At 65.7% G+C, this 57,671-nt stretch carries 47 protein-coding genes, 2 tRNA genes and 2 pseudogenes (2 of these 51 cut by a window edge); 15 read left to right on the top strand and 36 right to left on the bottom strand.

Annotation, left to right across the window (positions count from 1 at the left end):
* The 3 genes from CVN68_RS00495 to CVN68_RS00485 form a co-directional block, all read left to right on the top strand.
* Nucleotides 1-1,137, top strand: the 3' portion of a protein-coding gene (locus CVN68_RS00495; protein ID WP_100280471.1) for an MFS transporter. 48 nt of this gene lie to the left of the window's left edge; only the last 1,137 of its 1,185 coding nucleotides appear in the window; the start codon falls outside the window, past its left edge; its stop codon occupies nt 1,135-1,137.
* Between the two features lie 122 nt (nt 1,138-1,259).
* Nucleotides 1,260-3,485 carry a TonB-dependent receptor gene (locus CVN68_RS00490; RefSeq protein WP_100284125.1) on the top strand — a complete coding sequence of 742 codons (2,226 nt, stop codon included), beginning with the start codon at nt 1,260-1,262 and terminating at the stop codon, nt 3,483-3,485.
* 41 nt (nt 3,486-3,526) lie between these two features.
* Nucleotides 3,527-5,146, top strand: a complete 1,620-nt coding sequence (locus CVN68_RS00485) for an AMP-binding protein (protein WP_324870802.1) — start codon at nt 3,527-3,529, stop codon at nt 5,144-5,146.
* A gap of 7 nt (nt 5,147-5,153) precedes the next feature.
* On the opposite strand, the gene CVN68_RS00480 is transcribed toward CVN68_RS00485, so the two are convergent.
* Both CVN68_RS00480 and CVN68_RS00475 read right to left on the bottom strand, forming a co-directional pair.
* A complete protein-coding gene (locus tag CVN68_RS00480; RefSeq protein WP_100280470.1) occupies nt 5,154-6,794 on the bottom strand; it encodes a carboxylesterase/lipase family protein in 1,641 nt (546 codons plus the stop codon).
* Entirely contained in the window at nt 6,791-8,074 is a 1,284-nt protein-coding gene (locus CVN68_RS00475; protein ID WP_100280469.1) for a spinster family MFS transporter, read from the bottom strand. The genes CVN68_RS00480 and CVN68_RS00475 overlap by 4 nt, the downstream gene beginning before the upstream one ends.
* 141 nt (nt 8,075-8,215) lie before the next feature.
* Between CVN68_RS00475 and CVN68_RS00470 the strand changes: the two genes are divergently transcribed.
* The 3 genes from CVN68_RS00470 to CVN68_RS00460 all read left to right on the top strand — a co-directional run bounded on the left by CVN68_RS00470 (nt 8,216) and on the right by CVN68_RS00460 (nt 10,029).
* Nucleotides 8,216-8,887 carry a TetR/AcrR family transcriptional regulator gene (locus CVN68_RS00470; RefSeq protein ID WP_233503496.1) on the top strand — a complete coding sequence of 224 codons (672 nt, stop codon included), beginning with the start codon at nt 8,216-8,218 and terminating at the stop codon, nt 8,885-8,887.
* Nucleotides 8,888-8,990: 103 nt separating this feature from the next.
* Nucleotides 8,991-9,884: an SDR family NAD(P)-dependent oxidoreductase gene (locus CVN68_RS00465; protein WP_100280468.1), complete on the top strand. Its 894-nt coding sequence runs from the start codon at nt 8,991-8,993 to the stop codon at nt 9,882-9,884.
* A 69-nt stretch (nt 9,885-9,953) separates the two neighbouring features.
* Nucleotides 9,954-10,029: transfer RNA gene (locus CVN68_RS00460), tRNA-Thr, on the top strand.
* Nucleotides 10,030-10,036: 7 nt separating this feature from the next.
* Here CVN68_RS00460 and CVN68_RS00455 read toward each other — a convergent pair.
* The 11 genes and pseudogenes from CVN68_RS00455 to CVN68_RS00405 all read right to left on the bottom strand — a co-directional run bounded on the left by CVN68_RS00455 (nt 10,037) and on the right by CVN68_RS00405 (nt 22,224).
* Nucleotides 10,037-10,993: an alpha/beta hydrolase gene (locus CVN68_RS00455; protein ID WP_100280467.1), complete on the bottom strand. Its 957-nt coding sequence runs from the start codon at nt 10,991-10,993 to the stop codon at nt 10,037-10,039.
* A 7-nt stretch (nt 10,994-11,000) separates the two neighbouring features.
* On the bottom strand, nt 11,001-12,332 hold the full coding sequence (locus tag CVN68_RS00450; protein WP_100280466.1) for a methyl-accepting chemotaxis protein: 1,332 nt from the start codon (nt 12,330-12,332) through the stop codon (nt 11,001-11,003).
* Between the two features lie 36 nt (nt 12,333-12,368).
* Nucleotides 12,369-13,376: a sugar kinase gene (locus CVN68_RS00445; protein ID WP_100280465.1), complete on the bottom strand. Its 1,008-nt coding sequence runs from the start codon at nt 13,374-13,376 to the stop codon at nt 12,369-12,371.
* Between the two features lie 37 nt (nt 13,377-13,413).
* Nucleotides 13,414-14,169 carry a 2-dehydro-3-deoxy-D-gluconate 5-dehydrogenase KduD gene (kduD, locus tag CVN68_RS00440; protein WP_100280464.1) on the bottom strand — a complete coding sequence of 252 codons (756 nt, stop codon included), beginning with the start codon at nt 14,167-14,169 and terminating at the stop codon, nt 13,414-13,416.
* A gap of 142 nt (nt 14,170-14,311) precedes the next feature.
* The gene (gene kduI, locus CVN68_RS00435; RefSeq protein WP_100280463.1) at nt 14,312-15,151 is read right to left on the bottom strand and encodes a 5-dehydro-4-deoxy-D-glucuronate isomerase; all 840 of its coding nucleotides are present in this window, start codon (nt 15,149-15,151) and stop codon (nt 14,312-14,314) included.
* A gap of 21 nt (nt 15,152-15,172) precedes the next feature.
* On the bottom strand, nt 15,173-16,621 hold the full coding sequence (uxaC, locus tag CVN68_RS00430) for a glucuronate isomerase (RefSeq protein ID WP_100280462.1): 1,449 nt from the start codon (nt 16,619-16,621) through the stop codon (nt 15,173-15,175).
* Between the two features lie 249 nt (nt 16,622-16,870).
* Nucleotides 16,871-18,184, bottom strand: a pseudogene (locus CVN68_RS00425) (MFS transporter); the annotation flags it as partial.
* 108 nt (nt 18,185-18,292) lie between these two features.
* Nucleotides 18,293-19,570 carry a DUF885 family protein gene (locus CVN68_RS00420; protein WP_100280460.1) on the bottom strand — a complete coding sequence of 426 codons (1,278 nt, stop codon included), beginning with the start codon at nt 19,568-19,570 and terminating at the stop codon, nt 18,293-18,295.
* Nucleotides 19,570-19,830, bottom strand: a complete 261-nt coding sequence (locus CVN68_RS00415) for a hypothetical protein (protein WP_100280459.1) — start codon at nt 19,828-19,830, stop codon at nt 19,570-19,572. The genes CVN68_RS00420 and CVN68_RS00415 overlap by 1 nt, the downstream gene beginning before the upstream one ends.
* Nucleotides 19,831-19,856: 26 nt before the next feature.
* Nucleotides 19,857-20,648, bottom strand: coding sequence for a 2-keto-4-pentenoate hydratase (locus CVN68_RS00410; RefSeq protein ID WP_100280458.1), 792 nt, complete (start codon nt 20,646-20,648; stop codon nt 19,857-19,859).
* A gap of 94 nt (nt 20,649-20,742) precedes the next feature.
* The gene (locus tag CVN68_RS00405; protein WP_100280457.1) at nt 20,743-22,224 is read right to left on the bottom strand and encodes a UxaA family hydrolase; all 1,482 of its coding nucleotides are present in this window, start codon (nt 22,222-22,224) and stop codon (nt 20,743-20,745) included.
* A gap of 155 nt (nt 22,225-22,379) precedes the next feature.
* On the opposite strand from CVN68_RS00405, the gene kduI (CVN68_RS00400) reads away from it, so the two are divergent.
* From kduI (CVN68_RS00400) to CVN68_RS00390, 3 genes are read left to right on the top strand one after another with little or no spacing between them, the layout of a single operon-like run.
* Complete coding sequence (gene kduI / locus CVN68_RS00400; RefSeq protein WP_100280456.1) at nt 22,380-23,219, top strand: 5-dehydro-4-deoxy-D-glucuronate isomerase; 840 nt, start codon at nt 22,380-22,382, stop codon at nt 23,217-23,219.
* Nucleotides 23,220-23,267: 48 nt separating this feature from the next.
* Nucleotides 23,268-24,842, top strand: coding sequence for a carboxylesterase/lipase family protein (locus CVN68_RS00395; RefSeq protein WP_100280455.1), 1,575 nt, complete (start codon nt 23,268-23,270; stop codon nt 24,840-24,842).
* 25 nt (nt 24,843-24,867) lie between these two features.
* Nucleotides 24,868-25,857 (top strand): alpha/beta hydrolase, encoded by a 990-nt coding sequence (locus tag CVN68_RS00390; RefSeq protein ID WP_100280454.1) that lies wholly within the window; start codon nt 24,868-24,870, stop codon nt 25,855-25,857.
* A gap of 88 nt (nt 25,858-25,945) precedes the next feature.
* Here the strand turns inward: CVN68_RS00390 and CVN68_RS00385 are convergent, their stop codons facing one another.
* The 3 genes from CVN68_RS00385 to CVN68_RS00375 form a co-directional block, all read right to left on the bottom strand.
* Nucleotides 25,946-28,804 carry a TonB-dependent receptor gene (locus CVN68_RS00385; protein ID WP_100280453.1) on the bottom strand — a complete coding sequence of 953 codons (2,859 nt, stop codon included), beginning with the start codon at nt 28,802-28,804 and terminating at the stop codon, nt 25,946-25,948.
* A 316-nt stretch (nt 28,805-29,120) separates the two neighbouring features.
* Nucleotides 29,121-30,440, bottom strand: coding sequence for a pectate lyase family protein (locus tag CVN68_RS00380; protein WP_100284122.1), 1,320 nt, complete (start codon nt 30,438-30,440; stop codon nt 29,121-29,123).
* A gap of 7 nt (nt 30,441-30,447) precedes the next feature.
* Nucleotides 30,448-31,884: a glycoside hydrolase family 28 protein gene (locus tag CVN68_RS00375; protein WP_100280452.1), complete on the bottom strand. Its 1,437-nt coding sequence runs from the start codon at nt 31,882-31,884 to the stop codon at nt 30,448-30,450.
* A 133-nt stretch (nt 31,885-32,017) separates the two neighbouring features.
* On the opposite strand from CVN68_RS00375, the gene CVN68_RS00370 reads away from it, so the two are divergent.
* From CVN68_RS00370 to CVN68_RS00355, 4 genes are all read left to right on the top strand, one after another.
* Nucleotides 32,018-33,046 carry a LacI family DNA-binding transcriptional regulator gene (locus tag CVN68_RS00370; protein ID WP_100280451.1) on the top strand — a complete coding sequence of 343 codons (1,029 nt, stop codon included), beginning with the start codon at nt 32,018-32,020 and terminating at the stop codon, nt 33,044-33,046.
* Between the two features lie 505 nt (nt 33,047-33,551).
* Nucleotides 33,552-34,445 carry a UTP--glucose-1-phosphate uridylyltransferase GalU gene (gene galU, locus CVN68_RS00365; protein ID WP_100284121.1) on the top strand — a complete coding sequence of 298 codons (894 nt, stop codon included), beginning with the start codon at nt 33,552-33,554 and terminating at the stop codon, nt 34,443-34,445.
* Nucleotides 34,446-34,470: 25 nt separating this feature from the next.
* Nucleotides 34,471-35,814 (top strand): UDP-glucose dehydrogenase family protein, encoded by a 1,344-nt coding sequence (locus CVN68_RS00360; RefSeq protein WP_100280450.1) that lies wholly within the window; start codon nt 34,471-34,473, stop codon nt 35,812-35,814.
* A gap of 267 nt (nt 35,815-36,081) precedes the next feature.
* A complete protein-coding gene (locus tag CVN68_RS00355) occupies nt 36,082-37,311 on the top strand; it encodes a glycoside hydrolase family 16 protein (RefSeq protein WP_199560167.1) in 1,230 nt (409 codons plus the stop codon).
* On the opposite strand, the gene CVN68_RS00350 is transcribed toward CVN68_RS00355, so the two are convergent.
* The 20 genes and pseudogenes from CVN68_RS00350 to CVN68_RS00260 all read right to left on the bottom strand — a co-directional run.
* Nucleotides 37,283-38,224, bottom strand: coding sequence for a glycosyltransferase family 2 protein (locus tag CVN68_RS00350; protein ID WP_100280449.1), 942 nt, complete (start codon nt 38,222-38,224; stop codon nt 37,283-37,285). The genes CVN68_RS00355 and CVN68_RS00350 overlap by 29 nt on opposite strands.
* 2 nt (nt 38,225-38,226) lie before the next feature.
* Nucleotides 38,227-39,315, bottom strand: coding sequence for an acyltransferase family protein (locus CVN68_RS00345; protein ID WP_100284119.1), 1,089 nt, complete (start codon nt 39,313-39,315; stop codon nt 38,227-38,229).
* Nucleotides 39,312-40,472 carry an endo-1,4-beta-xylanase gene (locus CVN68_RS00340; RefSeq protein ID WP_100280448.1) on the bottom strand — a complete coding sequence of 387 codons (1,161 nt, stop codon included), beginning with the start codon at nt 40,470-40,472 and terminating at the stop codon, nt 39,312-39,314. Before CVN68_RS00340 ends, CVN68_RS00345 begins: the two co-directional genes overlap by 4 nt.
* Nucleotides 40,469-41,425: a glycosyltransferase family 2 protein gene (locus CVN68_RS00335; protein ID WP_100280447.1), complete on the bottom strand. Its 957-nt coding sequence runs from the start codon at nt 41,423-41,425 to the stop codon at nt 40,469-40,471. The genes CVN68_RS00340 and CVN68_RS00335 overlap by 4 nt, the downstream gene beginning before the upstream one ends.
* Nucleotides 41,426-42,373 carry a glycosyltransferase family 2 protein gene (locus CVN68_RS00330; protein WP_100280446.1) on the bottom strand — a complete coding sequence of 316 codons (948 nt, stop codon included), beginning with the start codon at nt 42,371-42,373 and terminating at the stop codon, nt 41,426-41,428.
* Nucleotides 42,370-43,296, bottom strand: coding sequence for a glycosyltransferase family 2 protein (locus CVN68_RS00325; RefSeq protein WP_100280445.1), 927 nt, complete (start codon nt 43,294-43,296; stop codon nt 42,370-42,372). Before CVN68_RS00325 ends, CVN68_RS00330 begins: the two co-directional genes overlap by 4 nt.
* Nucleotides 43,293-44,684, bottom strand: a complete 1,392-nt coding sequence (locus tag CVN68_RS00320) for an O-antigen ligase family protein (RefSeq protein ID WP_100280444.1) — start codon at nt 44,682-44,684, stop codon at nt 43,293-43,295. The genes CVN68_RS00325 and CVN68_RS00320 overlap by 4 nt, the downstream gene beginning before the upstream one ends.
* On the bottom strand, nt 44,681-45,934 hold the full coding sequence (locus CVN68_RS00315) for a polysaccharide biosynthesis protein (RefSeq protein ID WP_233503495.1): 1,254 nt from the start codon (nt 45,932-45,934) through the stop codon (nt 44,681-44,683). The genes CVN68_RS00320 and CVN68_RS00315 overlap by 4 nt, the downstream gene beginning before the upstream one ends.
* Nucleotides 45,935-45,944: 10 nt before the next feature.
* The gene (locus CVN68_RS00310) at nt 45,945-46,739 is read right to left on the bottom strand and encodes a WecB/TagA/CpsF family glycosyltransferase (RefSeq protein ID WP_100280442.1); all 795 of its coding nucleotides are present in this window, start codon (nt 46,737-46,739) and stop codon (nt 45,945-45,947) included.
* An 11-nt stretch (nt 46,740-46,750) separates the two neighbouring features.
* On the bottom strand, nt 46,751-47,497 hold the full coding sequence (locus tag CVN68_RS00305) for a P-loop NTPase family protein (protein ID WP_100280441.1): 747 nt from the start codon (nt 47,495-47,497) through the stop codon (nt 46,751-46,753).
* Nucleotides 47,494-48,855, bottom strand: a complete 1,362-nt coding sequence (locus tag CVN68_RS00300) for a GNVR domain-containing protein (RefSeq protein WP_100280440.1) — start codon at nt 48,853-48,855, stop codon at nt 47,494-47,496. The genes CVN68_RS00305 and CVN68_RS00300 overlap by 4 nt, the downstream gene beginning before the upstream one ends.
* Nucleotides 48,852-50,192: an ATP-binding protein gene (locus CVN68_RS00295; protein ID WP_100280439.1), complete on the bottom strand. Its 1,341-nt coding sequence runs from the start codon at nt 50,190-50,192 to the stop codon at nt 48,852-48,854. The genes CVN68_RS00300 and CVN68_RS00295 overlap by 4 nt, the downstream gene beginning before the upstream one ends.
* Before the next feature lie 26 nt (nt 50,193-50,218).
* Nucleotides 50,219-51,022: a polysaccharide biosynthesis/export family protein gene (locus CVN68_RS00290; RefSeq protein ID WP_100280438.1), complete on the bottom strand. Its 804-nt coding sequence runs from the start codon at nt 51,020-51,022 to the stop codon at nt 50,219-50,221.
* A 3-nt stretch (nt 51,023-51,025) separates the two neighbouring features.
* Nucleotides 51,026-52,222 carry a porin family protein gene (locus CVN68_RS00285; protein ID WP_100280437.1) on the bottom strand — a complete coding sequence of 399 codons (1,197 nt, stop codon included), beginning with the start codon at nt 52,220-52,222 and terminating at the stop codon, nt 51,026-51,028.
* 223 nt (nt 52,223-52,445) lie between these two features.
* Complete coding sequence (locus tag CVN68_RS00280) at nt 52,446-52,628, bottom strand: hypothetical protein (protein WP_158298635.1); 183 nt, start codon at nt 52,626-52,628, stop codon at nt 52,446-52,448.
* Nucleotides 52,629-52,736: 108 nt separating this feature from the next.
* Nucleotides 52,737-54,128 (bottom strand): exopolysaccharide biosynthesis polyprenyl glycosylphosphotransferase, encoded by a 1,392-nt coding sequence (locus CVN68_RS00275; RefSeq protein ID WP_100280435.1) that lies wholly within the window; start codon nt 54,126-54,128, stop codon nt 52,737-52,739.
* A gap of 264 nt (nt 54,129-54,392) precedes the next feature.
* Entirely contained in the window at nt 54,393-54,584 is a 192-nt protein-coding gene (locus tag CVN68_RS22900; RefSeq protein WP_158298634.1) for a hypothetical protein, read from the bottom strand.
* 219 nt (nt 54,585-54,803) lie between these two features.
* Nucleotides 54,804-54,890, bottom strand: a tRNA-Leu gene (locus CVN68_RS00270).
* A 90-nt stretch (nt 54,891-54,980) separates the two neighbouring features.
* Nucleotides 54,981-55,985, bottom strand: coding sequence for a glycoside hydrolase family 43 protein (locus CVN68_RS00265; RefSeq protein WP_100280434.1), 1,005 nt, complete (start codon nt 55,983-55,985; stop codon nt 54,981-54,983).
* Nucleotides 55,986-56,327, bottom strand: a pseudogene (locus CVN68_RS00260) (magnesium chelatase subunit ChlI family protein); the annotation flags it as partial.
* Between the two features lie 316 nt (nt 56,328-56,643).
* On the opposite strand from CVN68_RS00260, the gene CVN68_RS00255 reads away from it, so the two are divergent.
* Together CVN68_RS00255 and CVN68_RS00250 are read left to right on the top strand one after the other, a co-directional pair.
* Nucleotides 56,644-57,219: a TnsA endonuclease N-terminal domain-containing protein gene (locus CVN68_RS00255; protein WP_233503494.1), complete on the top strand. Its 576-nt coding sequence runs from the start codon at nt 56,644-56,646 to the stop codon at nt 57,217-57,219.
* A 49-nt stretch (nt 57,220-57,268) separates the two neighbouring features.
* Nucleotides 57,269-57,671, top strand: the 5' end (the start) of a protein-coding gene (locus tag CVN68_RS00250) for a Mu transposase C-terminal domain-containing protein (protein WP_100280431.1). It continues 1,508 nt past the right edge of the window; 403 of the gene's 1,911 nt are visible here — the first part of the coding sequence; it begins with the start codon at nt 57,269-57,271; the stop codon falls past the right edge of the window.

Here is a 57,671-nt window from a genome sequence, read left to right as displayed (position 1 = left end):
ATCGGCGTGACCGAATTCGCGCCGATGGGACTGCTCCCAGTGATCGCCAACGACCTTGGCGTCTCGATTCCGGCCGCAGGATTGCTGATCAGTGCCTATGCTTTGGGCGTGCTCATCGGCGCGCCTTTGGTGACGCTCACCACCGGGCAGGTGCCGCGTCGGACCTTGCTGATCGGCCTTGCCGGTATCTTCACCGCAGGCAATTTGCTGGCAGCGATTTCCGATAGCTACGGCATGTTGCTGGCCGCCCGGATCCTCACTTCGTTCAACCATGGCGCCTTTTTCGGCGTCGGCTCGATCGTGGCCGCGGGCCTCGTGCCGCCGGAGCGCCGGGCCGGCGCGGTCGCCGCCATGTTCATGGGGCTGACAATCGCCAATGTCGTCGGCGTGCCGCTGGCGACCTGGGCGGGAGAGCATCTCGGCTGGCGCGCTTCCTTTTGGGGAATTGCCGCGCTGGGCGTGGCGACCATGGCGTCGTTGCGCCTGACGCTGCCCGCGCTGCCCGCGCCGGCAGGCGGCAACGCCTTGGCGGAACTGCGGGTGCTGACTCGTGGCAAGGTGCTCGGCGCGCTCGCGCTGACCGTGGCTGGATCGAGCGCGATGTTCACGGTCTTCACCTATATCGCGCCGATCCTGCGCGAGGCGACGCATGCCTCGCTCGGCTTCGTCACGGCGATGCTGGTCACCTATGGCGCGGGACTCACCGTCGGCAATTGGCTGGGCGGAAGGTTCGCCGATCGCTCGGTCGATCGCACGCTGATCGTGACTTTGGCTTCTCTCTCCGTGATCCTCGCCGCCTTCGCTTTGCTCATGCCCTATGCCGGGCCGACCGCGGTGTTGATCTTCCTGTGGGGTGTGGCGAGCTTCGCATTGGTCCCGCCACTGCAGGTCCGTGTGATGACAGCCGCTGCCGACGCGCCCAACCTTGCCTCGTCGGTCAATATCGGCGCCTTCAACCTCGGCAACGCCATCGGCGCGGCAATGGGCGGCGGCGTGATCGCCGCGGGCTTCGGCTATCCCACGGTGGCACTGGCGGGGGCTGCGGCGTCGTTCGTCGGGCTCGTCGCGATCCTCGCCGCCAGCCGTCAAAGGCCAACTGTCGAAGCATCGCGGTTTTGCCCCGCGCGAGGCGCCTGATCCGGGCAATCAATAACATTCACTCATAAGAGAATTAGTGTTGCGAGCCTCCCCGCTTTGCGGCATCATCTCCACATCGCGCCGAAGAGCGCGTGATGGAGAGCGAGCCTGGGGAGGGCAGCATGAACAATCGTGCGTTATGGCTGAGCGCATCGGCGCTGACATTGGCATGGTGCGGCCCGGCCGCCGCGCAGGCCACGGCACCGCAGGATGCGTCGAGCGAAACGGCAACCACGCAGACCGAAGACGAGATCGTCGTGACGGCGCAGCGGCGGGCCGAGAATTTGATGACGACGGCGATCTCGGCATCGGTACTTTCCGGCACCCAGCTGGAGAACAAGGGCGTCGCCAATGTTGACGCATTGCAGTTCGCGATGCCGAGCATTGTCGTCAACAATTTCGGACAAGGTAATGACTTCAACGTCCGCGGCATCGGCAAGGCCGAGCATAACACCCAGACGACAACGGGCGTAATCACCTATCGCGACGGCGTCCCGACCTTTCCGGGATATGTCCAGGGCGAGCCCTATTACGACGTCGCCAACATCCAGGTGCTGCGCGGCCCGCAGGGCACGATCGTCGGGCAGAATGCCACCGGCGGTGCGGTATTCGTCAACACCAATGATCCGATCATCGGCGGCGGCTTCCACGGCTATGTCAACGCGAATTACGGCAATTACAACGATGCGGGCATCCAGGGCGCGGTCAACCTGCCGCTGGGCGACACCTTCGCCGCGCGCATCGCGCTCTACAGCCAGCGCCGCGACAGCTTCTACAACATTACTGGTCCCGGTGGGGCGCCCTATCGCTTCGAGAAGGGCAAGGTCGGGGTCATGGCCGGTCGGATCAGCTTCCTGTGGAAGCCGACCGACCGGCTTTCGATCCTGTGGAAGACCGATCTCGGCCATATCGACATGGGCGCCTATCCGGCGACGCCCTTTTCACAATATTTCGAGACGCTGCCGGGCACGAGTACGCCCAATCCCAACCATCGCGACTTGTTCGACATCACCGCCAACGCTCCGATGGCGGCACGAGACGAATTCGTCCGCTCGATCCTCAAGGCCGAGTATGAGTTCGGCGGCGGAGTGAAACTCCGCACCGTATCGAGCTATCAATGGGCCAACACGATGTACCGCGCCGACCTCGACGGCACCGCTACCGGCATCAGCACCTTCTACGACACCGTCGACGAGCAGCAGATCACGCAGGAAGTGAATCTGATCTCGCCCGACAACCAGCGCTTCACGTGGCTGCTCGGCGCCTTCGGGCTGTGGAACGACTATTATTTCCGCAAGCCGTACCAGTTCATCATCGACCTGGCCTATCCGTTCAATCTGCCGGCGGCGCAGTATAAATTGCAGGGGACCAACCCGACCCGTTCGCTCGCGGCGTTCGGCCAGATCGGCTTCAATCTCACGCCGAACCTCAAGATCGAGGCAGGCGGGCGCTACACCGCGAGCCGCTCGACCAACCATGTCGATGTGCTTCAGTACGGCACTTATATCCGCACCGACCAGACGACGAAGTCGGACAATTTCTCCTACAAGGTGTCGCTCGGCTGGAAGGCGAGCGAAGACCAGTATCTCTACGCCTTCGTGGCGACGGGCTTCCGTCCGGGCGGGCTCAACGTGCCGGTGGGCCTTGGGGCTCCCGCGCCGTTCGAACCCGAGGAGGTGACCTCGTACGAAGCGGGGTGGAAGGCCAATTGGGCGGACGGCAAGATCCGCACGACGATCACCGGCTTTTACAACGACTATAAGAACTTCCAGGTCATCATCGGCTATCCGACCTTCCCGACCTTCGGGATCGAGCTCAACGTGCCCGACAGCACGAAGATTTACGGCGGGGAAGCCGAAGTCGAATTCCGCTTCGGCGGGCTCACGCTCGATGCCGGCGTCAACGTGCTGCACAGCGAGCTCGGCACCTTCTTCGCCACCGATCCGCGGGCGGCAAGCGTGCTGCCGTGCAATCCGCGGACCGGGCCGGCGAGCGTATCGTGCCTCAATCTCGCGGAGCGGCGGCAGACCTATGCGCCGAACCTCACCTTCAACATCGGCGGGCAATATGAGCACGAGCTCGGCAATGGCGACAAGATCACGCCGCGCGCCAATTTCGGCCATGTCGGCGATCAATGGGCGACTTTGTTCCAGAACCCGGCGCGCGGTGACCGGATCGAGGCGCGCAACATCCTCAACGCGCAGCTCGCCTGGCAGCACAAGACGTGGACGGTGACCGCCTATGGCACCAACCTCACCGACCAGCATTACCCGGCGGCGCTCAACAGCGGCCTCTACTTTGCGGGCCCGCCGCGTCAATATGGCGTCAAGCTGCTCAAGATCTTCTGAGTCTCCCTCTGGCCGTCGGGCGTTCTCGCCCGGCGGCCAATTTGTCCCTCGAATTCGATGGTTTCATGCAGCCCTACGGCCTGACTATAGACAAATTCCTCGATCATGCCGCCAAGTGGTTCGGGGACCGCGAAATCGTCGAGGCCGACGCGGGGCGCGTGGTGGAACGCTTCACTTATGCGGAGTTGCGTGCGCGCGGCAATCGCCTGTCGGGCGCGCTGCTTGCGCTGGGGCTGGAGTGCGGCGACCGGGTGGGCACGCTCGCGTGGAACACCCGGCATCATCTCGAAACCTATTATGCCGCGATGGGCGCGGGGCTGGTCTGCCACACGCTCAATCCGCGGCTGACCCCAGCGCATCTCGCCGCAATGATCAACGAGGCCGGGAACCGCGTGCTCGCCGTCGCGGCGGACCTGCTGCCGCTGCTGCGCGAGATCGCGCCGCATTGCCCGACGATCGAACATGTCGTCGTGCTGGATGCCCTGCCTCCGGATACGCAGCCCCTCGGGTCGCACCCTGCGCGTATCTGGGCCTATGAGGCGCTGCTCGCAGAGAAAGGCGCGCTTTGTGTATGGGGGGTGTTCGACGAGAATGCGCCGGCAGGGCTCTGCTATACGTCGGGCACAACGGGCAGCCCGAAGGGCGTGATCTACACCCACCGCTCCAACTATCTCCACACTTTGCGCGCGCTCCAGGCCGATGCGATGGCGATCACCAGCCGCGACGTGGTGCTGATCGCCGTGCCGATGTTCCACGCGAACGGCTGGGGCCTGCCCTTCGCCGGGCCGGCGGCGGGGGCGAAGCTGGTGCTGCCGGGGCGGACGCTCGACGGTGCAAGCCTCGCGGCGCTGATCCGCGACGAGGGCGTAACTTTGGCGGTGGGGGTGCAGACCATATGGCTCGGCCTTGCCGATCATCTTGATCTGGCAGGGGGCACGCTGCCGTCGCTCGAGCGCGTGCTGATCGGCGGATCGAGCTGCCCCGAAGCCTTGCTCCGCCGGCTCGAGGAGCGGCTAGCCTGCAAGGTACAGACGAGCTGGGGAATGACCGAGCTCTCGCCCACCGGGACGGTAGCGCCGCTGCACGCGCTTGGCGACAGCCGCGCCTCGGGCCGTCCGCCGATCGGCCTCGACCTCAAGCTTACCGACGCGGAGGGCAACACGCTCGATCCCCAACGCGGCATCCTCGGCCATCTCAAGGTCAAGGGCCAGAGCGTGATCGACCGCTATCATCTGGCTGACGATGATGCGCTGGATGCCGAGGGCTATTTCGACACCGGCGACCTCGCGATGCTCGACGCCGAGGGCAACCTCACCATCTGCGGGCGCGCCAAGGACCTGATCAAATCGGGCGGCGAATGGATCAACCCCACCGAGATCGAGACGATCGTCGGCGCGCATCCCGCGGTTCGCCACGTCGCGGTGATCGCGCGCGCGGACGCGAAATGGGGCGAGCGTCCGGTGCTGATCGTCGAGACCGACAAGGCGCAGGATCCGGGTACGCTGCTAGGCCTGTTGCGCGGCAAGGTGGCGGACTTCTGGATCCCCGGCGAAGTTGCTGAAATCGCCGCGATGCCGCTCGCCGCTTCGGGCAAGATCGACAAGCGACGCTTGCGCGCGGACTATGCCGAAGGGCGGATTGCGGCGAACAAGGTCGCCTGAATATACGTCATCCCGGCGCCGGGATGGCGGCATCTGCCTGATCACACCCCGCCGCCTTCGGCGGCAGCGGCGGCGAAGCCAACCCGACGTTCCAGTTCCAGGCCACACCCGCCGCCCGACGCCGGCACACCACCGCTTCATATTGCTCGTACATCCCCGGCATCAGCCCGGCCTTCGCCTGCGGCGTGTCGGCGAAGTGCATGTAGTTGCGCGCGTCGCCATAAGCAGGCCAGCCTTGGTCAGTCTTGCCGCTCTTCGCGAAGCTTGCCCAATAATCGATCATCGCATCCGACAACGGCCGATCGCTCTCGGGCACCTTGGGCCAGCGCGGCGGAGTGCCGTCGAAGGTGCCGAACACATAAGGCAGTTCGCTCGCGTGAAAGGCGTGAAGACCGCCCGCAGCCGTCGCCGGAGTGCCATGGTCGAACAGATAGAGATAGGCCGGCTGCCCGAGCGCCGTCTGCTTGCGCACCAGCCGTTCGGCGGTCCAGCCATAGAGCGCGTCGCGCGTCGTCGCGAGGATGCTCTCCTTGTAATCGGCGGCCGGATAGAGGCGCAGGAACGCGTCGGCGAAGGCGCCATAGCGCTCGCGGATCGCCTTCTCATAGTCGGCGGCGCTGCCGGGTGCCTTGGGCGCGAGCATCATCAGCGAGCGGATCTCGCCCTGGTTGAATCCGGCGAGGATCGGCACCGGCGCCTGCCTGCCCTTGTCGAACGTCGCGACCATCTGCTCGGGCAGGACGAGCCCGTCGACTACCCCGAACGGGAAGAAGCCGAGCTTCGCCGCGCCATCGGTGAGCGTCTGTCCGTCCATCCCGCGTAGCGCCACGACATCGGGCGCCTGCACGCCGGCGGCGAGCATCTGCCCCACTGCTTCTGCAGACGGCGCGCCATAAGCGCTCTTCTTCAGTTCGGGCATCGAAACCATGTATGCGCTCTGCGCGACCGCCTTGGCAAAGGTCCCGCGCGCGAGCGGCGATTGCATCAGGAACAGCACGCTGAGCCCGCCCGCGGACTCGCCGGCGATCGTCACATTCGCGGGGTCGCCGCCGAACGCCGCGATATTGTGCTTCACCCAGGCGAGCGCCGCCATCTGATCGAGCAGCCCGTAATTGCCCGAGACTTTCTGTGGCGATTCCGCACTCAGCGCCGGATGCGCCAGCCAACCAAGCACGCCAAGGCGATAATTGATCGACACCACGATCACGCCCTGCCCGGCGAGCCGCTTGCCGTCGTACATCGCTTCACGGCTCGAACCGGTGGTGAGTGCGCCCCCATGGATCCAGAAGAACACCGGCGCCCTCTTCGCATCGGCCGGCGCCCAGATATTGAGCGTCAGGCAATCCTCGCTGACCGGCAACGGTTCGGCGGGCGAATAGACCGAAAGCGTCTTGCCCTGCGGCTGGACGCAGGCGGCCCCGAATTTGGCGGCGTCGCGGACGCCTTTCCACGACTGCATCGGTGCCGGCGGGCGCCAGCGCATACCGCCCGTCGGCGGCACCGCATAAGGGATGCCCTTGAAGGTCCGGATGCTGCCGTCGAGCGTGCCCCGCACCGACCCCGACGGGGCATCGACGATCGGACCTTGAGCAAGTGCAGGAGAAGCGCCGAGCGCCAGCGCGGCGCAGGCTAGATAGTGCAGCTTCATGCGGAGACGACCTTTCCGGCGGGGCGGGTCTCGGCGCGCAGGATGCGCGCGAGCCAGAGGAAGAGCGCGATTGCGACCAGATAGAAAGGCGTGAGCGTGAACAGCGCGGTCTGGAGCGAGTGCGCCGAGCCCTGCGCCTTGAACCAGTCGCTCGCCGCGCCGACCCAGGTCGGCCCGAGGCCGAGGCCGATGAAGTTCATCACCAGCAATAGCAGCGCGCCCGAAAGCACTCGTTGATTGGGACGAACCTCTTCCTGCACCAGTGCCACCGAGGCGGAGAGATAGAAGTAATTGAAGAACATCACCACGGTGAGCAGCGCCAGCGCAAGCGGCCAGCCCGGCGCCCAGACGAATGCGACATAGAAGGGCAAAGCGACTGCCAGCGATGCCGCCGGCGCCGTCGCATAGGCAGTGCGCGAGATGCGCGTCATCCGATCGATCACGCGGCCCGACACCACCATCCCCGCGCCCATGCCGAGCGCGACCGCAAGCGCGTACCAGAGCGCGATCTGCTCGAGCGTCATGCCCTTTTCGCGGATCAGGAACAGCACCGCGAAATTGCCGAGGCCGTAAGTAACGAACTGCGTCGCGCCGCTGCCCAGCGCCGCGAGCATCAGCACCGGATGGGTGAAGAACATGGCGATCGTTGCCCAGAACGGCGCCTTCGCGATTGCCTGCACCGGCGCCGCATCGGTTGCCCCGCGCTTGGGCTCGCGGACGATGAGAGGGACGATCCCGGCGGTGACGATGCCGATCACACCGATTGCGATGAACGCGTCGCGCCAGTCGAACGCCGCGGCGATCGACGCGCCGAACGCGATACCCAGCGCCGCGCCGATCGGCGGCCCCAGATTGAAGATGCCGAATGCCGTGCCGCGCTTGCCAGGCGGGAAGGTGTCCGAGATGATCGCATAAGAAGGCGGCACGCCGCCGGCCTCGCCGAACCCCACCAGCATCCGCGCGACGACGAGTTGGGTGTAGTTGGCCGCGAACCCGCACGCCATCGTCGCGGCGCTCCAGATCGCGCAGGCGAGCGACAGCACGCCGACCCGGTGGGTCCGGTCGGCGAGCCAGCCGACGGGAATCGCGATGAAGCAATAGAAGAACGCGAAATAGAGCCCGCCGATCAGCCCGAGCTGGCCATCGGTGATGTGCAGCGAATCCTGGATCGGCTTGGCGAGGATGCCGAGCAGCTGCCGATCGAGAAAGTTCAGCACATAGACGAAGGTGAGCGCTACGAGCACGATCCAGCGGCGGCGGCCGGGGGCCTCAATTTCCACGCATCCTCTTCCTCGGCGGTTTTGTCCGCCGTTGCCGGCATCATGCGGGCGAGCCAGCGGCAGTGTCAACACACACTATCACGCGTGTGAATATCTGTTCGGCGCTTGACGCTGGCGTCGCGACACGGGCAGGACGTGGGTGTGACCGAGACAGCCAAACCCGTTCGCCGCTCGCGCAAGGCCGAGCAGCGCGCCGAGACGATGGAGCAGATCTACGACGCGGCCGAGGCGCTGTTCTCGCAGCACGGGCTGTACGGCGTGACGCTCAAGGATGTCGCCAAACAGGTCGGCGTCCACCACACGCTGCTCAATTACTATTTCACCGACAAGAAGGCGCTGTTCGACGCGGTGTTCGCGCGCCGCGCGGTGGTAACGAGCGAGCGCCGGATGCAGGCGCTCGATGCGTATGAAGCCGCCGCCGAAATGCCGACGGTCGAAGGCGCGCTGCGCGCGTTCCTCGACACCGATCTCGACACCTATATCGAAGGCGGCGAAGGCTGGAAGAACTACGCCAAGCTCGGCGCGCAGGTAGCCAACACCCCCGCATGGGGCGCCGATCTGATGGACGCGCATTTCGATCCCGTGGTGCTGCGCCTGATCGGCCTGCTCAAGAAGGCGCTCCCCGATTGCGCCGAGCAGGACATCTTCTGGGGCTATCACTTCGTCACCGGCGCGTTGATGCTCACGCTCGCGCGCACCGGGCGGATCGACAAATTGTCGGACGGACTCTGTCATTCGGACGATTTTGCTGCGGTGAAGGAACGGATGGCATCGTTCATGGCCGCGGGTTTCCTCGCCATCTGCAAGAAATAAGTCCGCGCGCGCCAGCCTCGAACGCGCTTAACATTTCACTATCTTGCGAGTGAATAACCGCTGCAGTAAGAAGCGGCGGTCATAATCATAAAAGGAAGACGGGATGTCGCTGGCGGGACGCGTAGCAATCGTGACGGGATCGGGCGGCGGACTCGGGCGGGCGCATGCGCGCTATCTCGCGGGCCAAGGTGCCAAGGTCGTGGTCAACGACCTGTCGCAGGGCGCCGCGGAAGCCGTCGCGAACGAGATCGTCGCCGCAGGTGGCGAAGCGCTCGCGATCACCGCTTCGGTCACGGACGAGGCTGGAGTTGCGGCGATGATCGAGAAAACCCTGCACCGATGGAGCCGCGTCGACATCCTGGTGAACAATGCCGGAATCCTGCGCGACAAGAGCTTCGCCAAAATGTCGATCGGGGACTTCCGCCTCGTCGTCGAAGTGCACCTGATGGGCGCGGCGATCTGCAGCAAAGCGGTGTGGGAGACGATGCGCGCACAACGCCATGGCCGCATCGTGATGACCACCTCATCCTCGGGGCTCTACGGCAATTTCGGGCAGGCCAATTACGGCGCGGCCAAGATGGCGTTGGTCGGGCTGATGCAGACGCTGGCGATCGAGGGCGAGAAATACGGCATCCGCGTCAATTGCCTCGCGCCTACCGCCGCGACGCAAATGACGCACGGCGTGCTCTCGAACCAGAGCCTCGCCATGCTCGATCCAGCGCTGGTGAGCCCTGGCCTGCTCGCCCTTGTCGGCGAGGACGCGCCGACCCGCGCGATCCTGTGCGCCGGCGCAGGCCATTTCGCCGCGGCGCACGTGACACTCACCGAGGGCATTCAGGTCGGCGGCGGCGCCGATGCCGGCGAGCAGGCCGCAGCGAACTGGGCCGCAGTCACTGCCCGCGCCGGCGAGATCGTGCCAGCCTATGGCTTCACGCAAGCCGAGCGCGAGCTTGCGGGCGCCGGCTTCGCCGAACTGGTTGTCGCCTCGGGACACTGACCGCCCCTTTGTGGGGCCGAAGCACTTGACCGGGCAAAGCCATCCGATCAAAAGCGCCAAGTCCACGGCGCCGGTTTAGCTCAGTTGGTAGAGCGCCAGTTTTGTAAACTGGATGTCGCGGGTTCGATTCCTGCAACCGGCACCACCTCGCCTCAGCCCGCAGCCTGCCATCCGTGGCGCGCGGCAAAGGCGGCGAAGAGTTCGAGCCAGATATGCGGCTTGCCGTCAGGTCCGATCAGCGGCGGGCCGTGCCCGCCCTTCTCGCCGATCATCAGCTCCGAGGGAATGCCGGCCGCCTGCAGCGCGGCGAACATCGCCAGGCTGTTGGCGGCGCGCACCGTCTTGTCGTCGGCGGCATGGCAGAGGAAGGTCGGCGGCATCGTGGCAGGCACATTGTGTTCCAGCGACCATGCCCGGGCGAGTTCGTCGCCCGGATCGGGGCCGAGCAATTCGCGCCGGGACTGGCCGTGCGCGACGGGCGGCAGCATCGAGACCACCGGGAAGAACATGCCGATTGCGAGCGGACGCACCGGGAGACGATCCGCGGCGTCGATCGCCGCATAAGTCGCGCTGTCGGCGCGCGCACCCAATTGCCCCACCAGATGCCCGCCCGCCGAAAAGCCGATCGCCGCGACCCGCGCCGGATCTAGTTCCCATTTGCCGGCGCCCGCGCGGATCAGCCGCATCGCGCGCTGGGCATCCTGCACCGGCGCGGCCGGGCCGGCGCGCCAGCCATCGTGCGGCAGGCGATACAGCAACTCGAACGCCGTAATCCCCTGCGCGGCGAAGTTTCGGGCGACGTTCGAAGGCCCCCGGCCCACTGCGACGCGCGTATAGCCGCCGCCCGGAATGAGCAGCACCGCCGCGCCACTGGGCCGGGTCGCGCGTGCCACGGTCATCGCTGGCGTGCCGACATGCGGCCAGGCGATATCGTCAGGCGAACCCTTCGGAGATCGCAGGACCGTCTCGTCGCGAACCGCGAGCCCCTCGCCGCCCGGCGGCGTGCCTGGCCATAGCGCCACCCGCTCGGGCGCCGCCGATGCCTGCGCGCGCGCAGTACCGGCAATTCCGATCGCAAGTCCGGAAGCGAGGAGCGCGCGACGATCCATCAGCGCCTCACCGCGACACTTCGGCCATGAACTGGCCGACGGTCTCCTCGACCTGGTGAAGCGCGTCGCCGGCTTGCGCGGCCTGGCGCCCGGCATCCTGCGCGGCGGCGGCGAGTTCGGAGACGCGGCCGCTGATCTGCGCGATCAGCATCGCGATCTCGCGCGAGGACATCGCCGTCTCGTCGATCGAGGCGAGGATCGCGCCCACGGTCGCCACCTGCGCCTCCATCTCGGACGAAAGCCCGCGCACACGCGCCATCAGCTCGCTGACGATCGCGAGGATCGCCTGGTTGGTCTGCGCCATGACTTCGCTGGCGTTCTGTGCCTGCCGGATCGTGGCGGTGACTCCCCCGGTGGCATCGGCCGCCTGATCGGCAAGACTGCGAACCTCCTGCGCGACCACGGCAAAGCCATGCCCGCTGTCGCCTGCCCGCGCCGCCTCGATGCTCGCGTTCAACGCCAGCAATTTGGTCTGCTGGGCGATGCCGGCGATCAGCGTCAGCACCGACTCGATCTTTGTTGTGTGCGAGGCGAGGCTGGTGGCGTTTTCCGCACCCTGCGCCGCGATCGCATCGGCGCGGCCGGCGACTTCGGTTGCCGCCAACGCCTCCTCGCGCGCGCGATCGAAGGCCGAGATCAGCACCGCGGCGCTCTCCGCCGATTGCCCCATCGCCGTCGCCGACTGATCGGCCGCGGTCGCGACTTCGGCGGTGGGCTTGCTCAGCGCCTGCATCTCGGCCGCGGTACGCTCGGTAAAGCCGGCGACGTCGCGGCTGGCGCGCACGCTGGTGGTGATCGCCTCGCCCAGTTGCTTGCGGACCGCCGCCGCCTCGGCGCGCACCGCTGCCTGATTGCGCGCCCGGGCGATCGCACGCAGCCGGCTGGCGATGATCTCGAACTCGATGCCGGCCAGCTTCTGGGTCGAGCGGGTGAGCCGCTCGAGTTGGGCGGGATCCTGGGTCAGCTCGAAGAACAACGCATGGATGCGCATCTGCGCCACCAGCATCGATGCCGCGACCACTGCAAATTCGAGATCGCGCTGCGAGATGCGATCCGCCTCGGCAATGATGGCGTCGAGCCAATTCTGGTCGATCGGGCGCGCCAGCTTGGCGCGCGCATAGTCGACCCGCGAGGCGACCAGTTCGTCCGACACGGCCCCGCCCGCGCGCCGCTCGAGCAAATCGCGGGCGATGCCGGCGATATGCGGCTCGATGAAGGTCCACGCCTCGCGCAGCTCCGTCTCGAAGCGTTCGTCGATGGCATAGCTCTGCCGTAACGCCGCAGCGGTTTGCCGCGGCAATGCCGCTTCATCGGCCGTGCCGATATTCTCCTTCAACATACACCCTCCCCCGGGCGTCCTTGCGCCTCTTGTTCTTCATCGCCGTACGTCCAGCCCGCCGCCCTCGAAGGCTGCGAGATCCGCCCGCGTGAACAGGCTGGCATCGCCGGGCAGCGAATGCTTGAGCGCCGTCAGCGCCAGGCCCGACTTCGCCGCAGCACGCGCATCGCCATCGCTTTCGATCAGGCCGTGCAATACCCCCGCCGCAAAGGCGTCGCCCGCGCCAATCCGATCGACGATACCGGCTATCAGAATCTCGTCGGTCTGATGCGCGCCGCCGCGCGTATCGACTCGCGCCGAGACGCGGTGACTGTCGGCATCGTCGACATGCCGCGCAGTGGAGGCAATCGTCTGGAGCTTGGGGAAGTGGGCGAACGCCGCCTCCGCCGCCTCGCGCCGCCGATCGGAACCATCCCCCGAAAAGGGCTTGCCGAGCAGCAGCGAAACATCGCGATGATTGCCGAACAGGACGTCGGCATGGCCGATCAGCCTGGTGAGCACCGCGCGCGGATCGCTGTCCCAAGCCTCCCACAGCTTGGCGCGATAATTGCCGTCGAAGGAGATCGGAATGCCCTTCACCGAAGCCGCCTCGGCTGCGGCGATCGCCGCCTCCGCGGTGTTGTGGCCCAGCGCAGGCGTGATGCCGGAGAGATGCAGCCGGGTCGCACCTTCGAGCAGGACCTCCCAGTCCCAGCTGTCGGCCGGGCGCGTCGCGAACACCGAATGCGCCCGGTCATAGACGACTTCGGAAGCCCTGAGGCCGGCGCCGGGGGTGAGGAAATAGAGGCCGAGACGCCCCTCCTCGCTCGCCACCCTCGAGGTGTCGACGCCGCGCCGGCGCAACTCGCCGATCACCGCGCCGCCCAACGGATTGTCGGCGACCGCGCTGATCATGCGGGTGGCATGGCCAAGGCAGGCAAGCCCGGTAGCGACATTCGCTTCGGCCCCGCCGACGATCACTTCGAGCTTCGGCGTCTGCAGCAGCAGCTCGCGCCCGGGCGGCGAGAGCCGCAGCATCACTTCACCGAAGAATGCGATGGTCATAGCGCATTCTCCCCGCGCGCATCTTTTTCCTCCGCATTCATCGCGCGAGCCATCCGCCATCGACGGCGAGAACATGACCCTGAACATAATCCGAGGCCGAGGAAGCAAGGAACACCGCGGCTCCGCCAAGATCGCCGGGTTCGCCCCAGCGGGCAGCCGGGATGCGCTCGACGATCTGGCGGTTGCGGGTCTCGTCGGCCTGCAGTGCGGTGGTGTTGTTGGTGGCGATATAGCCGGGGGCGATCGCGTTGACGTTGATGCCCTTCGACGCCCATTCGCAGGCGAGCAGCTTGGTCAGCCCCGCGACGCCCGATTTGCTGGCGGTATAGGAAGGCACGCGGATGCCCCCCTGAAAGCTCAGCATCGAGGCGATGTTGATGATCTTGCCCCGGCCCTGGGCGACCATGTGGCGGCCGGCTGCCTGGCAGAGGAAGAACGTGGATTTGAGATTGGTGTCGATCACCGCGTCCCAATCCTCTTCCGAGAAATCGAGGCTGTCGTTGCGGCGGATGATGCCGGCATTGTTGACCAGAATGTCGAGCCCGCCGAGCTTTTCCACAGTTTCATCCACAATTCTGCCCACAGGCTCGATGGTGGAGAGATCGGCGGAGATGATCTCGGCCTTCACACCGAGCGCGCGGGCCTTTTCGACGGTCTCGCTCGCGGCCGAGCGGCCGACTGCGGCGATGCTCGCGCCCGCCTGCGCCAGCGCCAGCGCAATGCCCTGGCCGATGCCGGTGTTCGCACCGGTGACGATGGCGACCTTGCCGGTCAGGTCGAAGGGATTGGTCATTCTTAACTCCCATCCCTCTCCACTCGCGTCCCCTTCCGCTTGCGGGAGGGGCCAGGGGAGGGTCTGAAAAAATGGGAGGGTATCGCTTTCGGCCACGCCCTCCCTCGACCCCTCCCGCAAGCGGGAGGGGGAGCAAGAAGGCTTACGCCAGCTGGCAGATATCGAGCACGTTCATGTCGGTATAGTCCTGGTTCTCGCCGGCCATTGCCCAGATGAAGGCATAGGCCTTGGTGCCCGAGCCCATATGGATCGACCAGGGCGGGCTGATCACCGCTTCCTCGTTGCCGAGAACGATGTGCCGCATCGCCTCGCCTTCGCCCATGTAATGGAAGACGCGGTCGTTCGGCCCGTCGAGCTCGAAGTAGAAATAGATCTCGCTGCGCCGCTCGTGGATGTGCGGCGGCATGGTGTTCCACACCGAACCCGGCTTGAGCACGGTGAGGCCCATGACGAGCTGGGCAGAGTCGCACACGCCCGGGATCACCAGCTGATAGATCGATCGCTCGTTGGATTCCTCGAGGCTGCCGCGCTCGAGCCTGTTGGCGTCGGCGATCGACAGTTTGCGGGTCTGGAAGCCCTTATGCGCCGGGCACGAGGCCAGATAGAAACGCGCGCCGGTCCCTGAGAACTGCACGTCCTTCGCGCCCATCGTGACGTAGAGGCAGTCCTTGTTGCCGAGCGTGAAGCTCTCGCCGTCGACGGTCACAATGCCTTCCACCGACGACACGTTGACCACGGCCAGCTCGCGGCGCTCGAGGAACGGGTGCCCGACCGCCGAGGCCGGCTCGGTCTGGTCGGGCAGCTTCACGGCGCCCGCGCCCACCGCCACGCCGCCGATCACGAAGCGATCGGCATGGGTGTAGTTGAGCACGCACTCGCCTTCGCGGAACAGCCCGTCGATCAGATAACGATCGCGAAGCTCCTCGTTCGAGACGCACTCCATCATGTCCGGATGCGTGGCGTAATAAGTGCGGTCGAACATGGGATACTCCGTAGGTTTGATTCAGGCTGCGGCGGCGATCGGCGCCGGCGCTTGTTGGTCGAGCTTATAGGCTTTGCGGACGAGGCCGTTGGTCAGTTCGTGCGCGAGCTCAAAGGCTTCCCAGTCGAGCAGCCGCCCTTCGGCAACGAGCTGGCCGAGGAACCCGCAATCGATTCGACGCGCGACATCGTGACGCGCCGGAATCGACAGGAAGGCGCGGGTGTCGTCGTTGAAGCCGACGGTGTTGTAGAAGCCCGCGGTCTCGGTGACTTGCTCGCGGAAGCGGCGCATGCCCTCGGGGCTGTCGTGGAACCACCAGCTCGGCCCCAGCTTGAGGCACGGATAATGGCCCGCCAGCGGCGCGAGTTCGCGCGCGTACACCGTCTCGTCGAGCGTGAAGAGGATGATCGACAGCGTCGTCGAGGTGCCGAAGCGATCGAGCAGCGGCTTCAATGCATGGACATAATCGGTCCGCGTCGGGATGTCGGCGCCCTTGTCGCGGCCGTGGCTGGCGAACAGGCCACCATTGTGGTTGCGGAAAGATCCGGGGTGGATCTGCATGACCATCCCGTCCTCGGCCGACATCGCCGCCATCTCGGTGAGCATCTGCGCGCGAAACAGCTCGGCGTCCTGCGGGGTCCAGCTGTCGGAGAGAATCGTGCGGAACAGCCGCTCGGCCTCGTCATAGCCGAGATTGGCCGTCTGCGCGGTGGGGTGGCCATGGTCGGTCGCGGTGGCGCCCGCAGCACGGAAGTCGAAGCGGCGCTTGCGGTGCGCGGCGAGATAGCCGTCCCACGAATATACATCCTCGCCGGTGAGGTCGGCAAAAATGCGCATCGCGCCGGCGAACTGTTCGTGCTCGACATCGATCACCGCATCGGGGCGATAGGTGGTGACCACCCTGCCCTTCCACCCGCTGTCGTGGATGATATGGTGCGGCGTGAGATCGTCCTGCGGCCCCTCGGTGGTGGCGAGGAACTCGATGCCGAAGCGATCGAACAACGCACGCGGCTTGAAGGCATCGCTCGCGAGCTTCTCGTTGATGCGGTCGTAATAGAGATCCGCAGTGCTCGCATCGAGTGCGACCTCGAAACCGAACACCTCGGCGAAGACATGACCGAGCCACATGGAGGACGGGGTGCCGCGAAACAGGTGGACGTTTTGCGCAAAGGTCCGCCAGGCTTTCCGCGGATCGCTCCCCGGCATTCCGGCAAGGCTCGGCACGCAGAGATCGTCGAGCGCGACGCCCTGCGAATAGAGCATGCGATACAGATAATGATCGGGCGACAGCAGCAGCTCGGTCGCGTTCGACCAATTCTCGTCGGTGGCGAACCACTTCGGATCGGTATGCCCGTGCGGGCTGATGATCGGCAGCCCGGCCACTTCCTTGTAGAGCGCGCGCGCGATGGTCCGCGTCCGCTCGTCGGAGGGAAACAGGCGGTCCGGATCGAGTCTGAGGGGCTTGGTCATTACTCTCTCTTACGCTTGCGGCGACTTGTCGCGGAACAGCGCGTTGGCGACAATCGCAACGATCGCAACTGCCCCGAACATGCCGAGGATCGTCCAATAGGTGCCGGTCTGGAAGCAAGGCGAGGCGACGCCCATCCACACCGGAACGCAGCCCTCGACGTTCTTGCCCGAAGCGAGGAATACGATCACGCCCCCCAGCCCGGCCGCAACCGACACGATCACACCCCAAGGCGTCGAGCGATGGAAGCTCTCGACCCGTTCGAGCCGCGGAGTCAGCAAATGGACCGACAGGATCGCGAGGAAATAGGCCGCGCCGGCGGCGATGAACATCGGCGCATAGCTGCCCACCCGATCGAGGATGTCACCCGAATATTTGGAGAACAAAGCCCCGCCGATCGCGCCCACGGTGCCGCCGATGCCGATCACCGCACCCACGGCGAAGCGCGGGAAGGTGTCCGACGGCAATGTGTAGAGATTGGCCGAGAAGCCCTGATGCGCCGCCGCTGCGATGCCGATCAGGATGACGCTGACCCACAGATTGTCGACCGATGTCGCGAACACCACCGGCAGCACGCAGAAGGCGCAGATCAGCATGGTGAGCTTGCGCGCCTTGTTGACGGTCATCCCGGCCTTCATCAAGCGCCCCGAGAGCCAGCCGCCGAAGATACTGCCGACGTCGGAGATCAGATAGATCGCGCCGAGCGCGAGCGCTGCGGTCGGCGTCGACCAGGTTTTGAGATCGAGGCCATATTGCGCGCCGAGAAAGCCCGGCAGCCAGAACAGATAGAACCACCAGATCGGATCGATGAAGAACTTGCCGAGCGCGAACGCCCAGGTCTCGCGGGTCGCGAGCAGGCGCAGCCACAGGCCCGGTGTCTTCACGTCGGGGTCGGCGGGATCCTGTGTGATGTGCGCGAGTTCGCTGCTGCCGACCTTCGGGTGCGTGGCAGGATCGTCGCGATAGATCGCCAGCCAGGCGATGAGCCAGATCACCCCGAAGATGCCGGTCGAGATGAACACCGTCCGCCAGCTCATCTCGAGATGCGAGATCATCACATAGACGATCAGCGGCGTCAGGATCGCGCCGACATTGGCGCCCGCATTGAACAGCCCGATCGCGTAGGCGCGTTCCTTTTGCGGGAACCACTGCGCGACCGACTTCACGCCGGCGGGGAAGTTGCCCGATTCGCCGATGCCGAGGCTGAAACGTGCCAGTGCGAACTGGGTGACGCTATAGGCGCCGCCGTGCGCGACGTGCGCGATCGTCCAGATGATCACCGCGGCGGCATAGCCGAGCCGCGCGCCGATCACGTCGACCACCTTGCCGAAGCCGAGATAGCCGACCGCATAAGCGATCTGGAACCACACGACGACGTCGGCATAGGTGCGCTCGTCCATGTGGAGCGCGGGGTCTTCCATCATAATCGGCTTGAGCAGCCCGATCATCTGACGGTCGATATAATTGATTGCCGTCGCGGCAAACAACAGGCCGACGATGACCCAGCGATATCGCCCGATCCGGTCCGCGGCGCCCGCTATCGTGGCCCCTCGCGCATCGCTCATTCAGCCTCTCCCAATGCTATTTGCCGCATGAGTCCCGCTCGCAGCTTGGTTGGATGGTTAGCCTCTACCTCCGGCCGAGGGAAGCTTCGGGGTGTCAAGTTTCGCATTTTATGTATCGCTCCCAGCATCCGGGATAAGGCGCAGCGGCTTGCGTCCGTTTCTGAGCACCGCCTGATTGATCTCGGTCGACGTATCGCCGCGGCCCCAGACGCAATCGGCGAGCCGTAGCCAGATCAGGGCTTCCGCGGCGCGCACCGCGGGTTCGCTGGTGATCCGCTCAAGATCCTGCTCGAACGAAGCGAAATAGGCGGGCACCCCCTGCAGCCTCTCGAGCTGCGCGCGCGCTTCGGCCACGCTCCAGCGGCGGTGGTGGATGCCAGTGTCGATCAGCCCCCGGACGGCGCGGAACAGCAGCCAGTGGAGATGGCCGAGTTCCTCCAGCGGCGCGCCGTGATAGACCCCGTGGTCGGCCATCAGTTGCTCGGCATGGATCGCCCAGCCTTCGGCGAAGGCGGGTAGATACGCGATGCGCAGCGGGTGTGGATCGGCCGCAGCCTCGATCGGCAGTTGGACCATATGGCCGGGGAGCAGTTCGTGATGGACGACGCTGTGCAGGCTCCAGCGCGGCCGACGACGGATCTGCTTCAGGTCGACGAAATAGGCGCCCGACTGGCCCGCGCTCGGCAGCTGGCGATATCCCCCCTTCCCCGCCGCTTCCTCGGCGCGAGTCATCCGGCGGACGCTGACGTCGAGGCTCGCGCGCGGCACCGGGCCGATCAGCGCGGGCAATGCCCGGCGCGCATTGTCCAGCCAGCGGTTCATGTCGCCGACCGCGGCGTCGCGGCCGGCATCGTCGTCGGAATAGAGCCAGCGCGGATCGGCGAACATCGCTTTGAAGCGATCGCCGACATTGCCCTTGCTGAAGCCGGCGGCACGCATCAGCCGGTCGGCGCGGACGCTCAGGCGCACGACGATACGCTCGAGCCGGCGGTGTGCGGACACTGGATCGGTGCGGTCGCCGACATGGCGTTCGAGCAGCAGTGCGAATGCCTCGGCGCCATTGGCGCGTCGCCACAATCCCGGCGCGGGGGCGGGCGGGAGGCGATAGGGTCCTTCCGACTTTCCCCCCGGAACGAGCCGGATTAATTGCGAATCTATCGCAAGAGCCTTGCGAACGGTTCGCAAATCAAGGCTCGCAGAAGGCGATAGCGACGCGGCATCAAAGGCTTTGAGTTGGGCGAGGCGGGCATCGTAGCCCGGGATCGCATTGAGGCCGTCGAGCGTCTCGCGCAGCCTGACGGCGTCCGGCAGAGCGCGCGCCGGAATGGCATAGAGCCCCGCGGAGGCCGTCAGTCCGGCCAGAAGCACGCGGCGATCGAGCAGCATTATCGGCGATTCACCGCGGCGCCCGCCGGTACCGTCAGCCGCATCCTCGCCGTTTCGGGCCGAAGATCCGCCGGTGCGGCGAGCGCCGCGATCTTCGTGGAGGTCACGGTGCGACCCGAGGAGTCCTCCAGGAAAAGCGTGCCGCCCGGCGAAACGGCCGGGCTCAGGCTGCGGAGGATGCCGATCGGCACGCGGTCCTTCAAGCGGACATCGTCGACAGGAATGCCCAGATCGGGACGGGTCGAGCGCGCCTCAATCATGCTCTCTCCATTTGTCTTCCGCCTTCTTACGAGGCGGTGATTTTGCATTCCACGTCGAAGCCGTCGCCGAACCGGCACGTGACCAGATCGCCCGGCTTGACCGGGTGCACGCCGGTGACCGCGCCGCTCGACACCCACTGCCCCGCCTGCAACGCGATGCCGCGCGCCGCCATCAGCTCGAGCAGGAAGCGCACCGCGCCGACCGGACCGTCGAGCATTGTCTCGGCAGTCGCCGCGCCGATGCGCTCGCCGTTGATGTCGAGCTCGACCGGCCACGCCTTGATGTTCGCCGCGCGCCAGTCCTTGATCTCGGGACCGATGACGAGGCCGTTATTGTTGCCGAAATCGGAAATCGTGGCCGTCGGGCCGTGATCGTTGATCCCGGGGAAGGGCGAGCTGGCGATTTCGATCCCGACATGGACCGCGTCGATCAGATCGGCGGCCTCCTCTTCGGTGAAGCTGGTCTTGCCCGCGGGCGGCGCGGCGCGCAGCCGGAGCAGGAACTCGGCCTCGGCGGCACCGAAGCCCTCGCCGAAGATCGGCATTTCGAGTCCCGCGCGGGCATCGACAATGCAATCGGTGAAGATCGGACCCGCGAGGCGGTCGACGCCGTCGCGCGGCGGATTGATCCGACCGACCTTCCAGCCGCCGATCGGACGACCGTCAAAGGCAATCGCATGGTCCTGCACGGCATAGGCCTGATCGAGCGCGGCCGGGATATCGCCCGGGAATTCGGGCAGCCCACGGCTTTCACGGCGCGCCTCGACGAACGTCTCGGCGATCCGCCGCGCTTCATCGGCAAATTGTACGGATCCCACCAGGCCCCTTCCTCTCGAACTGTTTCGCGGAGGATTAGGGGAAACCGGTGTCAATGGCAACGGGGGAAGCGGGCGAGTGTTTGGATTTTGCCCGTCAGAGCGTAACCCCGCGCTTCCAGAAGGCGATCTCGCGTTCGCCATTGCGTTCGGCGGCGGTCTCGGCGCCCGAGGCGATCGCGACGATGCGGTCGATCAGCGCTTCCTCGGCTGCCTCGAAGCCGTCAGTCAGCACCTGTCCCGCATCGAAATCGATCCAGCCGGGCTTGCGGGCGGCGAGTTCGCTGTTCGACGCGATCTTGACCGTCGGCACCGGGAAGCCGAGCGGCGTGCCGCGGCCGGTGGTGAACAGGATGATGGTGGCGCCGGCCGCGGCCAGCGCAGTCGACGACACGGCATCGTTGCCGGGGGCCTCCAGCAAGGTCAGCCCGGTGCGCTCGATGCGTTCACCATAGCGTTTGACGTCGGTGAGGGTCGCGTGCCCGGCTTTCTGGACCGCGCCGAGGGACTTCTCCTCGAGCGTGGTGATCCCGCCGGCAACATTGCCCGGCGACGGGTTCTCGGAGACCGGCTCGCCATGGCTGAGGAAGTAATTCTTGAAGTCGTTGACCACGTCGACGACGCCGTCGAACACCGCGCGGCTCTCCGCGCGGTCCATCAGCATCTGCTCGGCGCCGAAGATTTCGGGGATCTCGGTGACGATCGCGCTGCCACCCGTCGCAGTGACGACATCGCTCATCCGGCCGACCAGAGGGTTGGCGGTGAGACCCGAAAAGCCGTCCGAACCGCCGCATTTGACGCCGAGCACCAGCTTGTCGAGCCCGACAGGCTCCCGCTTCGTCTTCGAGGCCTCGGCGACGAGATCCGCCACCGCAGCCAGACCGTCCTCGACTTCGTCGGCCGAGTTCTGTGCGACGACAGCGCGAATTCGGCCCCGGTAGCTGTCAGGCACGTCCTCGAGCAGCCGCGAAAGCTGGTTCGATTCGCATCCGAGCCCGATCAGCAACACCCCGCCGGCATTGGGATGTACCGCAAGCGCTGCCAACATGCGGCGAGTGGCGCCAAGATCGTCGCCGAGTTGCGAGCAGCCATAAGGATGCGCGAAGGCGTGGATGCCGTCGACCTGCCCGGCATGGCGCCGCCCGGCCTCGGCAGCGATTCGCTCGGCGGTGCGGCCGACACAGCCGACGGTGGGCAGGATCCAGATTTCGTTGCGCGTGCCCACCCGGCCGTCTTCGCGGACATAGCCGAGGAAGCTGCGCGCGCCCGGCGCGACTGCGCGGGGCTCGGCCTGCGGGGCATAGCGATAGTCGAGCGTGCCCGAGAGCCCGGTCGCGAGATTGTGGCTGTGGACATGATCGCCCGCCGCGATCGGCGCCGTCGCGCGGCCGATCGGGAAGCCGAACTTCACCACCACCTCGCCCACGGCGAGGTCGCGCAGGGCGATCTTGTGACCCTTGGGGATGTCCACGCGCGCGACCACGGCAGCGCCGCCCGCTTCGATCGTCGCGCCCGCGGCGGCGGCTTCGAGCAAGGTCGCGACATGATCGGCGGAATGGATCTTGAGAGCTGCGGTCATACGGGGTCATGTGGGTCGAAACGGCGTGCGGCGCAACCATTCGGCGACATGCCGCGGAGCACCGTTGCAAAGCAATCTGACACCGGTTACCTGCTTCGACCAGCAAGCCGGGTGCGCTGCCGTGCCGCGCCTCCGCCAAATTCATGGAGAGAGCGATGTTCGACCGCACTTATTACGCCACGCATCCGGACATGATGGAGTGCGTCTCGAACGAGGAGCTTCGCGATCGCTATCTGATCGACGGGCTGTTCCGTGAGGGCGAGTGCGTGCTCAACTACACCCATGCCGATCGCTTCGTGATCGGCGGCGTGGCAGTGGGCGCGGGCGCCGTGAAGCTGCCCGACCAGACCGAGCCGGCCTCCGCGGTCGGGCATCCCTTCCTCGAGCGCCGCGAGCTTGCCGTGGTCAATGTGTCCCCGGTCGAGGGCATTGTGACCGTCGACGGCGAGAGCTTCACGCTCGGCAACAAGGACTGCCTCTACGTCACGATGGGCGCGAAGGACGTGCAGTTCTCAGGGACCGGCGCGCGTTTCTATCTGGCCTCGTGCCCGGCGCATAAGGGCTTCCAGACCCGCAAACTGTCGATCGCCGACGCCAACAGGCTCGAGCGCGGCAGCCTCGAGGAATCCAACGAGCGATCGATCTATCAGCTGGTGATCCCGGGCGTGTGCGACTCTGCCCAGCTCGTCATGGGCCTCACCGTGCTCAAGCCGGGTTCGGTGTGGAACACCATGCCGCCGCACATCCACGAGCGGCGCAGCGAGATCTATTTCTACTTCGAGCTCGACGGGCCGAACGACCGCGTCTTCCATTACATGGGCGAAGGCGAGGCGATGCGGCACATCGTTCTCGGCAACGAGGAAGCGGTGATCAGCCCGCCCTGGTCGATCCATATGGGCTCGGGCACCAAGGCCTATGCCTTCATCTGGGCAATGGCCGGCGAGAACCAGGACTATACCGACATGAACGTGCTCGATATCTGCCAGCTGGCGTAAGCCTTCTTGCTCCCCCTCCCGCAAGCGGGAGGGGGATTTGGAGCCGATATGAGCGATAGCCTTCACACGATGATCGATCGGCGCGCACTGATCGGCGGCGCTGCCGCCTCAGCCACGCTGATCGCGGGCCACGCCTGGGCTCAGTCCACCGCGCCGATCCGCACCGCCGCAGGAGCGTTCCAGGGAACGGTCGAGGCCGGCGTCCGCGTCTTTCGCGGCATCCGCTACGGCCGGACCGAGCGCTTCCGCGCCCCGATTCCCGTCCCCGCCCCTGCCGACGTGCAGCCAGCCGACGCATTCGGTCCGGTCTCGCCGCAATCGGGAAACCGCTACGGGCCGCAATCCGAGGACTGCCTGTTCCTCAACATCTGGACCGCCGACGCTCGCCCCGCCGCGCGAAAACCGGTGATGCTCTACATCCACGGCGGCGCCTATTCGGGTGGTAGCGTCACCGATCCGCTCAACGACGGGCAGGCACTGGCGGCACGGGGCGATGTCGTGGTCGTCACCGTCAACCACCGGCTCAATGCGTTCGGCTATCTCTATCTCGCGCGGCTCGATCCGCGCTTTGCCGACAGCGGCAATTGCGGCCAGCTCGACCTGATCCTCGCGCTCCGCTGGGTGCGCGACAATATCGCCGCGTTCGGCGGCGACCCAAACAAGGTGATGGTGTTCGGCCAGTCGGGCGGCGGCGCGAAGATCGCGACGATGATGGGCATGCCCGCGGCCAAGGGGCTGTTCCACCGCGCCGCGACGATGAGCGGGCAGCAAGTCACTGCATCGGGTCCGCTCAATGCCACGGCGCGGACGCGCGCCTATCTCGGCAAGCTGGGCGTGAAGGAGAGCGATCTCGGCGCGCTGCTGGCGATGCCGCAGGAGAAGCTTGTCGAGGGGCTCGCGGCGACCGATCCGGTGCTGGGCGGCGGAGTCTATTTCGGCCCGGTGCTCGATATGAAGTGGCTGACCCGGCACCCGTTCTGGCCCGACGCCAACCCCCAGTCGCTCGGCATCCCGATGATCCTCGGCAACACGCATGACGAGACGCGCGCCTTCATCGCGCCGGATTCGGCGAAGATGCGCGATCTCGGCTGGGACAATGTGGCCGAGCGGATTGCTCCCGAATTGCGCATCGACATCCTCCCCGAATGGGTGGTCTCCGAATACCGCGCCAAATTTCCCGGCTGGACGCCCGAGCAGGTCTTCTACGACGCGACCACTGCGGGGCGGAGCTGGCGCGGGCAGGTGATCGAAGCCGAGGAGCGCGCCAAAGCCGGCGCCTCGGGCTGGGTCTATCAGCTCGATTTCGGTTCGCGCACCGATCCGCGGCGCGGCGCCTTCCACTCGCTCGACATCGCCCTGGTGTTCGGGACACTGGGCGCAGAGGGCTCGCAGACCGGCACCGCGGCGGATGCACGCGCCGTCTCGAAAGCGATGCAGGACAGCTTCGTCGCCTTCACGAAGAACGGTGACCCCAACCATGCCGCGCTGCCGCGCTGGCCGCTTTACCGCCTCGACAAGCGCGCAACGATGGTCTTCGATGTGCGTGCTCGCATCGAGAACGACCCGCGCAAATGGCAGCGCGAGCTGTTCGCGCGCGTGCCCTATATCCAGCCCGGCACCTGAAGCCGGCTTTCGAGAGGTTTGCCGGATGAAGTTCGATCGCCGCTCCGCGTTGCTTGCCGGGCTCGCCGCTCCGTTTGCGGCCACGGCGCAGACCGCGCCGCCGCATGGCGACAAGCCGGTGCCTGCAGGGCTTGCCGATCCCACCGAGACGATCGACCTTTGGCCGAAGGGCGTGCCCGGCAAACCCGCCAGCCTGCCGGTGGAAAAGGTGGTCGAGCGCAGCACCGACGCGGCGCTTACCGATCGTTCGGTGAGCGGAGTCGCCAATCCGCGGATGGCGGTGTTCCGGCCGCGGGTCTCGAACGGCGCATCGGTGCTGATCATGCCGGGCGGCGGCTATGTCCGGATCGTGCTCGATCACGAAGGTTATGTGCTGGGGCGTTGGCTCGCGGCGCAGGGGTTCACTGCCTATGTGCTCTTCTATCGCCTGCCGGGGGACGGCTGGGCAGCGGGTCCCGACGTCGCATTGTCCGACGCGCAACGCGCGATGCGGCTGATCCGGGCGCAGGCGATCCGCGACGGGCTCGATCCCGAGCGGGTCGCCGCGATCGGCTTCTCGGCGGGCGGGCATCTGTGCGCCGATCTAGCGACGCGGCATTCGGTCAAGACCTACGATCCGGTCGACGCGGCCGACAAGCTCGGCGCGCGGCCGTTCGTCGCGGCTCCGATCTATCCGGTGATCTCGATGACCGCACCGACCGCGCATATGGGCTCGCGCGAGCAGCTGATCGGGAAGGATGCGAGCCCCGCGCTGGAAGCCGCGCACGCGCCGCATCTCAACGTGACCAGCGCCAGTTCGCCTTGCTTCCTCGTCCACTCCGAGGACGACAAGACAGTGCCGGTGGAGAACAGCCTGCTGCTGCGCGCCGCGCTCAAGGCGGCGGGCGTGCCGGTGGAGACGCACATCTTCACCCATGGCGGGCACGGCTATGGAATGACCAAGGCCATCGGCAAGCCCGCGGGCATCTGGCCCGAATTGTTCCTCACCTGGGCGCACAGCCAGGGCTTCGCCTGAGCTTCGAGAACGAAGAACGGCGCGGAAGCAACTCCGCGCCGTTCTCGTAACCAAGGTTGCGCCGGGGGCGCATGCCGCCGGCCAAGGATCACATCTTGAAACGCGCGCCCACCAGGAAGGTGCGGCCGAAATGATTATTCTCGTACGGCCGTTTCGCGTCCTGATCGACCCAGCGTTCGCGATACGCGTCGGTCAGATTGGTACCTTCCAGCGATAGCTCGACATTGTCGGTGATCTTGTAGCGGACCGACGCGTCGACATTGGTGATCGGGCTATAGCCTTCGAAGACGTTGCCTGTCGCCGAACCCTGATCGTTGAAGCCGCCACGATAGGCGACCGAGGCGCGGGCGCTGAACTTGCTGTCCTCGTAATAAAGCGTCGCGTTGAACGCGCGCTTCGAGAGCTGGTACAAAGTCGTCTCGAACGGCTGATTGACGTTGCTGCCGCCCGGCGTGGTCGCCGGCACGCCCTGGGCGTAGATGGCGTTCGAGTCGATGAAGCTGGCATTGACGATGCCGCCGAAGTTGCTGAGGAACCCGGGCAGGAACCGGAACGGCGCCTGCAGCGAGAGCTCGACGCCCTTCAGGTCCGCGCCGGTGCCGTTGACCGTGGTCTGGATCGTCCAGATCGGCTGCGCCTGGAGCGCGGGGTTGAGGAAGCCGGGCGAGGACGAAGACAGCACCGAGGTAGGCAGCCCGGTCGAGGTGAAGGTGTCCACGCGGGAACTGGCCACCGGGAAACTGTCGATCTCTTTCTTGAAGAAGGCGACCGAGAACACCGATTGCGGCGCGAAATACCATTCGAGCGCGGCGTCATACGCAGTGGCGCGATAGGGCTGGAGATCGGGGTTGCCGAAATTGACCCGGAAGTTGAACCCGTCCGCCGACCCGCCCGGGGTCAGATTGGCAAGCAGCGGCCGAGTCATCACCTTGGCCACTGCGGCACGCAGCACCAGGTTGGGTGTGAGATCGGCGGCCAGGTTAACCGAGGGCAGCCAGTCCTCATAGTCGCGCTCGACGGTGACCTGGGTGCCGCTGTTGAGGCCGGTCGAGGATTGCTCGGTGCGAACATAGCGCATGCCGGCATTGGCGCGGACGTTGATGCCGAGCACCGATCCGTTGACGTCGACCTGGAGATAACCGCCCTTGACCTGCTCGGTCACGCTGCGGTTGTTGCCGGCGTCGAGCAGGAGCGGACGGTTGTAGAGCCCGGTATAGTCCGCGGCCGCATCGATATTGGGGATGAGCCAGCTGTTGGTGTTGCCTTCGGGCTGGCCGGCATTGCCGAGAGTGACCAGCTCCGACAGTTCGGGCGTGGCGCGGAAGCCATAGACCGCGGTCGGGCCGAACAGCGAACTGGGCGAGCAGGTGATCTGGCGCAGGACCAGGTCGAGCCCGCCATTGCCGCACACTGCGGTGTCACGCTGATAGGCAGTCAGATCATAATCGAAACGGCGATAGACGCCGCCGAGCTTGAGCGTGAAGCCTTCCGCCGCGTCCCATTCGGTACGCAGCTGGGCGGTCCGGAACTTGTTGGTGGTGTTGGACGGCCGGTCGCGAATCTCGGCGAGCTGAAAATTGGCCGGATCGGTGACGCTGGTGCCGAAGGTCAGCCGCGGCGAGCGGCTGTCGGTATAGTCGTATTGATAGCCCTGCGCATCGCGGTCGTCGAAGATGAAAGTGGTCTCGACGGGGATGTTGGCATCGGACTTGGAAATGCCGCCCACCAGGGTGAAACGTAAATCGTCGCCTAGATCCTGATCCCAGCTGGCGCCGACCTGGTAGAATTCGGTGGTCGATTCACGCCAATAATGTTCGGTGCGCACCCAGGCATCGTTGAGGGTGGCCGAAATCATATTGTTGTTGCCGTCATAGACCGGGTTGACGACGTTGATCGAGCGCTCGTTGGAGCGGAGCAGCACTTCACCCCACTTCTCTTCGCGGATCTCCTTGAACCGCGAATAGAGGCCGTCGATCGAGATTTTGGTGGCGTCACTCGGCGCCCATTGGACGCTGCCGGTCAAGCCCAGCCGTTCGCGGTTGTGACTGACTTCGCCGTAGCGCGGGATGCGCGGGTGGAAGGAGAGCGCAGCCTGATTGCACGCTGCGCTCGGGACGTAGGTTCCGCCGGAGTTTGCGGTGGTCCAGCAATTGGTGCCGTTGACGCTATCGAAGCGCGCCTGTGCCCAGCGCACCGTGTTGTTGCCGAGTTCGAGCGTGTCGCTCTTCTGATAAGCGGCGGAGATCGAAGCGCCGATCGTCCCGTCGGGCGACTTCCACGAGAGCAGCCCGGCGACGCGGGGACCCCAGTTCTTGGAGAGGTCGTTGTAGCTGCCCTGCGCCGATGCGACGAAGGTGAATCCGTATTTGCCGCCGAGCGGGTTGCCGGTGTTGAGGTCGACCACGGCACCGAGCGAGCCCTCGTCGAGGGATGCTTCGGCGGTCTTGTGGACGATCAGCGAGCTGAACAGTTCGGAAGCGAAGACGTTGAAGTCGAACGCGCGCTCGCGATTGGCGCTGGCGCCGTCGGCCGAAGTGGTGATCGTCTCGAGCCCGTTGACGCGCACCCGCGTGAACTGCGCGCCGAGACCGCGCACCGTGATCGCGCGGCCTTCTCCGCCGTCGCGCTGGATCGAGATGCCCGGAATGCGCTGGAGCGATTCGGCGAGGTTCTGGTCGGGGAATTTGGCGATGTCCTCGGCGACGATCGCATCGACCGCCGACACCGAAGCGCGCTTCACGTTGAGCGCGGCCTCGAGCGACTGGCGGAAGCCGGTGACGACGATCTCCTCGCCCTGCTGCTCGTCCGCCGGAGCGACTTGTTCGTCGGTCGCCGCGGGCGTCGTCCCGGTGGTCTGCGCCGCCGCGTGTCCGGCCGTAAGCGCCAGCGCGACCGCTGCCGCGGATGCACCGCTCCGCCAGGTGATTCGGGAAATGCGCGCCTTCATGTCAGCCTCCTTGCCTAATTCCGGGCCGCTCTCAGGGCGGTTCCGGGTTCCGTGCGCCGGCCACCGCCGACGCATTTGTTTCACTGCGGGGCCCGAGGTCCGGGCGCAGCGATGTCGCGGTCTGTTTCCAATCATCGGAAACCGGTGTCAACCGCCCTTTTCGGTTTACCGCAGCATAGACTTCCGGCGTGTTGCACATCAGCAACAGCCAGAAATTCGGCGATCGTTTCCCATTATTTGGGAACAAGTGAACTCTCGGCGCCCCCTCAGCGGGTTACCGGTGTCATTGAGACTTTGCCGGCCGAAACGCGCCAGTTCACCCCCTGCCCTCCGCAACATCGGCGAGCCATTCCTCGATATTGGTGTAGCCATCGCGATCGTGATCGCCATTCGGGTCGGCACGCTTCGGATCGAGCCCCTGCTTGCGCTCCCAGGCATCGGGCATTCCGTCATTATCGCCATCGCGCGGCGCGGGGAGGCTTTTGAGCGCGGGCCAGCCACCGACGTCGCGCTGGCTGTCGATCTGCGCGCCGGTGCGGCTGCGCACGCCAGCGACCACGCGCGCATCGACGGCGTCGCGGACCTTCGAGGCACCGGCGCCGGCAAGCACGCGTTCATAGGCATGCGGAGCCGGATCGGGAGCGACCGGCGCCACCTCCACCGGCGCGACGAGACGATAGCCTTCGGGCGAGATGCCGCTGACGAGGCTCCACGGATCGGCGGGGATCGCGCCGTTCATGCTGTTCCCCGCGAACCAGGCTTTGGCGAGCATGTTGGATTCGTCGAAGGCGATCGGCTTGGTCGATTGCGGGCCCGCGACATAGGCATTGTCGACGAAATTGTACCGCGCCAGCGTCGCCTTGTCGGCATTGTAGCCCGAGCGCGAGCCGCCCCAATTGTAGAAAACGTTCGAGCGGAAATCGAAGAATGGGCCAACCGGATCGATCTCCGGACCGTCATAATTTCCGGGGCGCGGCATGCGCGCGGAATGATTGGCCCAGAGATTGTGGTGGAAGCTGACCTTCGCGCCGCGCCCGCCGCGAATCAGGCTGCCATAGCCATGGTCGCCCTTGGCATGCAGCGAATGGGTCAGCGATTCCGCGATGATCGACCATTGGACGGTGAGATCGTAAAAGCCCTGCGCGGGATCGCGATAGCGCGCCGAGGCCGACAGCGTCTCGTCCACCGACCAGCTCGCCGAGACGTGATCGAGGATGATCCGACGGCCCCTGGTGACGGTCACTGCGTCGGACTCGGTCTTCGATTCGTCGCCAAGCCGCGAGCGGATGTAACGGATCACGACGTCGTCGGCCGAAACCTGCAGCATGTGATCGCGCAAGGTGATGCCGTCCCCCGGCGCCGACTGGCCCGCGATCGTGACCCGGCCCTCACGGATCGCCAGCGGCGTGGCGAGGCGGATCGTGCCCGAGACGCGGAACAGGATCGTCCGCGGACCCCTGGTCTCGATCGCGGCGCGCAGGCTGCCGAGGCCGCTGTCGTTCAGGTTGGTGACGAACAGCATCTGCCCGCCGCGGCCTCCCTGCGCGAAACGGCCAGCGCCCTCGGCCCCCGGAAAGGCGAGTTGCTGCGCAACCTCGGGCGTCTGCCCTGCGGCGAGAAGGGCAAGTATGAGCATCGGCACCTCAGAAGGGCTGGAGTTGATCGAGCGCCTGAACGGGCTTGCCGTTGACGCGGACATTGCTGAGCGCGACGCGCTCGGTGTGGCGGAGGATGCTGGGCTCGGTGACGCCGTCGAAGCTGCAATCCTTCAACGCGATATCGGTCACCGGCGCGCCGGGTAGCCCCTGGCTGTCGAGCACCCGCGTCGCCCGGGTGGCACGCAACCGCTCGATGGTGATGTGACGGAGGATCGGGGTGAAGCGCCCCTTTGCACCCTCTTCATAGTTGAAGTCGCAAGCGATCGCGGCCCGGCCGACCTGCCCGACATGAATGTCGCGATAGTGGAAATTCTCGAGAAGCCCGCCGCGCAACGCATTGTTCTTGAAGCGGATCGCATACCAGAGATCGGGGCTGTCGAGCCGGCATTTCTCGGCGAATACCCAGCGCGCACCACCCGAGATCTGTGAGCCGACGGTGATCCCGCCATGACCCTGCTTCATCCGGCAATTACGGATCAGGATGTTCTGCGAAGGCACGCCGAGGCGCCGGCCATCCTCGTTGCGGCCCGAATTGACTGCGATGCAATCGTCGCCGGTATCGAAAATGCAGTCCTCGATCAGCATCATGTCGACCGATTCAGGATCGGTGCCGTCGTTGTTCGGGCCGTGCCCCATGATGTCGAGCCCGCGCAGGATCACGTTGCGGCAGAGCACCGGATGGACGTTCCAGAAGGGCGAGCGGCGGATCCTCACCCCTTCGATCAGCACATTCTCGCAACCATAGGGCTGAATGAAGGACGGGCGCAGATAATGGCCATCGCCGAACACCCGTTTCTCGACCGGCACCCGGTCCTCGGCCATCTGGAAAAGCACAGCGCGGCTCTTGCGCTGATCGGGCATGCCTTCGCGCCAGCCATGCTCGGCGGTGCCGCCCCACGGGCCCTTCCACGCCCACCAATGTTCGGGGCTCCCCTGTCCGTCGAGGGTGCCCGCGCCGGTGATTGCGATGTTCTTCGCCTTGTACGCATAGACCAAAGGCGAATAGTTGATCAGCTCCACGCCTTCCCAACGGGTGAAGACCATCGGATACTGCGCGGGATCGGTGCTGAAGCGCAGCGTCGCGCCGGCGAGCAGATGCAGTTCGACATTGGATTTGAGGTGCACCGCACCGGTGAGGAAGTCTCCCGCGGGCACCAGCACCCTGCCCCCGCCCGCCGCCGCGCAGGTCTCGATCGCCCTGGCGATGGCGGTGGTGTTGAGAGTGACGCCGTCGCCTTTCGCCCCGAATACAGTGATGTCGAAGCGACGCGGCGGGAAGACCGGGGCGCGAACGGTGCGCGCGATATCGGCGGCACGGTGCCACGGATCGGCGGCGGCGAGTGCAGTGGCGGGCAGCAGCGCGCCCGCTCCGACCAAGCCACCGTAGCGGAGCAGATCGCGCCGCGAAGGTTGAATCAGCATCGCATCCCTCTCGCTTTCCGGCTCTGGGCGGCCGATTTATGACACCGGTATCAAGCATTGGGGGCGTTTGGCAACAAGTCACCTCTCGCGGCTGCATTTGGCGCAATCGCCGGACCGGGTTATGCCCTCTGCAATGAAGCGCAGCTCGCAACCCACGATCAACGATGTCGCGCGTATCGCCGGCGTCTCCAAGAAGACTGTCAGCCGGGTGATCAACCAGTCGCCTTTGCTCAACGGCGACACCCGAAAGCGCGTGGAGGAAGTCATCGCCGATCTCGGCTATGTGCCCAATCCACAGGCGCGCGCGCTGGCGCTGCGGCGCAATTTCCTGATCGGGCTGATCCACGACAATCCGAACGCGCAGATGGTGCTCAACGTCCAGCAGGGCATGCTCGAAGTGCTGCGCGATACCGAGTTCGAGCTGATCGTCCACCCGGTCAATCGCGGCTCGCCGACGATGCTCGGGGATATCGGCCAGTTCCTCGAACGACAGCGGCCGTTCGGGGTGATGATCCTGCCGCCCATTTCCGAGAACGATCAGCTCGCCGCTTTGTGCGCCGAATTGGGCGTGCGCTATGTCCGGATGGGGTCGGCGCCGCTCGACGAGGCGTCGCACATGGTCGCCTCGAACGACCGCGAAGCGGTGCGCGGCGCAGTCGAGCATCTGATCGAATCGGGCCATCGTCGGATCGGGCTCGTGCTCGGGCCGCATGGCTTCCGTTCGGCTGTGGAGCGGCAAAAGGGCTATGAGGAAGCCCTCGAGCATGCCGGACTGCCGCTCCAGCGCACGCTGATCGTGCAGGGCGATTACAAGTTCGAATCGGGCATGCGCGCGGCCGAACAGCTTCTCGATCTGGCGCCCCGCCCCACCGCCGTGTTCGCATCGAACGACGAAATGGCGGCGGGCGTGCTCCACGTCGCGCGGCAGCGCGGGCTAAACGTGCCGCAGGATCTCTCGATCATCGGCTTCGACGATACGCCGATCGCCTCGCATTTGTGGCCGCCGCTCACCACGGTGCGCTGGCCGATCGCGACAATGGCCCGCGCGGCGGCGCTCAAGCTCGTCAGCGGCGAAGGCGGCGCGCACAGCGAAGACGGCGAAGCGTCGCTGTTCGTGTCGACGCTGATCCGCCGGGCTTCGGTGGCGCCCGCCTCGGGGTAAGGGTCCCGCGCGCCGCCGCTCCTGGCGACACTTCTCCCTGGCGGAGCGGATGCGGGCGTCGAGCCGCGCACCAGGCGCTTGTAAAACCAGTTTGTTCTACTTACGTTCGAGTATGCGCCCGGAACTGAAGCCTTTCGCCGACATCCCTCGCATGCGGTTGACTGCTTGACTCGCAAACCCGCAATCGAGTCAAGCAGGTGCCCGCGACGCGGCTTCGGAAAGCAAAAAACCACGCAAATCCGCGCTTTCTCGGTCCAACCAAATGGTTGGACGACCCGTGCTTGCCAACCATTTGGTTGGCGGTCGGCGCGGCAATGGATTGGCCACATGCCGAGAGATCAGACAGGGCGAAAAGGACATTTCTCTCCGTGGCGGAGCCGGCGCCTTTGGCTTTCGCTCCGCTTCCGACGGAAACACGGACCAGTGGAGCCCCCGAGACGGTGAGGCGAAATTGCCCTCATGCCGTCACCCGTCTATGCTGCATCGCAGCAAAGGAGGTGGCGTAATGGCTCCAAAGCGTGTGCGTAAGGCAGTGTTTCCCGTTGGCGGGCTCGGTACCCGTTTTCTCCCGGCAACCAAGGCGATCCCCAAGGAGATGCTTCCGGTGGTCGACAAGCCCTTGATCCAATATGCGGTCGAGGAGGCGCTCGAAGCCGGAATCGAGCAGATGATCTTCGTCACCGGCCGCGGCAAGAGCGCGATCGAGGACCATTTCGACATCGCATTCGAGCTCGAGGCGACGATGAGCGGGCGCGGCAAGTCGCTCGACATCCTCGACCACACCCGGCTTCGTCCGGGGGCGGTCGCTTATGTTCGTCAGCAAGAGCCGATGGGGCTCGGCCATGCCGTCTGGTGCGCGCGCGACGTGGTCGGCGACGAGCCGTTCGCGGTGCTCCTCGCCGATGATTTCATGGTGGGCAAGCCGGGTTGTCTGAAGCAGATGATCGAGGCGTACGAGCAGGTCGGCGGCAATCTGATCTGCGCCGAAGTGGTGCCCGACGAGCAGACGCATCGTTATGGCATCATCACTCCGGGCACACATTCGGGCGCGCTCACCGAAGTGAAGGGGCTGGTCGAAAAGCCCGCCGCGGGGACTGCGCCGTCGAACCTGTCGGTGATCGGCCGCTACATTCTTCAGCCCGAAGTAATGGGCGTGCTGGCGAGCCAGGAAAAGGGCGCCGGCGGCGAGATCCAGCTCACTGACGCGATGTCGCGGATGATCGGCGATCAGGCCTTTCACGGCCTGACCTTCGCCGGCACGCGTTACGATTGCGGCGACAAGGCCGGCTTCCTCCACGCCAATCTGGCGATGGCGCTGGATCGCGAGGACCTCGCCGACGAAGTCGAATTGTTCGCGAGGCAGTTGCTCGCCGCCCGCCAGCCGCGCCGCGCGGCCTGAGCAAGTATCTTAGAGGAGTATCGCAATGCGTATCGTGATGATCGGCTCGGGCTATGTGGGGCTCGTCTCGGGTGCCTGCTTCGCCGATTTCGGGCACCAGGTCATTTGCGTCGACAAGGATGAGAGCAAGATCGCGCGGCTGAACGCCGGGCAGATCCCGATCTATGAGCCGGGCCTCGACGATCTCGTCGCGCGCAACGTCGCCTCGGGCCGTCTCGCCTTCACGACCGAGCTTTCCGCACCGGTCGAGCAGGCCGATGTGGTGTTCATTGCCGTCGGCACGCCTTCGCGCCGCGGCGACGGCCATGCCGACCTGTCCTATGTCTACGCCGCCGCTGCCGAGATGGCGCCGAGCCTCAAGGGCTTCACCGTCGTGGTGACCAAGTCCACCGTTCCGGTCGGCACCGGCGACGAAGTCGAGCGGATCATCGGCGAGACCAATCCAGAGGCGCAGTTCGCAGTCGCGTCCAATCCCGAATTCCTCCGCGAAGGCGCGGCGATCGAGGACTTCAAGCGCCCCGACCGCATCGTCATCGGCATCGAGGACGAGCGGGCGCGGCCGGTGATGGAGGAGGTGTATCGCCCGTTGTATCTCAACCAGGCGCCTTTGCTGTTCACCGGGCGGCGGACGAGCGAGCTGATCAAATACGCCGCCAACGCCTTCCTTGCGGTCAAGATCACCTTCATCAACGAGATCGCCGATCTCTGCGAGGCCGTCGGCGCCGACGTCCAGCAGGTTGCCCGCGGGATCGGGCTCGACAACCGGATCGGCTCGAAGTTCCTCCATGCCGGCCCGGGCTATGGCGGCTCGTGCTTCCCCAAGGACACGCTGGCGCTGGTCAAGACCGCCGAGGATTCGGGCGCGCCGATTCGCATCGTCGAGGCCACGGTGGCGGTCAACGACAGCCGCAAGCGCGCGATGGGGCGCAAGATCATCACGGCGTGCGGCGGATCGGTGCGCGGCAAGAAGATCGCCGTGCTCGGCCTGACCTTCAAGCCGAACACCGACGACATGCGCGATGCGCCCAGCCTGGCGATTATCCAGGCGCTCGAGGACGGCGGCGCGCAGGTCGCGGCGTTCGACCCCGAAGGCATGGCGGCGGCGCGGCCGCTGCTGCCCAATGTCGAATTCGCGACTTCGCCCTACGAGGCCGCCGACGGCGCCTCGGCTCTGGTGATCGTGACCGAATGGAATGCCTTCCGCGCGCTCGACCTCGAAGCATTGCGCGCGCGGATGGCAGAGGGCGTGCTGGTCGACCTGCGCAACATCTATCGGCCCGATGCCGTCGAAGCCGCCGGCTTCACTTATACCGGCGTCGGCCGCGGACTTGCGGTTGCGTCCGAAGCAATGGCGATTGCAGCAGAGTAATCAGTTCCGCATTCGACGGCTTTTCATCTTCAACTTAACGCAAATAGGGCGCCCAACCATGGTTGGGCGCCCTTTTCCTTCTAAATACCCTTCAGGCGGCACAGTTGTCGGCCGCCGACACCGGGGGGTGTTTAAATGCGTATCACCTTGTTGCGTCCGTTCGCGGGCGCCTTCTCTCTGTGCGCGCTCGCGGCGTGCTCTAGCAACGACTCCAATTCTTCACAGCAACAGACAGGGGCGATTGTCGTTCCTGCAACTGCAACGACCATGTCCGTCGCGGCGCCGGCGCAGATCGAGAACAGTGCAGCGGGGACCAACAGCTTCGCAAACTTCGACTTCGCCAACGGCACGCGCCTGCCCGAAAAGGCGTCGCTGTCGATCGGCGCGGCAGTGTTCGAACCAGACGCTGCGGTGGCCTATGTACCCGTCATACTCAACCGGGCCACTCCGAACACCGTCATTGCCCGCGTCATCACGGTCAACGGATCGGGCGCCAACAAGGCGATCTCGGGCTATCAGTACAAGGCCACCGAAAGCGTCGTGATCTTCCGCCCGGGCGATCCGCTGCGCAAGACCGTGTCGGTACCCATCCTCGACGCCGCGGATGGTCAGCAATTCTCCCTGAAGCTGCGCGAGGCGCCATGGGGGGCGGATCAGGGCACGGCCAGCGCCACGGTGACGGCGAATTCCAGCGCGACGCCCACGGCGCCCGCGACCAGCGGCTTCCGCAACCCGCGGACCTTCCGCACTTATGGCGCGCTCCAATATGAGATGACCAAGAGCAATATGCGCTGGTCCGACGACGGCTGGTCGGGTGCGTGGTCGACCAAGCTCTCCCACGGCCGCGCCCAGCCCGCCAACGGCGAAACCGGCATCTATCTCGACGGCGAGCTCCACCCGAACGCCGAGGCCCCGCTGCGCTATACCGACGAGGGTCTGGTGATGCACACGCAGGTGCTCGACACTCCGCTCAGCTGGGCGGGTATCGCGTATAATTACGGTTCCGTGGTGCTGAGCGGACACAACACGCCCTCCACCCAGATCGGCTACGGCCAATATGAGTGGGTGGCGAAGATGCCCGACCGGCGCGGCGCGTGGCCAGCCTTCTGGCTGATCTCGACTTCAGGCTGGCCGCCCGAGATCGATGTGTACGAGGGCTTCGGCTATCAAAGCTACTGGGATTTCGACCGCCATATCTCGGCGACGATCCACGGCGGCAGCGGCGGCTGGCGGACGTTCCAGCGCGGCACCAACATCCAGGCCGAGCAAGCCTATGGCATGTCGGGCTTCTCCCAAGGCTATCACCGCTATGCCGTGGACATCGGACCCGAGTACATCACCTGGTTCGTCGACGGGCTGGAGACGTATCAGAGCGTCAACCCGTTCCGGGGCCACCGCTGGTATCCGATCATGGACGTCGCAGTGAAGACGACCGGCAGCTATACCGACGGTTCAGGCGACATGGTGGTCAAGAGCTTCCGCGCCTGGCAGAATTGAGCGTGGCGGGGGCGGCGTAGATCGCGTCGCTCCCGCCCGCCAATGCGTAGAGCCGCGCCACCGCCTTGACCCACTGCCCCGCCACGTCGAGCCGGTTGCGGTGCCACGCAAGCGCCGGCAGCGCGGCGGTGCGCAGACCGAGCAGGGCAAGCGAGCGAGCGCCGAGGGCAATACGGCCGAACGGCCCGCGCTGCTTGCAGGCGACACGCGTGTCGGTGACCCCGATCCGCCACATCCGGCGCAGCACCCAAGCCTTGCGCGCCCGCTCGGCGCCAACCCATTCCGAGACCCGCGCGCCTGGCGCCCAAGCGAAGCCAAAGCCGATCGCCTTCAGCCGGGTGAGGAAATCGAGATCCTCGCCGCCGCTACGATTAAAGGCGGGATCGAACCACGGCGCACCAAGCGCCTCGAGCGCGACGCGCGTCACCAGCAGATTGTTGCTGGCATAGAGCATCTCGGCCGGTCCCTCGGGGCGCTGCTCCGAGCGGAATACGAGGGTCTGCTCCGCCCAATCGGGGGCGCCTTCGGGGAAGACCGGACTCACCGGCCCCGCGACAACTGCCGCACCGGTCCGTTGCTGGACGGTGGTAAGTGCCGCGAGCCATTGCGGTTCCGGCCATTCGTCGTCGTCGATCATCGCGAGGCGCTGCATCGTCGGGATGGCGAGCGCATGCGCAACGATAGCGTTGCGGGCATGGCACAGGCCAGGTTCGGGCACGCGGATTATTTCGAGCGGGATCGGCAAGTCCGCCGCCATCGCGGCCGCCACCGCGGCCCCTTCCCCACCCGCATCGTTGTCGGCAACCAGCAGCAACGCGTCGTCGAGACCCTCCAGTCGTGCGATCGCCTCTAGGAGGTGGCGCAGTTGCTGCGGGCGCCGGAAGGTCGGGATCGCGATGACCGTCGCGGGCATGATTATTCGGCGGCCTGCTGGAAGGGCAGAGGTGGCCGCGGCACGAAGCGCCGCTCGAGCTTCTTGATCGCGCGATGGCCGGGAACCTCGATCAGCAAATAACTCGCCCAACAGATCAGCCACGTTACGAGCAGCAACGCCAGTACGAACGCCCAGTCGAACCCGACCACATTGTGGCGATGCGCGATCCCCAGCACCCGCGCGAACACGTCGCGGACCAAGGGGTGCCAGAGGTAGATCGAATAGCTGATCAGCCCGAGGTGGAACGCCACCGGATTGGCGAGCAGCGCGCGCGCCGTGCGACCGTTATAATAGCAGGCAGCCACCAGCGGCACGAAGGCAAGCGCCACCACGACATCGCCGCGCGGGATCAACAGCGCGGCAACGATCAGCCCGCAGCTGCCGATGAAGCCGTGCTCGCCGCCGAGCAATTGTTCGACCCTGGGGTGGCGGACCAGCCGATAGGCGATCACTCCCAGCGAGAAGCCCGCGAGGCAGCGCAGTACCGGCAGGATACTGTCGGCATCGTTCACATCGAGCGGCCCTTTGGAACCATGCCCCAGGGCGGCTACCAGGATGAGCAGCCCCACCGAGCCGAGCGCCTGCAGCCATGCCAGCCGCGAGAAGGCGATCAGCGCCACCAGCGGATAGGCAAGATACGCGACGAGCTCGGTGCTCACCGACCAGCTATTGCCCGCAAATGCCTGGGTTCCCCAGCCCCAGCTCTGGACCATCAGCAAATTGGTGACGATGTTCGCCGGCGTCGGCGCCACCGGCTGGTCGCCCGAGACGTTGACGAGGATCCGCGCGAGGAACACCAGAGCGACGACGAAATGGAGTGGCCACACCCGCGCCATCCGGTTGAGCATGAAATCGCCATAGCTCGCCACGCTCGGGCGCTTCACGACGCGTTCGTAATAGCCGATCGAGATGACGAAGCCGCTGAGCACGAAGAACAGATCGACCGCGAGATAGGCGCGCGAGAACAAGGTCATGTGGAAGGCCGCGAACGCCGGCGAGTGCGGGATGTGGTAAAGCAGAACCGCGATCGCGGCGATGCCGCGCAGCCCGGTCAGTGGCGCGATTCTCATGCCGGCACTCCCTCGCCCTGTATGCTTGCCCTGCGTGCCGGCGCTGCGTCGAACGCCGCCGCCATCGCCGCCCATAGTCGTTTGCGCCGCAAGTCGCTGTCGAGCGGCAGACCGCGCGACGGCTTGCCATCCGGCCAGCGATATTCGGGATAGGTCGACAGCCACGAATAACGGTCCGACAGCCCCCAGGTGAGCACCGACGACGTCGCGGGATTATCCAGCGCGACATCGAGAAACGCCTTGCCCACCGCGGCGACCTGCGCGTCGCGGGGCTCGATCGCCTGCGGCCCGCCGCGATCGGCGATATCCATCTCGGTGATCGCGATGCCGATCCCCATGCCGCGGACTTCGTCGAGAAAATTGGCGAAGATGCGTTCGTCGAACGGCTCGCGGAACGGCTTCAAATGCCCCTGGATGCCGAGCGCATCGATCGGCACGCCGCGCCCCAGCGCGCGTTCGAGCAGCTTGAGGATCGCCGCGCGCCGGGCAGCGCAGCGCCGCGATGCGTGTTCGAGCCCGAAATCGGTGAGGAACAGCCGCGCCCGCGGATCGGCCTGGCGTGCGGTGTGGAAAGCGAGGTCGATATAATTCTCGCCGAACGCCTGCTCCCAGATGTTCTTGGCGCGCAATCCGTCGGCGCGGCCTTCCTTCGGCTCGACGGGCTCGTTGACCACGTCCCACTCGCCGATCCGCCCGGCATAGCGCCGCATCGCGGTCTCGATATAGCCGGTGAGCAGCCCCTCTTTGGCGCGAGGTGCCGCCTTGGGCAAAGCCGCCTGAAGCCAGGGCGGGTTCATTGCGTACCAGACGAGCGTGTGCCCGCGCACCGCTAGCCCATTTTTCTGGGCAAAATCGACCAGCCGGTCGTTGCCGCTGAAGTCGTAACGGCCCGGCGCCGGCTGGGTGACGTGCCGCTTGAGCTCATATTCCTGCACGATCGTGCCCGCCTCGCGCAGCACTGCGGCCGTGAAGGCGGGATCCTTGGCAAGCTGGCCCGACTTGATCGCACAGCCGAAGCGCCGCCCGCTGCGCCGCGCACGGGCGTCGAGGCCGAGGCCGCCAAAATCCGGAAGCGGCGGCACGAAGGGCACCGCGCTGGTCGCGAGCGGGAAACTGCACGCCGCCGCCGCGGCGGCGATGAAAGTACGGCGCTTCATATCCGGGCGCCCCGCACCCGGCTGGTCAGAGCGATCCATCGATCCGCGACTTTTCGATAATGATTATCAGGGATAATGATTTGCAATAGCACTATCGCCGCGACCCTCGGTCGAAACGCACCGTGGCGCAGTGCATCGAAATAATATCCTAGCGCAGTGCGCCGGCTGGTCGGCCACACGCTTTTGGCGGCGTGCCAGCCCATATAGGCCGAATAAGCGCGCTCGGAGATATGCGGGCGCAGATCCTTGAGCCAGGCAAGATTGCCGATATTGGCCCGGACCTGCGACAGCCGGTTCTCGGTCCGCCGATCGGCCCAGACGACGGTCGCGCGCTGCGCCATCAGGAAACGTGCGCCGGCGAGCGACAGCCGGACGGCGAAGTCGGTATCGTCGCCGAAGCCGACATCCTCGCGATAGCGCACCGTGTCGGCGAGGCTGCGGCGCAGCGCGAGGCTGCTCGTCTGGATGAAGCCGCGCTCGCACATCAGATAACGGTCGACGCTCTCACCGCTCAGTATCTCGCGATAGGGCTTGAGGAAGTGCCGCCCCGAGCCGCGATCGACCACCACGCGGCAATAGGCGACGACATCGTCGCCCTGCGCGAGCAAAGGCAGCAGATCGGCGAGATGATCTTCGAGGAAGCGGTCGTCCGAATCGAGGAAGGCGACGTAACGGCCGCGGGCGTAGTCGATCCCGCGGTTGCGGGCCGCGGCGGCGCCGGCATTGGGCTGAACGATGACGTGAAGCCGCTCGTCGCCGATCGCCGCGACTGCGCTGGCGGTGCCGTCGGTCGAGCCGTCGTCGATGACGATCACTTCGAGGTCGCGGACATTCTGGTCGAGTGCGGAGCGAACCGCCTCGACCACTGCGTCGCGCCGGTTGAAGGTGGGGATAACCACCGTGAACAGCGGACCCTCCGCCGGCGTCTCGTCGAGAGGGCTATCCGGCGCCATTCACTTGCCCGCCTTGCCAGCCAGCGCTTCGGTCTTGCCGAAACGCTGGACGAACTGGTTCACCAGCGAGCGATAGAGGGATTTGGGCAGATAGGAGCGGAGCAGCTGGCGCGCGAGGATCCGCGCCGGCACCCGCCCGTAGAACAGCCCGCGGACCAGCTCGGGAATCGTCGCGAGCGGGCGGACCGGGGCCATGTGATAGGCGAGCACGGTGGCGCGATAGCCGTGGCGGGCCCGACTCGTGAGCAGATGCCCGCAGCGATCGAGCCAGTCGAGCGAAGTCTCGTAGCCGCGGACATAGGAGGTCCGCCCCACTTCGCTCGCATCGAGCCAGATGGTGAGCGGCTGCTCGATCATCCGGAAGCGCCCGCCGGCGACCTGGAGCCGGACGGCGAAATCGAGATCCTGCCCCTTCTTGAGCGCCGGATCGAAGCGCACCCGCTTTGCCAGTTCTGTGGGAACGACCAATGTCGAGGTCTGCATGAACTGGTTGGCGCAGAACAGATATTCGCCAACGTCCTCGTCCTCGCGGATGCCGCGTTCGGGGCGGACCCAATAGCGGTCGACACCGCGATCGACCTGCATCTGCGAATAGAGGATGGTGTTGTCGTCGTCGGAAAGCGCCGCCGCCATGATCGAAAGCTTGCCGGGCAGGAACTGATCATCCGAATCGAGGAACGCGATATAGCGGCCGCGGGCTTCCTCGATGCCGAGATTGCGCGCCGCGCCGCCGCCGGCATTGTCCTGGCGGACGAAACGGATGCGCGGATCGCCGATCGCGCGCACCACCGGCTCGGGATCGTCCTTCGATCCGTCGTCGACGACGATGATCTCGAAATCGCCGAAATCCTGTGTCAGCACCGAACGGATCGTCGTGGTGACGATCTCGGCGCGATTGTAGAGCGGGATCACCACCGAGAATGTGGGCTGGCCGGTGTCGTTCTTCATGCGCCGTGCACCTTGCGATATTCCTCGTAGTGATTGCCGGTGAGCGCGGCGATCTTGCCCGCCGCGCGATAGAGCTTGCCGAGCCGGACGACGCGCTTGGCGCGATCGAGCGTGAGCGCGCCGAGCGAACCCAGGATGAAACCGCCGATGATGCGGGGAGCCTCCGCAGTGGCGACCTTGAGCGCGTTGCTATGCGCCATCGCCGTGATCGTGTCGGTCATCCCGATCCGATAGCCCCGCATCAGCAGCCATTTGGAAGTGACGCGGCTCGCCGGGATCAGTTCGGTGACGCGCGCGTCCTCGGCCCAGGCGAAGCGCCGCCCGGCGCGCGCCATGCGGGTGAACAGCTGCTTGTCCGAACCGCCGGTCAGCGCCATCGCTTCGTCGAATGGCCTGTCGCCGAGCGTGCGGAGGGCTTCGGCGTCGATCAGAACGTTTGCGGTGCTGTCGATCAGGTCGACCACGCCCGAGGCGCCGCGCGATTTGGGCTGGAGCAAAGGATGGCGCGCCGCCCAGGGGGCGATCTCGCCCTCCATCTCGCGCAGCACAGCGCCGCCGACGACATCGGCGCGCGTCGCCGCCTGGCAAGCCAGCATCGCGTGCAGCCAGTGCGGATCGGCGGCCTCGTCGTCGTCGAGCATCGCGACGAAGCGGATGCCGGGCAGCCGCAGCGCCGCGGCGACCAGCGCGTTGCGGACCTGCGGGATGCCGGGCTCCGGCACCGTGAGCAATTGGAGCGGCCAGCGATAGCCCTTCGCCCGCAGTGCCTCGGCGGCGGCCACGCCTTCGCGCTTCACGCCGTCATTGTCGGCGACGATGATCGTCACTTCGCGCTCGGTGACCAGCTCGGCGAGCGAGCGCAGCGTACGAGTGATGCCCTGCGGGCGCTGGCGGGTGGCGATACAGATGGCGATTTCGGTCATGCGGCACCTCCGGGGGCCAAAACTGGAGTGCGGCGATGCCAGCGGGGACGCTCGACCGACTTGAACGAGGCGTGGGCAATCGCGAGCGACGACAGGAAGATCACCCAGACCTGGCGGTCCTTGTCGAAGAACGAAGTCTCGAGCAGGTTCTGGTAGAGCACGAAGCTCCAGATCGCGAAGGCGCTCGCCATCAGCGTGGCGTTCGCTTTGGTCGTGCCGGTCAGGAACCAATAAGCCGGCAACACCACGAACGAGACGAGCAGCAGCACCAGCCCGACCGGCCCGGTGGTGACGAGGATCTCGAGATAGCCGTTGTGCGAATGCGCGGTGAGCATCTGGAATTGCTGGTTGAGATACTGGTGCGCGGGCGAGAGCTCGCCGACTTGCCAGAAGCCGCCGAAGCCCGAGCCGAGATAGGGATGATCGGCGAGATAATCGATCGCGACCTTCCAGATCGAGACGCGGCCGGTGAAGGCAGTCGGATCGGCGAACCAGCGTTCGATCAGCGGCTGGAAGACGATGTAGAGCGCGAGGAAGGCGACCATGCCGAATCCCACGAGCAGCAGCAGCACCGCGCGCTTGGCGACCGACTGGCTGAGCACGCGATAGACCGAACTCACCGCGAGGATGGCGAAGCAGAGCGCGAGCGAGGTCTTGCTCTTGGTGCCGACGACGAAGACGAACGCCATCACCGAAAACAACGCGTAATGCCATTTGCGCGTGGTGAAATAGGCATGCGCGGTGACCACGAAGGTCAGCGCCATCACTGCGCCGGCGATGTTCTTGTGGAAGAAGAAGCCACGCCACGCACCGATCAGCGCCTTATCGCTCTCGGTCGGCGGGTGGACGGCGTTGGGCGTGAGCGGCAGCGACACCCAGCAGATCAGCAGCGAAGTGACCAAGGCCGCGACCAGAGTGCGATAGATCCGCTCGGGGCCAAGCAGAGCGAGCGAGACGAAAGTGATGTAGATCACGATCACTTGCTGCATCGCCCGCTTGAACGAGACGAAGGGATCGACGCCCCACGCGCAGCTGATCAGGAACCAGCCGAGCATCAGCAGCAGCGGCCAATAGGTGAAGCGATATTGCGGCTTATAGCGCCGGACCAACTCGAGCAGCGTCAGCAGCAGCGCGAAGCCGATGAAGAAGGCCTGCTTGAAGATATCCGACCCGTCATTGTTGGCCGCCATTGCGACCAATTGTTCCTGATTGCGCGACGAGAAGGGCTGCTGGCCGATGAAGATCATCATCAGGAAGACGAAATAGACGAATTGCGCGACCGGGATCAGCGCTTCGGCGCGGCTCGGCGTGAATTGGCTCCGCGCCTGCGCCGGGGCGCTCGTGCGCAGGGGCACGCGCCCGCGATGCCAAGGGAGCGCGAGACTCATTCTGCCATCTCGCGCCGCGCACGCCGATCGAGCCGCCAGATGCCGAGCATCATCACCAGCTGTGCCAACACCACGCCGGCGATCGTATAGACCGAAGGCGCGAGCAAAGTGATCGCGACTACCGCGCCGACGCCGACGAAGCAGCTCCGCACGCTGGTCGCGGCAAGCGGCTTGAACGCGCCGCGCGCCTGGGTGAGCACGCTCATCGGCGCCTGGAGGCACTGGACCAGCGACAAAGCGGCGCAAAGGGCGACGGCGATCATCACTGTCTGCACCGACAAGGTCGGCTTGATAATGATGTGCGGGAAGAACCACAGGATACCCGCGGCGGTGACTGCGGTGAGGACCCAGATCACCACCAGCGCAGCCATGAACGCGCGCGCCGATCCGCGGGCGGACTTGTCGTCACCCTTCCCCACCGCGCGGGCCATGCGCGGGCGTTCGAGCTGGGTCAGCGCCGTGATGCAGACATTGACCGGGCGGAAGAACAGCATGCCGACGGCGATCGGCGCGAACGCCGCGGGGCCGGCGAAGAGCGTGACGATATAGCTGTGCGCGTTCGAGGTCGCCTCGGTGGTGATCACGCCGATCAGCGTCCACGCGGACTGGCGCTTCCACACCGGGCCGTAATTGGCAAAGGCGCGGCCGAGCCCGGTTGGCCGGTGTCGCGCAAGGAAGCCTGCACCGAAGGGGATCAGCGCAACCAGCCCGGCACCCGCGAGCACTGCGCCGAACAGCTCGAGCCGCGGCCCGAAAGCAAGCGTGGCGCCCACGCCAGCGACCACGAACACGGCATAGACCACATCGGAAATAGCCGCGCCGCCGGGGGTGTGGTGCGCATAGGCATTGGCGCGCCCGAACCAGCGGAGCAGCGAGAAAAAACCCGCCAGCCCGAACGCCGCCGCAGCCCAGGGCCCAGCCATCGCCCAGCCGATCGCAGCGCAGAGCAAAGCCTGCGACAGCGCGAGCAGAAGATTTACCGGGAAGAAGAAGTCGAAGCCTTCCTCGGTGCCGTCCTCGCGCTGGTTCACGGCGATCGCATAGGGCGTCGAGACCAAAGCGTTGGACAGGCTGTAGCCGAACTGGATGATCACCAGCAGGAAGGCCAGCGTACCGATCTCGCTCGCCTCGAGCCGACGCACCGATACGAGCTGGACGAGCAGATGACTGACCGACACCGCGGCCGAGGACATGCTCGCCAGCCCGAACCGTGCCAAGGTGGCGCGGAGCGGCTTTCGTTGAGGAACCATGGCAGGCGCCTCAGCCATTCCGATGCTTCCAGATCAGGTACAATGCGTGCGGATTGGTGGTCAGGTAGCGCCACGCGAGATGGCGCGGATTGGTCGCCATGCGATGGAGCCATTCGAGCCCGGCATTCTGCATCCACATCGGCGCGCGCGGATAATCGCCGGTGATGTAGTTGAACAGCCCGCCACAGGTGACGATCCAGCCCGCTTTGATCCGGTCGCGGTGGCGCACGCAGAACGCCTGTTCGCGCGGCTTGCCGGTGCCGACCCAGAGGACGTCGGGCGCGGCGGCGTTGATCGCGTCGATCACCGCTTGCTCCTCGTCCGCCTTCCAGAAACCGTTGCGGCGGCCGGCAAGTTCGAGCCCGGGCGTCGTGCTGATGATCCGCTCGGCGCAGTCCTTGTTCACCTGTTCGGTGCCGCCGAGCAGATAGTAACGCACCTTGGCCGCCGCGGCGCCGGGCAGGCTGTCGATGAACATGTCGGTGGTGCTCGACCGGTCGGCGATCGCCGGCCCGCCGACCCAGTGCGACGCCTTGACGATAACCTGGCCGTCGGCGTGGATCAGATCGCCCTGCGCCAGATCCCTGGCGAAGGCCGGATCGGTCGCGTTGAGCGACAGCCCGTGGCCGTTGCAATCGAACACCAGCAGCGCAGGTTCGCCCGCCGCAACCCGCCGCGGCGCGTCGCGCAGCATCCGCTCGATCAGCGCGCGGAGCGACAGCGTCGACACCGGCACGCCGCCGACGCGCACGGTTTCCAGACGGCCGCTGTCGCCCAGCCCGGGCTCGGTAGTAATTCCGTGCATGTGCCCGCCCCTCAGCTGACCACCGAGCCGGCGATCGGAATATGATGCCGGTCGAGATCGTCGATCACCCGACGAACCTCGGAGAGCGGCGTCACTCCGCGCCGCGTGACCAGCACCACTGCGTCGAACTTCTCGAGGATGTTGCCGAAGGCAGTGCCGCCACGCGGGCGCTCGGCGAGATAGGCGAGCAGATTGGCTTCGGGCAGGTTCCAGCCCTGCGCCGCCTCGGCCAGCGACCCCTTTTCGACCAAGGTCGCCGCGCCGCCCGCGGCCTGGCCGGCGGGCATCAGCCAGAGCCGGTCGATCGCAGTCTGGAGCACCGGCAGGCGCAGTGCCATGCCGCCCAGTTGCTCGGCGAGCCCGATGCGATTGGGCAGCCGCAACAGCCGATCGAGCGACGGCCGATCGACATCGGCGTCGACGAGGATCGTCGGTCCGTCCATCTGCGCCATCACCGTCGCAAGATTGGCGGCGAGGATCGAAGCCTCGTCACCCCCCTGCAGCGACAGCAAGGCTAGCCGCAACCGGCCATCGGCGCCGCGGGCCTCGCGCGCGGTGGCGAGCAGCTTGGCGCGGACCTTCCGCACCTTTGCCACATAGGGATGATCGGCGTCGAACGCCGCAGTGACCAGCGGATCTACCCGCTCGTCACCGGCATCGAGCAAGCCCAGGCCGGTCAGCGCGGGCGCCTCATCGCCCGCCAGATGGAAGGTCGCGTCGAGCAGCGGGTTTGCGCCCGCAGTGGAACGGAGCCTCATGCAGCCTCCTGACGTGGCATGAACAGGCCTTCGACGGCCCGTGATTTCGGGGAAAGATCGGCGATCACTTCGACTTCGGTCGCCGCAGCGAGGCCGTTCGCCGTGCGCACCCGCGGGCGCAGGATCTCGCCCAGCACCACCATTGCGACACCGGCGAGCAGCCCCAGCGCGATGCCGGCAGCGAACCACAAGGGCAGGCTCGGGCGTGCCGGGAACAGCGGCACCGTGGCCTCGTCGAGCAGGCTCGCATTAGGCTGCGAGATCTGGCTCTTGAGCGCGGCTTCGTTGAACCGCTGGCGAACGGTGTCGTAGGTCTGGCGCGCCGCTTCGACGTCGCGCTGCATCACCATCAACTGGTCCTGCACGCCGGACATGCGGATCATGCGATCCTCCTGCGCCGACATTTCGCCGCGCAGTTCGGCCTCCCGGCGCGTTGCCGCGCTGCTGTTGGCGGTCATCGATGACGCCTGGTTGGAGCGCGCGGCGTGGAGGCTTGCCTGGAGTTGGCCCAATTCGGCCCTGGCGGCGACCATCTGCGGGTGGTTGGGACCCAGCGACTTGCCGAGCTGCGCCACCTTGCCCGCCTGGGTTGCGACGGCTTCCTCGATATTCTGGACGACCAGCGAGGACGCCACTTCGGGCACTGCCGCCGACCCCGATTTGGAATGCGCCGCGGCGGCGTCGGCCTGGGCCTGGACGAGGTGCGCCGAGAGATTTTTGAGCTTCTCGGCCTCGAGATCCATGCGGTTCATGCCGATGATGTCGTGCGCGCGCTGGAAGTCCGAGAGCCGCTTCTGGGCGACTTCGTAACGGCGGCGAACATCGGCGGTGCGCGCCTCGAACCATTGCGCCGAGCCCTGCGCCGCCGATGCGCGCAGGCTGACCTGCTCGCGCATGTAGATCTGCGCCGCGAGATTGGCGACCCGCGCGGCGACCGCCGGATCGGGATCGAGAAACTGGATCTGGAGCACGTTGCTCTGCCGCCCGGTGGTGACCGTCAACCCGGCACGCACCCGCGCCGATGCCTGCTGCAGCCGCGCCGCGGGGGGGACATCGGCGGGGATCGCGTCGAGGAAACCGGCGGCCTTGGCGACCGCATCGGTGACCTTGGCGCTGCGGATCAGATCGACCTGCGTCGCGATGATCGAATCGGTTTCGACCCGCCCCTGCTGCTGCTGCGCGCTATCGGTGGGGTCGGTCTGCGAGAGGTCGAGCAACAGCGACGAGGTCGCCAGATATTGGCGGGGCTGCATCAGCGCGATGCCCGCGACGATCGCGAACAGCACCCCGGCTATGGCGGCCACCAGCAGCCAGCGCGCCTTGAGCGCTTCGATCAGATCGGCTGCCTTGATCGTCATAGCCCGACTCCCTGGAGAAGTTCGCGTGCATCGAGGGTGTCGCGCGCCACCGGCGCGGCGTCGCGTGAACGCAGTGCCGCGCCGTTAGCCATCAGCACGAGGAATTGCGGCGACAGCGAATCGGCGAACTGGAGCTCGCCGGGCATGCCATCCTCGCTCAGCGCCGGCGCGATCAGCCCGATCGTGCGATCGACTGCGGCGGGGCCGCCCAGCTCGTCGCCGAACAGGTCCACGCCTGCCGCCGTCATGCGTTCGAAAGTGAGCACGGGCGCGTGCGCGGCGAGCACGCCCGCCAGCGCGATCATGCCGCGGAGTGAACCCGCCTGGCCGAGCGCCCGCTCGAACACGGCGCAGATTTCGGGAGTCAGATCGCTCCATTCGGCCAACGCCTCGGCAAGGCCCTTTTGCGCGTCGGCAAGCGCGATCCGCTCGCGCCCGGCCGCCTCCGCGCTCAACGCCGCGTGCATTCCGAACACGCGTGCGTGATAAGGCGAACCGATCGCCGCCGAGACGATCGTCTGGAGGGCGTCTTCCTCGAAGGCGAGCCCGGCTTGCTGCGCACAAAGCCGCAGCAGACCGGCAAGCTCGTCGCGCTCGATCGGCGCAACCGGCTGGGCGAACAGATGCCGCCGCAGCGACGGATGCGCCGCAAGTAGCCCGTCGACATTGCCAGCGATGCCGACCAGCACGATTTGCACCGCGGAGTGCATGTCGGTGAGCAGCTTGAGCAGCGACGCGACTTCGTGCCGGGTGCGTTCTGTGGTTACGCGATCGAACTCGTCGACGATCAGCAGCGTGCGCTGGGTGACGCCCTGGACGAAGAGATTGGCGATCTGCTGGACGCCCATCGCGCGATCCGCGGGGATCGTGCCGCCAATCCCGCGCTGGAGCGGCAATTCGTCGAGGAATGGACGGAACAGCCCGTCGATGTCGGTGCCCTCGCTCGCCGAGCCATAGAGCGCGACGCAGCCGGCCTCGTCGGCGAGATCACCGAACACACGCGCCAGCGAGGTTTTGCCCGATCCGCGCGCGCCATAGACCAAAGCGTGCTTGCGCTGCTTGACCACCGCGTCGATCAGCCGGGCCAGCTCCTTCTTGCGCCCGGCCAGCCCATGGCGGTCGCTCACCGGCACTGCGGTGTTGAACGCCGCGAATACGGCGTTGCGTCGGAAGGCGATGCTCGGCTGCGCCATGGAAGCGCGGCCGGTCGAGATCGGCACAAGGGCCGCTTCCTCGACGGGCGCGACATAATCGAGCCGCTCGGGAATGCGTCTGTTGCCGGCGTCTCCACCAAGCAGCCCCCGCAGCCAATGCTGCAATCGCTCGCTCCAGCTCATGCCGTGCCTCCGGTTGTACGCAATACTCAAAACAGCTTCTCGCGAATGACGAGTACGTCCTCGGGCTGGACGGCGTCGTCGAGATTGATGCCTTCAACTTCCTTGCCGGCGCGGCGCACCTTGATGCGTTTGGTCGAGCCGGCGAGCGTGGGTCCGCCGGCGAGCGCGAGTGCCTGGCGGAAGGTCTGGCCGGGGACGAAGTTGAACGCGCCGGGCTCCTGCACCTGGCCGTAGACATAAATCTTCTCGGCGGGAGGCACGAACAGAATGTCGCCGGGGGAAAGCGGCCGGCCGGCCCCGGCACTCATGTCGGCGAGCGAGATCCGCACCGGGCCGCTGCCGTCGGCGGGGGTGAGAATCACTGCATTGGCGCCGGTCACGGTCGCCCCGCCCGCCTTGGCGAGCATCGCCGCGACGCTATAGGGCCGGTCGAGCGGATAATTGCCCGCCTGCGGCACGTTGCCGAGCACCGTGACCGAGCGGCTGACGAACTGCGACATCTCGACATTGACTGACGGCCGTTCGAGATAGCCGCCCTTGGCATAGCCGGCGGCGATCGCGTCGGCGAGTTCGGCCGTGGTCTTGCCGCGCACCTCGACCGCGCCGAGCATCGCCAGCCGGATCGTCCCGTCGGCCTTGACCCGGGTGGTCACCGACAGATCGGGCTGGCCGTAGATCAGGACCTTGACCTCGTCGTCAGGACCGAGACGATAGCCGTCGAGCGCGGCCGGGGCGCCGGCGCCATTGGTCTGCGCCGTCGCGGGCACGGTGAGGATCGACGCGGCCAGTGCTGCGGAGGCGAGACGGTGGTTCAGGAAAATGTTCCTCATCGGTTAAAACCTCATGGTGGCACCAAGTGCCACGCGTGTTGCACGATAGTTCGACACATCGCTGTTGGTGGCGCGATCGAAGCGGGATAGCGAGAGGTCGAGGGCGAAGCGCTCGGTCAGCTTACGCGTCGCCATCAAACCGAACTGGTTCGTTCGATCGTTCGTATAGTTGAACGGCCGGATCGCCGCATCGTGGCGAAATTCGCGCCGGACCAGCTCGCCGAACGCACCGATCGTCGTGAGCTCGCTGAGCGCCACTTCGGCCGACAGGCGGTGGGCGGTGCGCACGGCAAATCCGGTCGCGATCAGGCTGTCGTTGACAATCGTCCGTTCGGTCGAGGCGGTGAGCTTCACTCGCGGGATCGCCGTGGTCGAGACGCGCACCGCCCAGCCCGGGCCGTCATAATCTCCGATCGCAGCGGAACTGCTCGTCACGTGCATCCAGCGAATATCGGCATCGATCGACGTCAGCGGCGAGACCGCACGCGAGAAGGACAGTCCATAAGCGTCGCTGCGATTCTCCACCGCCAGCGCCGGCCGCTCGCTGGTGACGTGCTCGTAATAGGCCGTCAGCTTGCCGAGACTCGGCCGTGCATAGCCGATCCCGGCGCGATAGAGATTGCTCGTCTGGTCGGCATATTCGAAGCCGTCGCCATTGCGGGTGGTATCGCGCCGCCATGCGGCCACCGGATAGAGGCCGGCAGGCCGCTCGCAATCGGCCGAGACGCCGAGCGTCGAGAACTTCTGAAGATTCTCGCTGGCGCTGTTGATGTCGCCATAATCGGCGCGCTGCTGACGATAGCTGGCGAGCGGCCGCACCGCACATTGCCCCGCGATCAGCAACTTGCCCGAACCCTCCAGCTCGAAACGTGGCTTGCTGCGGCCGCTTTCGGAAAGGAAACGATCATAGCCGGCAACCGCGCGCAGACTGATCGCACGCACGCCGATATCGCGATCATAGCGCGCCTCGATCGCCGGCGTGACGATCACATCGGCGACGGGATCCCCGGTGCGCGAGTCGACGCGATAGACATTGTCGTCATAGACAGCGGTCAGCGAAGGCGTGATCCGTAGCCCCTGCTCCGCCCCTTGCGGGGGTCGGGCTCGCCGCTTTTCCTGCGCATGCGCCGACGTGGCACACAGCCCCGCGAGCAGCGCGCCACCAAGCGCCAGGCGCCAAGGACCCGCGACGCGTCGCATAGCTCCGCAACCGTTCGCAGTTGCGAGAGAATTTAGACCAGATACTCTTTCGTCAGAGCTAGGCACGCGCTCTCGACCTCATTGCAGTGCAGCAATTTGGTCACGCTAGCGCGTTCGGTCGCCGCTGCCCACCGGCGCAAATGCGGTTGGTCGCGCCAAAGGCACGGTTTGTTCGTTTCTGGGACAGCGACCGCCGCTTCCCCGAAGCTTCAGGCGATTCGACTCAGCCCAGCAGCCAAAAGCCGATCGCGCCTAGCGCGACGACGAAGCTGGCGATTCCCGCCCAGCGCGATCCGGCCTCGATCATGCGATCTGTGATCGGCTCGCGAAAGTCCGCGGGCATCAGCCACATCGGCTCCGCTCGTCCCATTTTGGCAGCGCCCGCGTCCGCGTCGCTTGCCACCATCAGATTTTCCACCACTGCCCGAGACCCTTATTGCCCGGGACTGGCTATGTACGAAAATCGTTTATGGAAGCTTGGCAGCGATCGTTAACGCGCGCCGCCGCCTCTCCTTCAATAGGCGTTCTTGTGCACCAGCACCTGCGCGGTTTTCGCGAGGATGCCGAAATCGCGCCACAGGCTCCAGTCCTGCAGATATTCGAGATCGGCCTCGAGCCGATTGACGATGTCGCGACGATGCTCGGTCGCACCGCGGAAGCCGCGGACCTGCGCAAGCCCCGTGATCCCGGGCTTGAGCGCGTGGCGAAGCCAATATTGGCGATCGACTCGCCAGAACAATTCGTCGCCGGCGAGCGAGCCGAGCGCATGCGGGCGTGGCCCGACAAGGCTCATCTCGCCGAGCAGCACGTTAATCAGCTGGGGCAATTCGTCGATGCTGGTCCGGCGGATCAGCCGACCCACGCGCGTGATCCGGTCGTCATCGCGACTAGCGGAGCGCGCTCCCTCCGAATCACTGGTCTCGACGCGCATGCTGCGGAACTTAAGGATCTGGAAAATCCGGTTGCCGCGTCCCATCCGCTCCTGACGGAAGAAGATCGGACCCGGCGATTCCAGCCGGATCGCGATCGCTACGACGAGCATCACCGGAAGCAGAGCGATCAGGACAGGCACCGTGAATGCGATGTCGAGCGCGCGCTTTTTGGCGCGATTGGCAAGATCGAGCGGTCCGCGAGAGACGACCACAGTCGTCACGCCACTCAGCTGATGTACCGCGAGCGGACCCAGTTCGCCGATCTCCGGGACGATGATCTCGCCCTGAATGTTGGCGCCTTTCAATACCTGCGCCCATTCGATCTTCCGCTCGGGTACGCAACTGATCACGACGCGATCATAATGGCGCAGCAGCGTACCCAGCCGATTGAGCATGTACGGATCGTCGAGGTCGGAGCGCAAAGCGGCCACGCCGGCATCGACGATGTCGCTGCCAAGACACGCATCCGGTACATTTCCGCCGTCCACGATCACCAATTCGGTGTGCAAGCGATTGCCGTACGCGCGGCGCACGAGGTGACAGAGCAACAGCCGCTGGCTGATGATCAGGACCACCGAGGAGACGATTCCCACCGACAGCGCGAGCCTGGGAAGACGCCCGGTCACCTTGAGTGAGAACACCACCAACAGGAAGATGAGCAAAGTCGCGGCGACCGAGAGCAAGGCCTGGCGACAGCTCGCCTGTGCGCTGGTCAGGCATTTGGTGGTATAGGCCTGGTTCTGGAAGGCGATGCCGGCATGGACGAGGATCACGCCGAGCAGCGAAGTCCAGACGTCGCTCGAAAGCACCCCGGGCTGCTCGATGCGGACGCCGACCGCGAACCCGGCCAGCAACGCCAGCGCATCCGCGCCGATAAGCGTCAGGCACAGCCACACCTTCGCACTCCGCCGCGCCGCCGTCGCGAACGGCGTCCGGCTCGGATACCCGTGAATCGCCAGGTCAATTTTTGACATGCGACACCCCGAAAACTCCCTGAACGCAACACGCCCACCGCGGGCCAGCCACTTCCCCGCCGACACATCGGCAAGAAACTTGCTGCAATGCAGCAGGACATAGGTCTCGCGCGAAGGCAAGGTGTGCACCACCCCGATCGCCCCATTTTGGGATGACCCGTGCCTGGAGAGGGATTCGCCGAAACGCGCGCCGACCCACGGCATTGTTGCCGGAAGTTCAGGCAGGGATCGGTGCGATTTCGGCAATTTGGACGGAAAACGCCGTCAGATCAGATATTTGACCAGTAGCCAGATGATTCCGCTCAAGGCGAGGAGGAAAATTACCGGGCCGGCGATTCGCGAAAGCAATTCGATGCCGCGCTCGGCGCGATCGGCGGGGAAAAGCGGGAGGCGCGGCGCGCTTTGTCCCAAATCGGCAGGTTCCGCAGGGGTGCGATCGGACGGTTGCGCAGACACTTGCGCTCCCGACGACGTCCATGGTCCGCCCGATCCTTCTGCCATTGCATCCTCTCGTCCCGGGTCGACCGTGCATGCGCCCGGCCTCCCGTGATCGGACTGTACTGCATCAGCCAGCGTCTTTCGAGCGTAATCCGCAGCGATACGAACATGGATGTAAATAGATGAAATGACTGCGGATCCGGAGCAGCCGGTCGCCGTCGTTTCGTCGATCGATCCTGGTACGGGTGGTCGGACTCGAACCGACAATCTGTTGCCAGAGGCGGATTTTGAGTCCGCTGCGTCTACCAATTCCGCCACACCCGCCCGCCCCTCGGCACGAGGCCAAGGATCGACAGAGCGGGCGCTATAATTCGGCAATCCGAAGAATTCCAGACCGGAATGCGCGTGGACGGTTCATCGCAGCGTGCCGGCGCCAACCGTCTCCCCGAACGCCGGCCGCCCTTCCCGCCCGAAAGTGACGCGCCGGATTCGCGGCGCCCGTTTGCTGGTGCACTTCATGTCGGGACCCGAATTTGCGTGATAGATGATCCAAATCTCGCCGCCGGGCGTCGTGAAGAAGCCGTTATGCCCAGGCGCATAGACACCGTGCGTCGGCGATTTGGTGATCACCGGATGCGGCGCCTTGGTCCACGCCGCGGGATCAAGCGGGTTCGCCCCCGCAGGCGCGCGCAGCAGCCCGATCGCATAATCATCGGACCAGCAGGCGCTGCCCGAATAGCTGATATAGAGCTGCCCCTTCGGACCCCGGAGGAACTCGGGGCCTTCGAGGATCTGACGGCCGCCCTGACGCTCCCATGGCTGATCCGGCTGGGCAATGATGCTCTCGGGGCCTTTGAGGGTCCAGGGATTGGCCATTTCGACGATGGCCAGGTTGCTGTCGGCGCCGATATAGGGCGAATAGACGAAATAGCGTTTGCCGGCATGCGTGAAGGTCGTGCCGTCGATTCCGGTGTTGCGCGTCGCGAGGCGGCCGCGATCGGTCCAGCTGCCGGTTTGCGGGTCCCTGGCGGCATTCTCGAGCACGAAGATACTGCGATGCGCATCGTCGTCATGCCCCGCCGCGGCGGCGGTGTAGTAGATATACCATTTGCCGCGGATCCGGTGCAGCTCGGGCGCCCAGATCGACTGCGCATTGAGTCCATCGGCTGGCGCGCGCCACACTGTTTTCTCCTCGGCCTCCGCCAGCTTGCCGAGATCGCGTGTCTTGCGGATGGCGATCCTGTCGCCGAGTGTGTTCAGATAATAATAGTCCCGCCCATCACGCACGATCCAGGGATCGGGCCCCGAAGGGAGCAGCGGATTGGTAAAGCGTTGCGGACCGCCCGCAGCCCCTCCCGGCAGAAGCGCGCAGGATGCGAGTGCGAACCCATAGCGGAGCAGATTTCCCGCTTGAGTCATTCAGCTGCGCGGTGCCTGCCGTCGATAGCTGAGCGCCTCGGCGACATGAATGCGCGCTACCCCCTCCCCGCCGGCCAGGTCGGCGATCGTCCGCGCGACGCGCAGCACCCGGGTATAGCCCCGCGCCGACAGCCGCATCGCCTCCGCCGCCTGCGCAAGCAGCTTGCGACCCGCCTCGTCGGGCGTGGCGGATTCGGCGAGCACCTCGCCATCGGCTTCGGCATTGGTGCGCAGCGACACCGCCCGATAGCGTGCCGCTTGCAGTGCCCGCGCGGCAGCCACGCGCGCCGCGACGGCAGCGGTGCCCTCGGTCGGCGGCGGCAGCACGAGATCCGCGTGTGAATCTCAAAAGTGTACGAGACCGGCAAGCGGGTCAGCAACCGAGAAATGCGCCAGAAAGCCGGAATCACTTGCAAGTTAGCGAGGCTACTTTACTGAAAGGAATAAGCTAATGCGACCGGATGCGAAGGTCGATCGATCCGTAACCTATTCTAAATTAGGACTTATGGTACTGCGAGAGCACTTCCAACAACGAACGGTCGAAGCGACGTATGGCTCATTTCGGAGCCTCGTTCCGTTGCGCACGCCCTCGGGAGCCCAGTGGACAGAGTCCGAACTCGAGACGGAACTGCTCGAGCAGGTGGCCTTCGCCCCATTCGTGTACGACCTCATCACTCAGCCGATTATCCATTACACGCTCGATAGCGATCGCCGCCGCTACACCCCCGATATTGTCGTGCAGCTTCATGCCGCGGGCAGCGAACTGCCGTCGCGCTATATCATCGAGGTCAAACGCAAGGACGACCTTGAGCGCGGTGCCGCCACGTACGCGACACGCTTCGAGGTCGGCCGCATATGCGCTGAGAAAACAGGCGCCGTCTTTCGAGTTATGGATGAGAGCAGGATTCGGACGCCCTATCTTAGCAATGCGCGCCTGCTTTCTCATCATCTCGGGACGGACCTAGCCGACCACGAAGAGAACGGTGTCGACAGATTGCGTCGCGCAGGCCCGATTACTGTCGCCGAAGCCATCCTACTTCTCGGCGCCGACGGCTTCGCCGAACCGGATGCCCGTCACATCGTCGAGCACTCCGTTGCACGGCGGCGTATCTGGGCTGATCTGTCATCGCCGTTCACGGACGACACCCTAGTCACACTTCACCCAAACGGCATCTCGGCCGCCATCCGCAGCGATCCCATCCTGTGCATGCTCCAAGACGCACCCGACGAGTGAAGTTACATATAGAACATTTGCTAGAGTGGGGATAAGCTGAGGTGTTTCGATGACAATGATTGACCCCAGAAAAGGGGCAAAGGTTAAGTTCGGCGGCGTCGAGATGAAAGTCGTAACAGCGAAGGGATTCGACTCGCTGACCTTGCTGAGCAGCAGCGGAGAATACTTCGATGCACCTCTTGCCGATCTCGAGAAGGAGGCTGGCGGTAGTCAGAAGGCGAACGTCGTTGTCGACCCCATCAGGCAGTCCAAGATTCCGGCCTATATGAATGCGTTCGGCCCTCTATTGGGGCGTGACCGTCTCACTAAAAAGGAAGTAGAACAGGCAGGCAAGGCCCTCGGTATCTCGATCTCGTCGGCATACGCCGCCCTAGCTCGCTTTAAGCAAAGCGGTTCCACCGAAGATCTGCCGCCGCCAACGCGCCCGGGCGGTCGTGGCAAGTCGCGCATCC

Source organism: Sphingomonas psychrotolerans (assembly GCF_002796605.1).
GTDB lineage: Bacteria > Pseudomonadota > Alphaproteobacteria > Sphingomonadales > Sphingomonadaceae > Sphingomonas > Sphingomonas psychrotolerans.
This window is presented reverse-complemented; position numbering and strand designations above follow the sequence as displayed.

Coding starts and splice junctions, on each gene's coding strand:
- CVN68_RS00370 (WP_100280451.1), top strand. CDS start 32,018: ATGAAGCGCAGCTCGCAACCCACGATCAACGATGTCGCGCGTATCGCC.
- CVN68_RS00380 (WP_100284122.1), bottom strand. CDS start 30,440: ATGCTCATACTTGCCCTTCTCGCCGCAGGGCAGACGCCCGAGGTTGCG.
- CVN68_RS00415 (WP_100280459.1), bottom strand. CDS start 19,830: ATGATTGAGGCGCGCTCGACCCGTCCCGATCTGGGCATTCCTGTCGAC.
- CVN68_RS00335 (WP_100280447.1), bottom strand. CDS start 41,425: ATGGCGCCGGATAGCCCTCTCGACGAGACGCCGGCGGAGGGTCCGCTG.
- CVN68_RS00310 (WP_100280442.1), bottom strand. CDS start 46,739: ATGCACGGAATTACTACCGAGCCCGGGCTGGGCGACAGCGGCCGTCTG.
- CVN68_RS00295 (WP_100280439.1), bottom strand. CDS start 50,192: ATGAGCTGGAGCGAGCGATTGCAGCATTGGCTGCGGGGGCTGCTTGGT.
- CVN68_RS00315 (WP_233503495.1), bottom strand. CDS start 45,934: ATGGTTCCTCAACGAAAGCCGCTCCGCGCCACCTTGGCACGGTTCGGG.
- galU (WP_100284121.1), top strand. CDS start 33,552: ATGGCTCCAAAGCGTGTGCGTAAGGCAGTGTTTCCCGTTGGCGGGCTC.
- CVN68_RS00325 (WP_100280445.1), bottom strand. CDS start 43,296: ATGACCGAAATCGCCATCTGTATCGCCACCCGCCAGCGCCCGCAGGGC.
- CVN68_RS00275 (WP_100280435.1), bottom strand. CDS start 54,128: ATGTCAAAAATTGACCTGGCGATTCACGGGTATCCGAGCCGGACGCCG.
- CVN68_RS00265 (WP_100280434.1), bottom strand. CDS start 55,985: ATGACTCAAGCGGGAAATCTGCTCCGCTATGGGTTCGCACTCGCATCC.
- CVN68_RS00420 (WP_100280460.1), bottom strand. CDS start 19,570: ATGCTGCTCGATCGCCGCGTGCTTCTGGCCGGACTGACGGCCTCCGCG.
- CVN68_RS00330 (WP_100280446.1), bottom strand. CDS start 42,373: ATGAAGAACGACACCGGCCAGCCCACATTCTCGGTGGTGATCCCGCTC.
- CVN68_RS00390 (WP_100280454.1), top strand. CDS start 24,868: ATGAAGTTCGATCGCCGCTCCGCGTTGCTTGCCGGGCTCGCCGCTCCG.
- CVN68_RS00445 (WP_100280465.1), bottom strand. CDS start 13,376: ATGACCATCGCATTCTTCGGTGAAGTGATGCTGCGGCTCTCGCCGCCC.
- CVN68_RS00350 (WP_100280449.1), bottom strand. CDS start 38,224: ATGCCCGCGACGGTCATCGCGATCCCGACCTTCCGGCGCCCGCAGCAA.
- CVN68_RS00340 (WP_100280448.1), bottom strand. CDS start 40,472: ATGAAGCGCCGTACTTTCATCGCCGCCGCGGCGGCGGCGTGCAGTTTC.
- CVN68_RS00300 (WP_100280440.1), bottom strand. CDS start 48,855: ATGACGATCAAGGCAGCCGATCTGATCGAAGCGCTCAAGGCGCGCTGG.
- kduI (WP_100280463.1), bottom strand. CDS start 15,151: ATGTTCGACCGCACTTATTACGCCACGCATCCGGACATGATGGAGTGC.
- CVN68_RS00490 (WP_100284125.1), top strand. CDS start 1,260: ATGAACAATCGTGCGTTATGGCTGAGCGCATCGGCGCTGACATTGGCA.
- CVN68_RS00285 (WP_100280437.1), bottom strand. CDS start 52,222: ATGCGACGCGTCGCGGGTCCTTGGCGCCTGGCGCTTGGTGGCGCGCTG.
- CVN68_RS00360 (WP_100280450.1), top strand. CDS start 34,471: ATGCGTATCGTGATGATCGGCTCGGGCTATGTGGGGCTCGTCTCGGGT.
- CVN68_RS00450 (WP_100280466.1), bottom strand. CDS start 12,332: ATGTTGAAGGAGAATATCGGCACGGCCGATGAAGCGGCATTGCCGCGG.
- CVN68_RS00345 (WP_100284119.1), bottom strand. CDS start 39,315: ATGAGAATCGCGCCACTGACCGGGCTGCGCGGCATCGCCGCGATCGCG.
- CVN68_RS00355 (WP_199560167.1), top strand. CDS start 36,082: ATGTCCGTCGCGGCGCCGGCGCAGATCGAGAACAGTGCAGCGGGGACC.
- CVN68_RS00375 (WP_100280452.1), bottom strand. CDS start 31,884: ATGCTGATTCAACCTTCGCGGCGCGATCTGCTCCGCTACGGTGGCTTG.
- kduI (WP_100280456.1), top strand. CDS start 22,380: ATGTTCGACCGCACTTATTACGCCACGCATCCGGACATGATGGAGTGC.
- CVN68_RS00480 (WP_100280470.1), bottom strand. CDS start 6,794: ATGAAGCTGCACTATCTAGCCTGCGCCGCGCTGGCGCTCGGCGCTTCT.
- CVN68_RS00280 (WP_158298635.1), bottom strand. CDS start 52,628: ATGGTGGCAAGCGACGCGGACGCGGGCGCTGCCAAAATGGGACGAGCG.
- CVN68_RS00405 (WP_100280457.1), bottom strand. CDS start 22,224: ATGACCGCAGCTCTCAAGATCCATTCCGCCGATCATGTCGCGACCTTG.
- CVN68_RS00465 (WP_100280468.1), top strand. CDS start 8,991: ATGTCGCTGGCGGGACGCGTAGCAATCGTGACGGGATCGGGCGGCGGA.
- CVN68_RS00320 (WP_100280444.1), bottom strand. CDS start 44,684: ATGAGTCTCGCGCTCCCTTGGCATCGCGGGCGCGTGCCCCTGCGCACG.
- CVN68_RS00305 (WP_100280441.1), bottom strand. CDS start 47,497: ATGAGGCTCCGTTCCACTGCGGGCGCAAACCCGCTGCTCGACGCGACC.
- kduD (WP_100280464.1), bottom strand. CDS start 14,169: ATGACCAATCCCTTCGACCTGACCGGCAAGGTCGCCATCGTCACCGGT.
- CVN68_RS00455 (WP_100280467.1), bottom strand. CDS start 10,993: ATGGATCGTCGCGCGCTCCTCGCTTCCGGACTTGCGATCGGAATTGCC.
- CVN68_RS00385 (WP_100280453.1), bottom strand. CDS start 28,804: ATGAAGGCGCGCATTTCCCGAATCACCTGGCGGAGCGGTGCATCCGCG.
- CVN68_RS00395 (WP_100280455.1), top strand. CDS start 23,268: ATGAGCGATAGCCTTCACACGATGATCGATCGGCGCGCACTGATCGGC.
- uxaC (WP_100280462.1), bottom strand. CDS start 16,621: ATGACCAAGCCCCTCAGACTCGATCCGGACCGCCTGTTTCCCTCCGAC.
- CVN68_RS00290 (WP_100280438.1), bottom strand. CDS start 51,022: ATGAGGAACATTTTCCTGAACCACCGTCTCGCCTCCGCAGCACTGGCC.